Origin of the sequence: Streptomyces sp. NPDC058279, assembly GCF_042881255.1 — a bacterium.
GTDB lineage: Bacteria > Actinomycetota > Actinomycetes > Streptomycetales > Streptomycetaceae > Streptomyces.
Map to the genome: position 1 here is coordinate 112439 of NZ_JBHVYA010000012.1, position 46732 is coordinate 159170.

General features: G+C 71.9%; 41 protein-coding genes, 4 tRNA genes and 1 pseudogene (1 of these 46 only partly in view). 11 read left to right on the forward strand and 35 right to left on the reverse strand.

Annotation, left to right across the window (positions count from 1 at the left end; all coding sequences use genetic code 11):
- Window positions 1-506, reverse strand: the 5' portion of a protein-coding gene (gene proS / locus ACFVXJ_RS22490) for a proline--tRNA ligase (RefSeq protein ID WP_389664075.1). Its footprint begins 907 nt before the window's first position; only the first 506 of its 1413 coding nucleotides appear in the window; its start codon is at window positions 504-506; the stop codon falls past the left edge of the window.
- A 145-nt stretch (window positions 507-651) separates the two neighbouring features.
- Between proS and ACFVXJ_RS22495 the strand changes: the two genes are divergently transcribed.
- Window positions 652-1329 (forward strand): methyltransferase type 11, encoded by a 678-nt coding sequence (locus tag ACFVXJ_RS22495; RefSeq protein ID WP_389664077.1) that lies wholly within the window; start codon window positions 652-654, stop codon window positions 1327-1329.
- A gap of 13 nt (window positions 1330-1342) precedes the next feature.
- Here the strand turns inward: ACFVXJ_RS22495 and ftsH are convergent, their stop codons facing one another.
- The 6 genes from ftsH to ACFVXJ_RS22525 all read right to left on the reverse strand — a co-directional run bounded on the left by ftsH (window position 1343) and on the right by ACFVXJ_RS22525 (window position 11141).
- Window positions 1343-3292: an ATP-dependent zinc metalloprotease FtsH gene (gene ftsH / locus ACFVXJ_RS22500; protein WP_389664079.1), complete on the reverse strand. Its 1950-nt coding sequence runs from the start codon at window positions 3290-3292 to the stop codon at window positions 1343-1345.
- A 172-nt stretch (window positions 3293-3464) separates the two neighbouring features.
- Window positions 3465-5039, reverse strand: coding sequence for a signal recognition particle protein (ffh, locus tag ACFVXJ_RS22505; RefSeq protein WP_389664081.1), 1575 nt, complete (start codon window positions 5037-5039; stop codon window positions 3465-3467).
- 134 nt (window positions 5040-5173) lie between these two features.
- Window positions 5174-7609 (reverse strand): [protein-PII] uridylyltransferase, encoded by a 2436-nt coding sequence (locus ACFVXJ_RS22510; protein WP_389664083.1) that lies wholly within the window; start codon window positions 7607-7609, stop codon window positions 5174-5176.
- Window positions 7610-7626: 17 nt separating this feature from the next.
- A complete protein-coding gene (locus ACFVXJ_RS22515; RefSeq protein WP_361308925.1) occupies window positions 7627-7965 on the reverse strand; it encodes a P-II family nitrogen regulator in 339 nt (112 codons plus the stop codon).
- Window positions 7962-9308 (reverse strand): ammonium transporter, encoded by a 1347-nt coding sequence (locus tag ACFVXJ_RS22520; RefSeq protein ID WP_389664084.1) that lies wholly within the window; start codon window positions 9306-9308, stop codon window positions 7962-7964. Before ACFVXJ_RS22520 ends, ACFVXJ_RS22515 begins: the two co-directional genes overlap by 4 nt.
- A 309-nt stretch (window positions 9309-9617) precedes the next feature.
- Window positions 9618-11141 carry a hypothetical protein gene (locus ACFVXJ_RS22525; RefSeq protein WP_389664086.1) on the reverse strand — a complete coding sequence of 508 codons (1524 nt, stop codon included), beginning with the start codon at window positions 11139-11141 and terminating at the stop codon, window positions 9618-9620.
- Between the two features lie 406 nt (window positions 11142-11547).
- On the opposite strand from ACFVXJ_RS22525, the gene ACFVXJ_RS22530 reads away from it, so the two are divergent.
- Window positions 11548-12216 carry a bifunctional DNA primase/polymerase gene (locus ACFVXJ_RS22530; RefSeq protein WP_389664088.1) on the forward strand — a complete coding sequence of 223 codons (669 nt, stop codon included), beginning with the start codon at window positions 11548-11550 and terminating at the stop codon, window positions 12214-12216.
- A gap of 93 nt (window positions 12217-12309) precedes the next feature.
- Here the strand turns inward: ACFVXJ_RS22530 and ftsY are convergent, their stop codons facing one another.
- Window positions 12310-13533, reverse strand: coding sequence for a signal recognition particle-docking protein FtsY (gene ftsY, locus ACFVXJ_RS22535; protein WP_389664089.1), 1224 nt, complete (start codon window positions 13531-13533; stop codon window positions 12310-12312).
- Between the two features lie 135 nt (window positions 13534-13668).
- On the opposite strand from ftsY, the gene ACFVXJ_RS22540 reads away from it, so the two are divergent.
- Window positions 13669-15114: a cytosine permease gene (locus tag ACFVXJ_RS22540; RefSeq protein ID WP_389664091.1), complete on the forward strand. Its 1446-nt coding sequence runs from the start codon at window positions 13669-13671 to the stop codon at window positions 15112-15114.
- Window positions 15115-15176: 62 nt separating this feature from the next.
- Window positions 15177-16163, forward strand: a complete 987-nt coding sequence (locus ACFVXJ_RS22545) for an LLM class flavin-dependent oxidoreductase (protein WP_389664093.1) — start codon at window positions 15177-15179, stop codon at window positions 16161-16163.
- 48 nt (window positions 16164-16211) lie between these two features.
- Here the strand turns inward: ACFVXJ_RS22545 and ACFVXJ_RS22550 are convergent, their stop codons facing one another.
- From ACFVXJ_RS22550 to ACFVXJ_RS22565, 4 genes are all read right to left on the reverse strand, one after another.
- Entirely contained in the window at window positions 16212-17645 is a 1434-nt protein-coding gene (locus ACFVXJ_RS22550; protein WP_389664095.1) for a sugar porter family MFS transporter, read from the reverse strand.
- 211 nt (window positions 17646-17856) lie between these two features.
- Entirely contained in the window at window positions 17857-22155 is a 4299-nt protein-coding gene (locus ACFVXJ_RS22555) for an AAA family ATPase (protein ID WP_389664097.1), read from the reverse strand.
- 253 nt (window positions 22156-22408) lie between these two features.
- On the reverse strand, window positions 22409-22618 hold the full coding sequence (locus ACFVXJ_RS22560; protein WP_136213338.1) for a hypothetical protein: 210 nt from the start codon (window positions 22616-22618) through the stop codon (window positions 22409-22411).
- A gap of 349 nt (window positions 22619-22967) precedes the next feature.
- Window positions 22968-23249 carry an acylphosphatase gene (locus tag ACFVXJ_RS22565; protein WP_266636384.1) on the reverse strand — a complete coding sequence of 94 codons (282 nt, stop codon included), beginning with the start codon at window positions 23247-23249 and terminating at the stop codon, window positions 22968-22970.
- A 129-nt stretch (window positions 23250-23378) separates the two neighbouring features.
- Here ACFVXJ_RS22565 and ACFVXJ_RS22570 point away from each other — a divergent pair, with 129 nt between their 5' ends.
- A complete protein-coding gene (locus tag ACFVXJ_RS22570; RefSeq protein WP_389664099.1) occupies window positions 23379-24242 on the forward strand; it encodes a CAP domain-containing protein in 864 nt (287 codons plus the stop codon).
- A gap of 47 nt (window positions 24243-24289) precedes the next feature.
- Here the strand turns inward: ACFVXJ_RS22570 and ACFVXJ_RS22575 are convergent, their stop codons facing one another.
- Entirely contained in the window at window positions 24290-24892 is a 603-nt protein-coding gene (locus tag ACFVXJ_RS22575) for a flavodoxin family protein (protein WP_389664101.1), read from the reverse strand.
- 130 nt (window positions 24893-25022) lie between these two features.
- Between ACFVXJ_RS22575 and ACFVXJ_RS22580 the strand changes: the two genes are divergently transcribed.
- The gene (locus ACFVXJ_RS22580) at window positions 25023-25445 is read left to right on the forward strand and encodes a winged helix-turn-helix transcriptional regulator (RefSeq protein WP_389664103.1); all 423 of its coding nucleotides are present in this window, start codon (window positions 25023-25025) and stop codon (window positions 25443-25445) included.
- Here ACFVXJ_RS22580 and mutM read toward each other — a convergent pair.
- From mutM to ACFVXJ_RS22625, 9 genes are all read right to left on the reverse strand, one after another.
- The gene (gene mutM / locus ACFVXJ_RS22585; RefSeq protein WP_389664105.1) at window positions 25418-26287 is read right to left on the reverse strand and encodes a bifunctional DNA-formamidopyrimidine glycosylase/DNA-(apurinic or apyrimidinic site) lyase; all 870 of its coding nucleotides are present in this window, start codon (window positions 26285-26287) and stop codon (window positions 25418-25420) included. The two genes, ACFVXJ_RS22580 and mutM, sit on opposite strands and share 28 nt — an antisense overlap.
- A 144-nt stretch (window positions 26288-26431) precedes the next feature.
- Entirely contained in the window at window positions 26432-27289 is an 858-nt protein-coding gene (gene rnc / locus ACFVXJ_RS22590; protein WP_361308961.1) for a ribonuclease III, read from the reverse strand.
- Between the two features lie 19 nt (window positions 27290-27308).
- A complete protein-coding gene (gene rpmF, locus ACFVXJ_RS22595; RefSeq protein WP_003965982.1) occupies window positions 27309-27482 on the reverse strand; it encodes a 50S ribosomal protein L32 in 174 nt (57 codons plus the stop codon).
- A gap of 2 nt (window positions 27483-27484) precedes the next feature.
- A complete protein-coding gene (locus ACFVXJ_RS22600; RefSeq protein WP_361310236.1) occupies window positions 27485-28135 on the reverse strand; it encodes a DUF177 domain-containing protein in 651 nt (216 codons plus the stop codon).
- A gap of 144 nt (window positions 28136-28279) precedes the next feature.
- Window positions 28280-29329, reverse strand: coding sequence for a cell division initiation protein (locus ACFVXJ_RS22605; protein ID WP_389664107.1), 1050 nt, complete (start codon window positions 29327-29329; stop codon window positions 28280-28282).
- 103 nt (window positions 29330-29432) lie between these two features.
- The gene (gene coaD / locus ACFVXJ_RS22610; protein ID WP_190186917.1) at window positions 29433-29912 is read right to left on the reverse strand and encodes a pantetheine-phosphate adenylyltransferase; all 480 of its coding nucleotides are present in this window, start codon (window positions 29910-29912) and stop codon (window positions 29433-29435) included.
- A gap of 29 nt (window positions 29913-29941) precedes the next feature.
- Window positions 29942-30520 carry a 16S rRNA (guanine(966)-N(2))-methyltransferase RsmD gene (gene rsmD, locus ACFVXJ_RS22615; RefSeq protein WP_389664109.1) on the reverse strand — a complete coding sequence of 193 codons (579 nt, stop codon included), beginning with the start codon at window positions 30518-30520 and terminating at the stop codon, window positions 29942-29944.
- Between the two features lie 60 nt (window positions 30521-30580).
- Window positions 30581-32785: an ATP-dependent DNA helicase RecG gene (gene recG / locus ACFVXJ_RS22620; protein WP_389664110.1), complete on the reverse strand. Its 2205-nt coding sequence runs from the start codon at window positions 32783-32785 to the stop codon at window positions 30581-30583.
- Between the two features lie 26 nt (window positions 32786-32811).
- Entirely contained in the window at window positions 32812-34458 is a 1647-nt protein-coding gene (locus ACFVXJ_RS22625) for a DAK2 domain-containing protein (protein WP_389664112.1), read from the reverse strand.
- A 230-nt stretch (window positions 34459-34688) separates the two neighbouring features.
- On the opposite strand from ACFVXJ_RS22625, the gene rpmB reads away from it, so the two are divergent.
- The gene (rpmB, locus tag ACFVXJ_RS22630; RefSeq protein ID WP_007266795.1) at window positions 34689-34874 is read left to right on the forward strand and encodes a 50S ribosomal protein L28; all 186 of its coding nucleotides are present in this window, start codon (window positions 34689-34691) and stop codon (window positions 34872-34874) included.
- 158 nt (window positions 34875-35032) lie between these two features.
- On the opposite strand, the gene thiD is transcribed toward rpmB, so the two are convergent.
- Both thiD and ACFVXJ_RS22640 read right to left on the reverse strand, forming a co-directional pair.
- Window positions 35033-35833 (reverse strand): bifunctional hydroxymethylpyrimidine kinase/phosphomethylpyrimidine kinase, encoded by an 801-nt coding sequence (thiD, locus tag ACFVXJ_RS22635; RefSeq protein ID WP_389664114.1) that lies wholly within the window; start codon window positions 35831-35833, stop codon window positions 35033-35035.
- Entirely contained in the window at window positions 35830-36813 is a 984-nt protein-coding gene (locus ACFVXJ_RS22640) for a thiamine-phosphate kinase (RefSeq protein WP_389664116.1), read from the reverse strand. Before ACFVXJ_RS22640 ends, thiD begins: the two co-directional genes overlap by 4 nt.
- 245 nt (window positions 36814-37058) lie before the next feature.
- Between ACFVXJ_RS22640 and ACFVXJ_RS22645 the strand changes: the two genes are divergently transcribed.
- Both ACFVXJ_RS22645 and ACFVXJ_RS22650 read left to right on the forward strand, forming a co-directional pair.
- Entirely contained in the window at window positions 37059-37292 is a 234-nt protein-coding gene (locus ACFVXJ_RS22645) for an Lrp/AsnC family transcriptional regulator (RefSeq protein ID WP_136213327.1), read from the forward strand.
- Between the two features lie 22 nt (window positions 37293-37314).
- Window positions 37315-37815, forward strand: a complete 501-nt coding sequence (locus ACFVXJ_RS22650; RefSeq protein WP_389664118.1) for a DUF3515 domain-containing protein — start codon at window positions 37315-37317, stop codon at window positions 37813-37815.
- An 83-nt stretch (window positions 37816-37898) separates the two neighbouring features.
- Here the strand turns inward: ACFVXJ_RS22650 and ACFVXJ_RS22655 are convergent, their stop codons facing one another.
- Genes ACFVXJ_RS22655 through ACFVXJ_RS22665 form a run of 3 tightly spaced genes read right to left on the reverse strand, consistent with a single transcriptional unit; the run spans window position 37899 to window position 40852 of the window.
- A complete protein-coding gene (locus ACFVXJ_RS22655) occupies window positions 37899-39053 on the reverse strand; it encodes a D-alanine--D-alanine ligase family protein (protein WP_389664120.1) in 1155 nt (384 codons plus the stop codon).
- A 39-nt stretch (window positions 39054-39092) separates the two neighbouring features.
- A complete protein-coding gene (locus ACFVXJ_RS22660; protein ID WP_389664122.1) occupies window positions 39093-40103 on the reverse strand; it encodes an NAD(P)H-dependent glycerol-3-phosphate dehydrogenase in 1011 nt (336 codons plus the stop codon).
- The gene (locus tag ACFVXJ_RS22665; RefSeq protein WP_389664124.1) at window positions 40100-40852 is read right to left on the reverse strand and encodes a lysophospholipid acyltransferase family protein; all 753 of its coding nucleotides are present in this window, start codon (window positions 40850-40852) and stop codon (window positions 40100-40102) included. Before ACFVXJ_RS22665 ends, ACFVXJ_RS22660 begins: the two co-directional genes overlap by 4 nt.
- Before the next feature lie 244 nt (window positions 40853-41096).
- Here ACFVXJ_RS22665 and cofC point away from each other — a divergent pair.
- Window positions 41097-41723, forward strand: a pseudogene (gene cofC / locus ACFVXJ_RS22670) (2-phospho-L-lactate guanylyltransferase); the annotation flags it as partial.
- Window positions 41724-42034: 311 nt separating this feature from the next.
- Here cofC and ACFVXJ_RS22675 read toward each other — a convergent pair.
- The 4 genes from ACFVXJ_RS22675 to leuC all read right to left on the reverse strand — a co-directional run bounded on the left by ACFVXJ_RS22675 (window position 42035) and on the right by leuC (window position 45243).
- Window positions 42035-42712, reverse strand: coding sequence for an HU family DNA-binding protein (locus ACFVXJ_RS22675; protein WP_361308983.1), 678 nt, complete (start codon window positions 42710-42712; stop codon window positions 42035-42037).
- A gap of 144 nt (window positions 42713-42856) precedes the next feature.
- Window positions 42857-43084, reverse strand: coding sequence for a hypothetical protein (locus ACFVXJ_RS22680; RefSeq protein ID WP_389664125.1), 228 nt, complete (start codon window positions 43082-43084; stop codon window positions 42857-42859).
- 137 nt (window positions 43085-43221) lie between these two features.
- Window positions 43222-43815, reverse strand: a complete 594-nt coding sequence (gene leuD, locus ACFVXJ_RS22685) for a 3-isopropylmalate dehydratase small subunit (protein ID WP_329198621.1) — start codon at window positions 43813-43815, stop codon at window positions 43222-43224.
- A 3-nt stretch (window positions 43816-43818) separates the two neighbouring features.
- On the reverse strand, window positions 43819-45243 hold the full coding sequence (gene leuC / locus ACFVXJ_RS22690) for a 3-isopropylmalate dehydratase large subunit (protein ID WP_389664128.1): 1425 nt from the start codon (window positions 45241-45243) through the stop codon (window positions 43819-43821).
- 185 nt (window positions 45244-45428) lie between these two features.
- Between leuC and ndgR the strand changes: the two genes are divergently transcribed.
- Entirely contained in the window at window positions 45429-46145 is a 717-nt protein-coding gene (gene ndgR / locus ACFVXJ_RS22695) for an IclR family transcriptional regulator NdgR (RefSeq protein ID WP_136213317.1), read from the forward strand.
- Window positions 46146-46303: 158 nt separating this feature from the next.
- Here ndgR and ACFVXJ_RS22700 read toward each other — a convergent pair.
- The 4 genes from ACFVXJ_RS22700 to ACFVXJ_RS22715 form a co-directional block, all read right to left on the reverse strand.
- Window positions 46304-46376, reverse strand: a tRNA-Glu gene (locus ACFVXJ_RS22700).
- Between the two features lie 26 nt (window positions 46377-46402).
- A tRNA-Gln gene (locus tag ACFVXJ_RS22705) sits at window positions 46403-46474 on the reverse strand.
- Between the two features lie 27 nt (window positions 46475-46501).
- A tRNA-Glu gene (locus ACFVXJ_RS22710) sits at window positions 46502-46574 on the reverse strand.
- Between the two features lie 63 nt (window positions 46575-46637).
- Window positions 46638-46710: transfer RNA gene (locus tag ACFVXJ_RS22715), tRNA-Glu, on the reverse strand.
- Window positions 46711-46732: the final 22 nt, after the last annotated feature.

Consider the following 46732-nt stretch of genomic DNA (forward strand, 5'->3'; position numbering starts at 1 on the left):
TCGTACGTGGCGTGGGCGGTGTGGCCCTCCTGCCAGAGGAACTCGCTCGTCCGGAGGAACACGCGCGGGCGCATCTCCCAGCGCACCACGTTGGCCCACTGGTTGATCAGCAGGGGCAGGTCCCGGTAGCTCTGGACCCACTTGGAGAAGTAGTCGTTGATGATCGTCTCGGAGGTGGGCCGGACGACGACCGGCTCGTCCAGCTCCTTGCCGCCGCCGTGCGTGACGACCGCGAGCTCGGGGGCGAAGCCCTCGACGTGCTCGGCTTCCTTCGTCAGGTAGGACTGCGGGATGAACAGCGGGAAGTACGCGTTCTGGGCGCCCGCGTCCTTGATGCGCGCGTCCATCTCCTGCTGCATCCGCTCCCACAGCCCGTAGCCGTACGGCCGGATGACCATGGTGCCGCGTACCGGACCGTTGTCGGCCAGCTCGGCCTTGTTGATCAGATCCTGGTACCAGCGGGGGAAATCCTCCGCCTGGGGGGTGAGAACGGGTGCCTTTGCCATGGCGCGAATGGTACGGCGCCGGGCGCTCGATGCGTGAATCGGGTGGCGCACTCCTCTGGACGCGGGGCCCGATGGGGAGTTCCCTGGCAACGGGGGCCAGGGGAAACCTCCTAGGGGGCGACATGGAATCAGGAGCGCTCATTCGATGACATCGACGCCGACGACGACGCTCGTCGCCCGGGACTGGGCGGAGATCCAGGAACGGATGCTGGTACCGCTGTACGAGGCGGTTTACGACCGGCTGGAGGTCGGGCCCGGCGCCCGGCTGCTCGGCCTGGGGTGCGGGGCGGGGCTGGCCCTCCTGCTGGCCCAGCGGCGCGGGGCCTGCGTGACCGGTGTGGAGGCGGACGCGGCGCAGCGCGCCCTGGCGCGTGAGCGGCTGCTGGAGGTACGGCCGGAACCGCCGTCGACCGCGCGCCCGTACGACGTCCTGCTGGCGTTCTCGCCCGGCCGCGCGGCCTTGGCGGCGGCCCTGCCCGCGGTACGTCGGGGCGGGGCGGTGGTCCTGGCGGGCTGGGGGCCGGCGGAGCGGTGCACGGTCCCGGCGGTGCTGGGCGGCGGCCCGTCGCCGCGGGACCTGGACGCGCTGGTGACCGGCGCGGGCCTGGTGCCGGACGGGTCGGGGCGGGTGTTCTGCCCGTTCGGTTACGCGGACGTGGACAGTGCCGTACGGGGACTGCTCTCGACAGGGCTGTACGAGTCCGCCTCCGACCCGGCGCAGGTCGAGAAGGAGCTGACCGAGGCGCTTCACCCGTACGAGCGGCCGGACGGCTCCGTGTGGTTGCCGAACATCTTCCGCTACGTGATCGCCCGCGCCCGGTAGGACCCGGGCCCGGTCAGGGGCTGTCCGGGCCCGGCGCCTCCTTGGACAGGCGCGGGATGCCCGCGGCGGCGTAGGCGGCGGCTTCGTCGAGGGTTTCGGCGGCGAGCAGGGCCTCGGCGAGGTCGTCGAGCTGTGAGCGGTGCTCCCGGAGCAGGCGGCACGCCTCGGCGTAGCACTCGTCCACGATCCGTCGCATCTCGGCGTCGACGGCGTCGAGCGTCGCGGGGGCGGCGGAGAGGCCGTACGCGCCCTGGCCGTCCGAGGGGATCGCGGTCAGCCGGCCGACGCGTTCGCTCATGCCCCACCGGCCGACCATGCCGCGGACGAGGTTGGTGACCTGTTCGAGGTCGTTCTCGGCGCCCGTGGTGATCACGTCGTAGACGACGTGCTCGGCCGCCATGCCGCCGAGCGCGCCGATGATGCGCCCGCGCAGGTACGGCTCCGTGTACGCGTACCGGTCGGCGTCCGGGGTGGAGAGGGTGACGCCCAGGGCCCGGCCGCGCGGCACGATGGTGATCTTGCGGACGGGGTCGGCGCCGGGCTGGAGCATGCCCAGCAGGGCGTGGCCGCTCTCGTGGTAGGCCGTGCGGCGGCGTTCCTCCAGCGGCATGACGAGCGGACGTTCGGCGCCGAGCTGCACCTTCTCCAGGGCTTCTGAGAGGTCGGCCTGGGTGACCCGGGTCCGCTTGCGCTTGACGGCCAGCAGGGCGGCCTCGTTGGCCAGGTTGGCGAGCTCGGCGCCCGTCATGCCCGGGGTGGTACTGGCGACCCGGCCGAGGTCCACGCCGTCGGCCAGCGGGATCTCGCGGGTGTGGATGCGCAGGATCGCCTCGCGGCCGTGCTTGTCGGGCGGGGAGACCTGCACCAGCCGGTCGAAGCGGCCGGGCCGGGTCAGCGCCGGGTCCAGGACGTCCGCGCGGTTGGTGGCGGCGAGGACGACCACGCCCTCCGAGCCGGAAAAACCGTCCATCTCGGTGAGGATCTGGTTCAGCGTCTGTTCGCGTTCGTCGTGGCCGCCGAGTCCGGCGCCGGCGCCGCGCACGCGCCCGATGGTGTCGATCTCGTCGATGAAGATGATGGCGGGGGCGACCTTGCGCGCCTCGGTGAACAGTTCGCGGACGCGGGAGGCGCCGACGCCGACGATCATCTCGATGAACTCGGAGGCGGAGGCGGAGAAGAAGGGGACTCCGGCCTCTCCGGCGACCGCGCGGGCGAGCAGGGTCTTGCCGGTGCCGGGCAGGCCGGCGAGCAGGACGCCGCCGGGCATACGGGCGCCCATCTTGCGGTACTCCTGCGGGTTCTTGAGGAAGTCGACGACGTCGTTGAGCTCGCCCTCCACCTCGTCGATGCCGGCCACGTCCTCGAAGGTGGTGCGGGTGGCGCCCGGTTCCAGCTCGACCGGTTTCGGGGGCGCCTTGCGGCCCAGGCCGCCGAGTCCGCCGCCCATGGCGGAGCCCATCCGGCGGGCGATGACCACCCACAGCACGACCAGCAGCAGCATCGGCGCGAGCGAGATGAGCAGGTTGGCGAGGAAGCTGCGCTGGACGACGACGGGCGAGGCGGTCACCGTGACCTGGTGCTTGGTGAGGTTGGCCCACAGGTCGTCGTCGGCGAAGGCCGGGCGCTGGGTGACGAACTTGGTGTAGTCGCCCTTGCCGCCGTCCGGCTTCGGCGCCTCGGCCTTGAGCTGCCCCTGGATGGCGTCGCCCTTGGAGTAGATCTTCGAGACGTTTCCGGCGGCGACCTGCTTGCTGAACTCGGTGTAGGAGACCGTCGGCCCGTTGCCCTCGTTGAAGAACGACAGGACCAGGTTGGTGATCAGGAAGACGATCAGGGCCACGAGGATCAGGCCGCGCCATCCGCCGGCCATCCTCCGCTTCGGCGGCGGGGTGGGCGGCGCGCCCTCGGAACGCCAGGGGGTGTCGGCCCGGTCGCGGGGCGGTGCGGGGGTGGGGCTGGGCACGGGGCCTCCTTCTGCCGTCCTCCCGGCCGACCATAAGGGAGATACCGGGCCGATGCCCCCCGAAGGGTTCGTCCCGGGAACGGCGGAGGGCCCCGGCCGGCTGGTCGTTCCCGGGCCGGCCAGGGCCCTTCCTCCACGGCGCCGCGCGCCGTCGTCACGTCATGAGCCGCCGTTACTTCATGAACTTCTTGAACTCGTCCGGAAGGTCGAAGTCCTGGCCGGGCTGGGTCCCGCCCGCGGGCAGCCCGAACGGGTTGCCGCCGACGGCCGGCTCGACGGCCTGCGGCCCCTGCTCGCGCCGGGCCGCGGCCGCGGCCTCCTCTTCCTTGCGCTTCATCGGGTTGCCGCTCTTGCGCTTGCCCTTGGCCTGCTTGACCTGCTTCTTCTGCCGGCCGGGGCCGCCGCCCATCCCGGGGATGCCGGGCATGCCCGGCATGCCGCCGCCCTGGGCCATGCGGGACATCATCTTGCGCGCATCGAAGAAGCGCTCGACGAGGTTCTTGACGGCGCTGACCTCGACACCGGAACCCTTGGCGATACGGGCGCGGCGGGAGCCGTTGATGATGTGCGGGTCCTGGCGCTCGGCCGGGGTCATCGACTTGATGATGGCGGCGGTGCGGTCGACGTCGCGCTCGTCGATGTTGTTGATCTGGTCCTTGATCTGCCCCATGCCGGGCAGCATGCCGAGCAGCTTGGAGATGGAGCCCATCTTGCGGACCTGCTCCATCTGGGCCAGGAAGTCGTCGAGCGTGAACTCCTTGGGACCCTTCGCGAGCTTGGCCGCCATCTTCTCGGCCTCGGCCTGCGAGAAGGTCTTCTCGGCCTGCTCGATGAGGGTGAGCATGTCACCCATGTCGAGGATGCGGCCCGCCATGCGGTCGGGGTGGAAGGCGTCGAACTCGTCGAGCTTCTCACCGTTCGAGGCGAACATGATCTGCTTGCCGGTGACGTGCGCGATGGAGAGCGCGGCACCGCCCCGGGCGTCGCCGTCGAGCTTGGAGAGCACGACGCCGTCGAAGCCGACGCCGTCGCGGAACGCCTCGGCGGTGTTGACCGCGTCCTGGCCGATCATGGCGTCGACGACGAAGAGGATCTCGTCGGGGCTGACGGCGTCGCGGATGTCCGCGGCCTGCCGCATCAGCTCCTGGTCGATGCCGAGGCGACCGGCGGTGTCGACGATGACGATGTCGTACTGCTTGGTACGGGCGTACTCGACGGAGTCCTTGGCGACCTGGACCGGGTCACCGACGCCGTTGCCGGGCTGCGGCGCGTAGACGGCGACGCCGGCGCGCTCGGCGACGACGCTGAGCTGGTTGACGGCGTTGGGGCGCTGGAGGTCGCACGCGACGAGGAGCGGGGCGTGCCCCTGCCCCTTGAGCCACAGGCCGAGCTTTCCGGCGAGGGTGGTCTTACCGGCACCCTGGAGGCCGGCGAGCATGATCACGGTGGGCGCGGTCTTGGCGAAGCGCAGGCGCCGGGTCTCGCCGCCGAGGATCGAGACGAGCTCGTCGTTGACGATCTTGAGGACCTGCTGCCCCGGGTTCAGGGCCCTGCTGACCTCTTCGCCGCGCGCGCGTTCCTTGACGTTGGCGATGAAGGAACGGACGACGGGGAGCGCGACGTCGGCCTCGAGGAGGGCGATACGGATTTCCCGCGCCGCAGCGTCGATGTCCTGCTCGGAGAGGCGGCCTTTGCCCCGGAGGGACTTGAAGGTCGCGCTGAGGCGGTCGGAAAGCGTATCGAACACGGTGGTCGCGATTCCTCGGGTCGGGGGCGTGTGGTCGTCCCCCAGGGTATCGGCCCTTCACCGGTGGTGGGCCCTGCGGTCCGTCTCCGGTCCGGGGCCCGGCGTCGGGTGCGCCCGGCGCGGGCCCCACCGGCTCAGCGCAGGGCCGCCTCGACCGACGCCGCCAGGACGGCGGCGGCGCGGGCCGGCAGGGGTTTGCCGTCGGGGTCGACCACGTAGAGGGTGTCCACCGCGTTCGCGCCGAGCGTGGAGACGTGGGCGCTGCGGACGCGGACGCCGCCCGCGTCCAGGGCCCGGCCGATCCGGTGGAGCAGGCCCACGGCGTCGGGGGCCCGCACCTCCAGGACGGTGGCCAGGGAGGACGCGTCGGGCATCACCGTCACCCGGGGCGGCGGCGGGACCACCCCGCGCCGTCTGGGGTACGCGGCCTCCCGGTCGGCCAGCTTCGACGGGACGTCCAGCGACCCGTCGAGCGCCCGGACCAGGTCCGTGCGCAGCCGGGCGGCCTCCGGCAGGGCCCCGTACTCGGCGGCCACCCGCCAGCGGAACACCAGTACCTCCCCCAGCCGGTCCGGCAGCTCCAGCGAGCGCAGGTCGGCCGCGCGGACGGTCAGCCGGTGCAGTGCCAGCACCCCGGCCAGGGCGGGCAGCACCCCGGGCTGGTCGGGGACGGCGACGACCAGGTCCACCCCGACCGCGTCCTCCTCGTGCCGTGCCTCCAGGGCCAGGACCGGCTCCCCGGTGCGCAGCGCCTCCACCGCGAGGCGTTCCTGTTCGGTGACCGGGATGCCCAGTTCGGTGGGGGCGGGGGCCGCGCCCTTGAGGACCGCCCCCACCCGCGAGACGAGGTCCGCCACGAGCGAGCCGCGCCAGGTGCTCCAGGCCGCCGGGCCGGTGGCCAGCGCGTCGGCCTCGGTCAGCGCGTGCAGCAGCTCCAGGGTGCCCGCCGAGCCGACGGCCTCGGCGACGGAGCGCACGGTGGCCGGGTCGTCCAGGTCGCGCCGGGTGGCGGTGTCGATGAGCAGCAGGTGGTGGCGTACGAGGGCGCCGAGCACCGCCACGTCCTCGGCGTCGAAGCCGACGCGGGCGGCCATGTCCCGGGCGATGGTTTCCCCCGCCACCGAGTGGTCGCCGGGCCAGCCCTTGCCGATGTCGTGGAGCAGGGCGGCCATCAGGAGCAGGTCGGGGCGGCTGACGCGGCGGGTGAGGGCGGCGGCCCGGACCGCCGTCTCCACCAGGTGCCGGTCCACGGTCCAGGTGTGCACGGGGTTGCGCTGCGGCCGGCAGCGCACCCGCTCCCAGTCCGGCAGCAGCCGGGTGATCAGCCCCTCGGCTTCGAGCGCCTCCCACACCCCGACGGTCGGCTCGCCCGCGCCGAGCAGGGTGATCAGTTGCTCCCGCGCCTCGGCGGGCCAGGGCACGGGCAGCGCCTTGCCCTGGGCGGCGAGGCGGCGTACGGAGTGCAGGGAGACGGGCAGGCCCGCCTGCGCGGCGGCCGCCCCGAAGCGCAGCGCCAGCACGGGGTCCCGGTCGGGCCGGGCGGCGAGGGCGAGGACGGCCTCGCCGTCGGACTCCACGACGCCCTCGGCCAGCGGTGCCCGTTCCACGGCGGGCCCGCGGGCGCCCAGCAGCAGGCCGCGCAGCTTCGGCCGGGCGGCCCGGGACCGCAGGACCCGCCCGACCTCCCGCCAGGTGACGTCCCCGGCGTAGGAGATGACCCGTGCGGCCTCGTACACCTCGCGCAGCAGCGCGTCCGCGTCGAGCAGCCCGAGCCGCGCCGCGACCTGGTCCTGCTCCTGGAGGGAGAGCCGGTCGGTGGCCCGGCCCGTCACCAGGTGCAGCGCGTCCCGGGCGTCGAGCAGCCGCCGTCGGGCCTCGGCCAGCCCCTCGCGGGGGGCGTCGGCCAGCCACGACGCGGCGACGGCGCGCAGGGCGGCGGCGTCGCGGAGCCCGCCGCGGGCCTCCTTGAGGTCGGGCTCCAGCAGGAAGCGCAGTTCCCCGGCCTTCTCGGCCCGGTCACGGCAGAGGGCGTGCAGCTGTGGGAGCCGTTTGCCGGCCTGGTTGCGCCAGTCGGCCAGGACGGCGGTGCGCAGCCCGGCGAGGAGTCCGGCGTCGCCGGCGACGGGCCTCGCGTCGAGCAGTCCGAGCTGCACCTTGAGGTCCTCGGCGGCGGTCTTGCGGGCCTCGGCGGGGGTGCGCACGGAGTGGTCCAGGGCCACGCCCAGGTCCCACACGGGGTACCAGAGGCGGTCGGCGAGGGCGCCGAGTGCCTTGGCGGGGGCCTTGCCGTCGTGCAGGAGCAGCAGGTCCAGGTCGCTGCGGGGGGAGAGTTCGGCCCGCCCGTAGCCGCCGACGGCGACGAGGGCCGCGCCCCGGACGCCGGTCTCCCGCGCGGCCCTCGTGAACAGGGCGTTCAGCCAGTCGTCGGTCAGCGCGGACAGGGCGGAACGCCGGGCGGGCCCGGACCGCGACTCCTCCCGGAGGAGTCGCAGCCGGGCCGCGGCGTAGCCGCCGGGTCCCGAGACGTCCGGATCGGACGGCTCGGCGGTCGTGTTCTCCACACTCGTCACCCGGGGGCTCCCGTCGCCTAGAGCGCGTCCGCGCCGCGTTCGCCGGTGCGGACCCTGATGATCGAGTCCACCGGGACGCTCCACACCTTGCCGTCACCGATCTTGCCGGTGTGGGCGGCGGTGACCAGCACGTTCATCACGTCGTCGGCCGCGTCGTCCTCGACGACCACCTCGATGCGGATCTTCGGTACGAGGTCCACGGTGTACTCGGCGCCCCGGTAGACCTCGGTGTGGCCGCGCTGGCGGCCGTAGCCGCTGGCCTCGGAGACCGTGAGTCCCTGGACCCCGAACCGCTGGAGGGCGTCCTTGATCTCGTCGAGCCGGTGCGGCTTGACGATCGCGGTGATCAGCTTCATGCGTCAACCTTCTTGGTCGCGGCGGCGGCGTGGGCGGGTGCGGCGGTGCTCCGGGAGGAGGCGCCGCCGCCCGCCCCGCTGAAGTCGTAGGCGGTCTCGGCGTGCTCGACCTGGTCGATGCCGGAGACCTCGTCGTCCTCGGAGACCCGCATCCCGATCGTCTTGTCGAGCAGGAAGGCGAGGATCGCGGACGCGAGGAGAGAGTAGGCGAGGACGGCGAAGACGCCGACGGCCTGCTTGCCGAGCTGGTCCAGACCGCCGCCGTAGAAGAGGCCCTTGGCGTCGGACTGGACGCCGCCGGTGGCGAAGAGGCCGACGAGCAGGGAGCCGATGATCCCGCCGACGAGGTGGACGCCGACCACGTCGAGGGAGTCGTCGAAGTCGAACCGGTACTTCAGGCCGACCGCCATGGCGCAGACGACACCGGCGATGGCGCCGATGGCGATCGCGCCGAGCGGGGAGCAGGAGCCGCCGGAGGGGGTGATGGCGACGAGGCCGGCGACCGCGCCGGAAGCGGCGCCGAGGGTGGTGAAGGAGCCGTGCCGCAGCTTCTCGTAGCCGAGCCAGGCGAGCATGGCGGCGGCGGTGGCGACCTGGGTGTTGACGAACATGACGGCGCCGACGCCGTCGTCGTTGCCGAGCCAGGAGCCGGCGTTGAAGCCGAACCAGCCGAACCAGAGGAGGCCGGCACCCAGCATGACCAGCGGGAGGCTGTGGGGGCGCATCAGGTCCCTCTTGAAGCCGACGCGCTTGCCGATGACGAGGATCACGCCGAGGGCGGCGGCGCCGGCGTTGATGTGGACGGCGGTGCCGCCGGCGAAGTCGATGACGCCGAGCTTGAAGAGCCAGCCGCCGGTGCCCCAGACCCAGTGGGCGACGGGGAAGTAGACGAGGCTCACCCACAGGGCGGTGAACAGGGCCCACGCGCTGAACTTGACGCGGTCGGCGAGGGCGCCGCTGATCAGGGCGGGGGTGATGACGGCGAACATCAGCTGGAAGACGGCGAAGACGTAGACCGGGATGGTGTAGCCGTCCCAGAGCTCGGTGATGCCGATGCCGCTCAGTCCGACGTAGTCGGAGTTCCAGCCGATGACGGAGCCCACGTCGGTGCCGAAGGCGAGGCTGAAGCCGTAGAGGACCCACAGGATCGTGACGATCCCGAGGCTGATGAAGCTCATCATGAGCATGTTGAGGCTGCTCTTGACGCGGACCATGCCTCCGTAGAAGAAGGCGAGTCCCGGGGTCATCAGCATGACCAGGGCGGAGCAGATGAGCATGAACCCGGTGTTCGCGGCAGAGAGGGAGGGGGCGTCTGCCGCGAGGGTCGTGATGGCTGATGCCATCGGCGTCTCCTCGTCGTCGTACGTTCGCGTGCGGGCGATCGTGGCTACTTAAGCGGCGCGGGGTATGAGGCCCGCTGGTGTGGGCCTGGAGGCCGGCCGGTTAATGCCCCTGAGATTCGCGCAGCCCGGTTTCCGGCGCCGCCGCTCGATGTTTCGCACCGGTGACGAAGGCGGTCGTGGTGTTACGGGGGGATGAACGTCACGGAGCCGGCCGCGGCGGGGACCCGGGTGGCCTGGCTGGGGGAGCCTGATCGGGCTTCACGGGGTCGGCCGCCGCGGCCGGGGCTGGGGGGACGGCTGTCAGGGCCGTCAGACGGCCTCCGCCGCTTCGGGGAGCCGGGAGGCGAGGTGATCGGTGAGCCGGACCACCTCGGCGACGTCGCCGTACTCACGGGCCGCGGTGTCGACGGTCTTGCGCAGCCGGGTGTTCACCCGTTCGGACCGTACTTTTCGCGCCACGTCGAGGGCCTGGTCGACGAGGACGGTCGCCTGCTCGGGCTCGCGCTGGAGGAGGTGGACCGTGGCCATGCCGATGAGGTTCAGGGCGTACGAGCGCTGGTGCTCCGGGTCCTTCGCGAACAGCTCGACGGCCCGTTCCATGACGGGTTCGGCGAGGGAGGCGTAGGTGGGGCTACGGCCGGCGACGTAGGCGAGGTCCCGGTAGGAGTGGGAGTTCTCGCCGTTGAGCTCGGCCTCGGAGAAGAAGCGGATCCAGTCGGGCTCGGGCTCGCCGTCGAAACCGACGTCGCCGAAGGTGTCCTCGGCCATCCGGACGGCGCGCTTGCAGCGGCTGGGCTGGCCCATGTTGGCGTACGCACGGGCCTCCATCGCATACAGCATGGCCTGGGTGCGGGGGCCGGCGCAGTCGCGGCTTCCGTACTGGGCGAGGTGGATGAGCTCCAGGGCGTCCTCGGGGCGCCCGAGGTGGATCATCTGACGGCCCATGTTGGAGAGGATGTAGGAGCCGAGCGGCTTGTCGCCGCCCTCCTTGGCGGCGTGCAGCGCGAGGACGAAGTACTTCTGCGCGGTGGGGTGCAGGCCGATGTCGTAGCTCATCCAGCCCGCCAGTTCGGCGAGTTCGGCGGCGACCTTGAAGAGGCGTTTCATGACGGACGCCGGGTGGCTCTCCTGGAGCAGGTCGGTGACCTCGTGGAGCTGTCCGACGACCGCCTTGCGGCGCAGGCCGCCGCCGCACTGGGCGTCCCACTGGCGGAACATCACCGTGGTGGCTTCGAGCAGGTCGAGTTCCGGATCGGAGAGCCCGGCCGGCCGGTAACCCCCGACGGGTCCCGCCGGGCCGCCCTCGGTGCGCGATCCGGGGTCGGCGGCCGGGACCGGGACGAGCCAGCGCTGCATGGGCTCGATGAGGGCGGGACCGGCGGAGAGGGCGAGCGAGGTCCCCAGGAAGCCGCGGCGGGCCAGCATCAGGTCGCTGCGGGAGAACTCGCTGAGCAGTTCGACCGTCTGCGGTCCGGCCCAGGGCAGGTCGACGCCGGACACGGACGGGGTCTGGTGGGCGGTGCGCAGGCCGAGCTGTTCGATGGCGACGACGGAACCGAAGCGTTCGGAGAACAGCTCGGACAGGATGCGCGGGACGGGTTCGCGGGGCTGTTCACCGTCGAGCCAGCGGCGTACCCGCGAGGTGTCGGTGCTGATGTGGTGGGCGCCCATCTGGCGGGCCCGGCGGTTGACCTGACGGGCGAGTTCACCCTTGGACCAGCCGCTGCGCACGAACCAGGAACCGAGCTGCTCGTTGCGGACGACGGTGTCCGACGGCGCCTCCGAGGACGCGGACGACTGCCCGTTCGTTCCGCTTGCGCCGTTGCCGCTCACTGGAACGCCCCCATCCGTTAAGCCTCTTCCGCACAAACCCTGACCGGAACATCGACCACCGCCGCGGACTTCACAAGTCCTTCACGTATTGCCTCCGGCATACCCACGGATGGGCTCACCTCCGGGGTTCGTGCACCGAAAGTAATCCTACGATCACCCCTCCGGCGAGGCCGACCGTGGAAACGCCACCATTCGCCACCCCTTCGAATGAACTCGCCACCGGCCAGGCGCGATTCACTTGACAGGAAGGCGAAACGGAATGGTTGGACGGGAGCACGGACGGGGCGCGCGCGGCGAGGAGTGCGCCGGGCGACCCCGAGGGAAGCCGTACCCCGTCCCGCCGGACATCAGGTCTCGCCGGCGTCGTAACCACCGGCGCGTCCGACCCGTTGGAGGGGGCATGGGCATGGGCTTCACGATCGGCGGCAGCCGCGGCACCAAGGAGTTCCGTTCCGGCTCGCGGCGGCGCGGACGGGCCTCGGAGTGCACGGCGGTGGCCGAGTACACCGGGCTGTGGGGCTGGGACGCGGTCCCCGGCGCCCGCGCCGCGGCACCCGGACGCGACTGCTCCTGCGGTCATACGAATTGCCGCGCACCGGGGGCGCACCCGCTGGACTTCGCCCCCACCGTGCCCGCGGGGGCGACCCTGGGCGAGGTCGCCGAAATCTGGGACGAGTACCCGGGCGCCGCGATCCTGCTCCCCGTCGGCCGCGTCTTCGACGTCATCGAGGTCTCCGAGGAAGCCGGCCGGCGCGCGCTGGTCCGGCTGGAGCGGATGGGCCTGCCGCTCGGGCCCGTCACGGTGACCCCGGACGGCCGGGCGCAGTTCTTCGTGGCCCCGGGGGCGGCGGCCGGGCTGCCGCAGTTGCTCTACCGGATGGGCTGGGACGACGCCGATCTGGACCTGCGCGCCCTGGGCACCGGCGCCTTCCTGACGGCCCCGCCCTCCGACCACGCGGGCCTCGGCCCGGCCGCCTGGCTGCGCCCGCCCGCGCTCGACTGCGTGGGCGGCGCTCCGCAGGCCCGGCTGCTGCTCGGGACCCTGGCGTACATCTGCCACCGCTTCCGCCACTGAACCCCCTGGTCGCACCGGTGCCCCCGGGTCCGGTCCGGACGCGGGGGCACCGGCGTACGTACGGCGGCGCGGACGCAGGCGGGCCCGCGCGGCTCAGTCGCCGATCAGGGCGTCGACGAACGCCTCCGGCTCGAAGGGGGCCAGGTCGTCCGGACCCTCGCCGAGACCGATCAGCTTGACGGGGACGCCCAGCTCGCGCTGGACGGCGACGACGATGCCGCCCTTCGCGGTGCCGTCGAGCTTGGTCAGCACGATGCCGGTGATGTCCACGACCTCGGCGAAGACCCGCGCCTGGGTCAGGCCGTTCTGCCCGGTGGTCGCGTCCAGGACCAGCAGCACCTCGTCCAGCGGGCCGTGCTTCTCCACGACGCGCTTGACCTTGCCGAGCTCGTCCATGAGCCCGGTCTTGGTGTGCAGCCGGCCGGCGGTGTCGATGAGCACCACGTCGGCGCCCTCGGCGATGCCCTCCTTGACCGCGTCGTAGGCGATCGAGGCGGGGTCGCCGCCCTCGGGGCCGCGGACGGTGCGCGCGCCGACCCGGTCGCCCCAGGTCTGGAGCTGGTCGGCGGCGGCCGCGCGGAAGGTGTCGGCCGCGCCGAGCACGACGCTGCGGCCGTCGGCGACCAGCACCCGGGCCAGCTTGCCGGTGGTCGTGGTCTTGCCGGTGCCGTTGACGCCGACGACCATCACGACACCCGGGGTGTCCACGCCGCTCTCGGTCTTCACCGCGCGGTCGAAGTCGGTGCCGACCAGCGTGAGCAGCTCTTCCTTCAACAGGGTGCGCAGTTCGGCCGGGGTGCGGGTACCGAGCACCCGGACCCGCTCGCGGAGCCGGTCCACCAGCTCCTGCGTCGGGACGACACCGACGTCGGCGATGAGGAGGGTCTCCTCGATCTCCTCCCAGGTGTCCTCGTCGAGGTGCTCGCGGGAGAGCAGCGTGAGCAGCCCCTTGCCGAGCGAGTTCTGCGAACGGGCGAGCCGCGCGCGCAGCCGGACCAGACGGCCGGCGGTGGGCTCGGGCACCTCGATCTCGGGGGCGGGCGCGAGCCCGACCACCGGGTCCTCGACGGCGACCGGCGACTCGACGGCGGTCTGCGCGTCGGGGAGCTCGACCTCCTCGATCGTGCGGCGCGGCTCTTCCGCCGTCGGTGCGGCGTCCTCCCCGACCTGCGGTTCGGCGGGCGGGGCAGTGATGGTCGGCGGGCTCGGCGGCGCCGTGGGCGGCAGCTGCTTCTTCTTGCGGCTGCTGACCACGAGCCCGCTGACCGCGCCGACCGCGACCAGGGCGATGACTACAGCGAGAATGAGGATTTCCATAACGCACCCAGTATGGCGTGAGGTCCCCCGGCTCCCCCGAGCCGGAGCTGCGCCCGGGGCGTGAATCCTCAATTTGTGCTTTTCCGGGCGAAAATACGATGATGTACGACTCCCCCCACATCCCCGGAGTCGCACATGCCTGCCGAGCCCGCAGAGTCCGCGGTCGAGACCCGCGGCCTGGAGCCCGTCCCCGACAGCGAGCGCGGCGGTCGCGTCCGCGAGCTCGTCCCCACCTGGGTCGCCGCCAACATCAGCGTGCTGCTGCTGACCATGGGCGCCGGGCTGGTGATCTTCAACAAGCTGAACATCTGGCAGGTGCTCGTCGTCGCGCTCGCCGCGCCCGTCGTCTCGTACGGCATGGTCGGGCTGATCTCGATCGCGGGCAAGCGCGGCGGCTCCCCGGGCATGGCGCTCTCGCGGGCGGTCTTCGGGCAGCGCGGGAACCTCTTCCCCGGCGCGCTGATCTGGGTGGCCCGCTGGGGCTGGGAGACCATCAACGCGGTGAGCGGCGCCTACGCCGTCCTGACCGTCCTGGACCTCCTCTTCGGCGTGCGGCCCAACACCCCGCTGATCGTCGTCACGCTGCTGTTCTTCGTCACCTGCACGTTCGTGGTGTCGGGGCTCGGCATCAACGCCCTGCGGGTCTGCTCGAAGTGGTCGACGTACCTCTTCGGCGCGTTCAGCGTGCTGGTGCTCGGCTATCTGGTCCTCACCACCGACTGGGCCGCCGTCTTCGACAAGCCGGCCGGCTCCACCGCCATGATGATCGCGGGCATCGGCACGATCGCGGCGGGCGGGATCAGCTGGGTCCCGTCCGGTCCGGACTTCACCCGGTACCTGCCGCGCACCGCGTCCGCCAAGGGCATGGTCGGCGCGACGATCGGCGGCGCGGGGATCGTCGTCCTGCCCATGGTGCTCATGGGCGCGGTGATGGCGGTCGGCACTCCCGACCTGGCGTCCGCCGCGGACCCGGTCTCCTTCATCGGGGAGCTGCTGCCGGTCTGGCTGGCGGTCCCTTACCTGCTCATCGCGCTCGTGGGCATGCTGCTGATCAACTCGATGTCCATGTACTCGGCCGGCTTCACCGCGCAGACCCTGGGCATCAAGGTGCCGCGCGCCTGGGCCGTCAGCGTCAACGCCGTCATCAGCCTGGTGTTCGGCTTCCTGCTGATGGTGGTCGCCAAGAGCTTCTTCGGCTCGTTCATCTCCTTCCTGACGCTGCTGGCCGTGGCCTTCTCGGCGTGGATCGGCGTCTTCGGCGTGGACATGCTGCGGCGCAAGACCTACGACGGCCCCGCGCTCCTGGACACGACCCGGGGCAGCGCCTACTGGTACCGCGGCGGCTTCGCCTGGCAGGCCATGACGGCCTGGGGCGCGGCGCTGGTGGTGGGCCTGCTGTTCACCAAGGTGGACTGGTTCGCCGGACCGCTGTCCGGGAGCTGGCTCGGGCGGAACGGGCTGGGTTGGGCGGTCGGCGTCCTCACCTCCGGCGCGCTGTACGCCGTACTGCCGCGCACCGCGCCGTCCGAGGCGGCGGCCGAGCCGGAAGAACCCGCGCTCGCCGAAGCCCTGTCCAACTGACGCTACGTCAGCTAACGTCCCCCTTCGCCCGTCCACCCCACCAGGCGAAGGGGGACTCCGCCATGCCCATCACCGTGGTCCGGTTCAATCTGGTCGAGCCGAACGGCACCCCGGAGAGCCTGCGCGACCGCTACCGGGCGGCCCTGGAGATGGCCCGGTACGCGGACGACCACGGGGTCGACACGATCCAGACCGAGGAGCACCACGGCACGGACAACAACTGGCTGCCCTCGCCCTTCGCCTTCGCGGGAGCGGTGTTCGGGGCCACGCGCCGGATCGCCGTCACCGTCTCGGCGATCATCGGGCCGCTCTACGACCCGTTGAAGGCGGCGGAGGACATCGCCGTCCTCGACCTGCTGAGCGGTGGCCGGCTGGTGACCGTCGCGGGCATCGGCTACCGGCCGCAGGAGTACGAGCAGCAGGGGGTGGAGTGGGGCCGGCGCGGCAAGCTCCAGGACGAGCTGCTGGAGACGCTGCTGCGGGCCTGGACCGGCGAGCCCTTCGTCTTCCGCGGCCGCACGGTACGGGTCACCCCGCGGCCGTTCACCCGGCCGCACCCGCTGCTGCTGGTCGGCGGCAGCTCCGAGGCGGCGGCCCGGCGCGCGGCCCGGCTGGGGCTGCCGTTCTTCCCGAGCGCGCACCTCCCGGAGCTGGAGGCGTACTACCGGGGGAAGCTGGCGGAGTACGACACGGAGGGCTTCTGCGTGATGCCCGCCGCCGAGACCCCGCTGCTGCACATCGCGGAGGACCCGGACCGGGTGTGGGCCGAGCACGGCGGGTGCTTCCTGCACGAGGCGGGCGTGTACGCCTCCTGGCAGTCCAAGGACATCCGCAGCGCGGTGCGCTCGACCGCGCGCTCGGTGCCGGAGCTGCGCGCGGAGGGCGTGTACCGGGTCCTGACCCCGGAGCAGGCGGTGGAGTACGCCCGGGGGGCGGGCGACGCGGGGAACCTGGTGCTGCACCCGCTGTGCGGCGGGATGCCCGTCGACGAGGGCCGGCGCAGCCTGCGACTGCTGTGCGAACAGGTACTGCCCCGGCTCAAGGGCTGAGCCGGGGCAGTACCTGTCGAAGAGGAGAGGGGGTGGTGGCGGGGATGATTACCCCATCTCCTCCAACGCCTTGCCCTTGGTCTCCGGCACCCACTTGAGGATGAACGGGATCGAGAGCGCGGCGAAGACCGCGTAGATGACGTACGCCCCGGACAGGCTCCAGGCGGCCAGCGACGGGAACGTGACGGTGATGACCCAGTTGGCGATCCACTGGGCGGAGGCGGCGACGCCGAGCGCCGCGGCGCGGATGCGGTTGGGGAACATCTCGCCGAGCAGCACCCAGACCACCACGCCCCAGGACAGGGCGAAGAAGAGGACGAAGGAGTGCGCGGCGACCAGCGCGACCGTGCCCTGGGTGTCGGGCATGGAGATGTTGTCGCCGGTGCCCTCCTTGAAGGAGAACGCCCACGCGGCGAAGCCGAGGGAGATCGCCATGCCGACGGAGCCGATGAGGGCGAGCGGCTTGCGGCCGAGCCGGTCCACGAAGATCATCGCGATCACCGTGCCGATGATGTTGATGATCGAGGTGGTGAAGGAGTAGAGGAACGAGCTGCTCGGGTCGATGCCGACGGACTGCCACAGCGCGGAGCTGTAGTAGAAGATCACGTTGATGCCGACGAGCTGCTGGAAGACGGAGAGGCCGATGCCGATCCAGACGATGGGCAGGAAGGCGAAGCGGCCGCCGAGCAGGTCCCGGAAGGTGGACTTGTGCTCGGAGCGCATCGCGTGCTCGATCTCGGCGGCCCGCGCGTCGAGGTCGACGCCGGAACCCTCGACCTCGCCCAGCACCTTCTTGGCGTCGGCGGTACGGCCGATCGAGATCAGGAAGCGCGGGGACTCGGGGATGACGAAGGACATCAGCCCGTAGAGGACGGCCGGGACGACCATCACGCCGAGCATCCACTGCCAGGCTTCGAGGCCGCCGATCTTGCCACGCTGGTCGCCGTCGGCGAGGTTCAGGATGCCCCAGTTGACCAGCTGCGAGACGGCGATGCCGATGACGATGGCCGCCTGCTGGAACGAGGCGAGCCGGCCGCGGTAGGCGGCCGGCGAGACCTCGGCGATGTAGGCGGGGCCGATGACCGAGGCCATGCCGATGCCGAAGCCGCCGATGACGCGCCACATGGCCAGGTCCCAGAGGGCGAACGGCAGCGCGGAGCCGACGGCGCTCACGGTGAACAGGGTGGCGGCGATCTGCATGCAGCGGATACGGCCGATCCGGTCGGCGATCCGGCCGGCAGTGGCCGCGCCGATCGCACAGCCGATCAGGGCTGCCGCGATCACCTGCGCGAGGGTTCCGGGGCCGACGTCGAAGCGGTCCCGGATCGCGACGACGGCGCCGTTGATGACCGAGCTGTCGTATCCGAAGAGGAAACCGCCCATGGCCGCGGCCGCGGTGATGAAGATGACGTGCCCGAGGTGGTCGGGGTGGGGCGGGCGTCCGCCGCCCGAGGCCGACGCCTGCTCTGTTCTGCTGGTCAAGGTCTGCTCCTGCGTGCCCGGCTGCGGTGGCGGGTGGGGGTGGTTCCTTCCAAGTGGCGCACAAGTGGGGAACCGGCACCACCCGAAGGGATAAGGCAGCGGAGCAGAGCTTATGTCTTCAGTTTGTGAAGTCAACACTTCGGCGAAGTTACGTTCACAAGCATTGAGCTTCACTTCTTGAATGAACGCTGGTCGGGTGTCACGATCCCGGTCAGCGCAGCCGCTGACTGATGACCTTCGACACGCCGTCGCCCTGCATCGAGACGCCGTAGAGGGCGTCCGCGATCTCCATCGTCCGCTTCTGGTGCGTGATGACGATCAGCTGCGAGCTCTCCCGGAGCTCCGCCATGATGCGGATGAGCCGCTGCAGATTGGTGTCGTCAAGGGCAGCCTCCACTTCGTCCATCACGTAGAACGGGCTGGGCCGGGCCTTGAAGATGGAGACCAGCAGGGCCACGGCGGTCAGCGACCGCTCGCCGCCGGAGAGCAGCGAGAGCCGCTTGACCTTCTTGCCCGGCGGCCGGGCCTCCACGTCCACCCCGGTGGACAGCATGTCGTCCGGATCGGTGAGCACCAGCCTGCCCTCGCCGCCCGGGAACAAACGCGCGAACACGCCCTCGAACTCGCGGGCCGTGTCCCGGTACGCCTCCGTGAACACCTGTTCCACCCGCCGGTCGACCTCCTTCACGACTTGAAGGAGATCGGCCCGCGTCTTGCGCAGGTCCTCAAGTTGCTCACTGAGGAACTTGTGACGCTCCTCCAAGGCCGCGAACTCCTCCAGCGCGAGCGGGTTGACCTTGCCGAGCTGCTGGTACGCGCGCTCCGCCGCCTTCAGGCGCTTCTCCTGCCGGGCACGGTCGAAGGGGCCCGGACGGTTGCGCGGGTGCTCCGGGTCCTCGGGCAGCACCTCCCCCTCGGCGGGCGGCGACGGCGGCACCGGCTGGTCCGGGCCGTACTCGGCGACCAACCCGGCCGCCGTCACCCCGAACTCCTCCAGGGCCCGGCTCTCCACCTGCTCGATCCGCATCCGCTTCTCGGCGCCGAGCACCTCGCCCCGGTGCACAGAGTCGGTGAGCTTGTCCAGCTCCCCCTTGAGGTCACGCCCCCGGGCGCGGGCGTCGGCGAGTTCCCGTTCCCGCAGGCCCTTGGCCCGCTCGGCGAGGGACCGCTCCTGCTCGGCCCGGCCGATCGACACCTCCAGGTGGGCGAGCAGTTGCCGCGCGCCGGCGGCGACCGCCCGGGCGACCTCCGCCTCGTGGCGCAGCCGCTGCCGGCGGCGCTCCGCCCGGGCGCGGGCCTCGCGCTCGGCGCGGGCGGCGCGGTCGAGGGAGTCCGCGCGACCGGCCAGCGCCTTGACCCGCTCCTCGTGGGTGCGGAGCTGGAGCCGGGCCTCCATCTCGGTCTGTCGGGCGTTGGCGCCGTCGGCGGCGAGCCGGTCCCGGGCGGAGGTGTCGGGTTCCTGTTCCACCGGCATCTCCTCGGCGATCGCGAGCCGCTCGGCGCACTCCTCGACCTCCAGCCGGGCCTGGTCCAACGCGTCCTGCGCCCGGGCCGCGGCGGCGGCGCTCCGCTCGGCCTCGCCGGCGGCGCCGTTGGCCTGTCCGGCGAGCCTGCCGAGCTGCTGCGCGACCCGGGCGCGGGCCTGTTCACCGGCCCGACGCCGCTCGCCCAGCTCGTCCACGAGGGCGGCCGCGGCCCGGCGCCCGTCCCGGGCGGTGTCCTGGGCGGCGGCGAGCCGTGCGCACTCGGCCTCCAGACGGGTGAGCTCGGCATCGGCCTCGTCCACGGCGGCCTGCACTTCGAGCAGGCTGGGCGCCCCGGCGGAGCCGCCGTGGGCGATGTGGGTGCCGAGCACGTCGCCGTCGGCGGTCACCGCCACGAGGTCGGGGTGCTCGGCGACGACCGCCTCGGCCTGCGCCAGGGTCGATACCACGACGTAGTCCCGCAGCACCCAGCCGATGGCCCGTACGACCGCCGGGTCGCCCTCCACCAATACGGCGGCGGCCACGGCCGCCTCCAGACCCACGGCCCCGTGCCGCGCCGCGCGACGCTCCTGCCCGGCCGCCGTCACGGCCTGCGAGCCGGCCCCGTCCGGGGCGCCGGAGCAGGAGGCTTCGGACCGGCCCGTGCCGTTCCGGAGCGGGCCGGTCGCCCCGTCCGGGACCCCGCCGGGCGGAACGGCCCCGCCGGCGGACACGCTCAAGGAACCCTCGGCGGCGCCCTGAGCCCCCCGCTGCCCCGACCGGCCGGTCCCGTCCCGCAGCCCACCGGCTGCGCCGTCGGGAGTCGCCTCCTGGGCCGCACTGGCAGCGGCGTCACCACGCTGCGGCGCGGGCTGCGCCGGGTCGGTGGCCTCAGCGCCGTGAGGCCCACCCCGCGCCGACCCGCCGTCCGCGGTGCCGGCCTCGGGGTCAGTCCGGCCCTGCGCCGAGGCGCCGTCACGGGTACCGGTCGACGGGACGGCCTGCGCCGGGGAGACGACCGGCCTCCCGGTCCCGCCCAGCCCGGGCGCGGCCTCTACCGGGGCACCACCCGGGCTGGCGGTCGCAGAGCCCGAAGCGCCGGTCGCGGGTCCGGCTCCGGCTCGGACCGGGGACCCGTCCGGCGGGGTGGGCTGTGCCGAGGAGCCTTCCGCGGCGGTGGTCTGAGGGCCGCGAGAGCCGCCCTGCGCCGGCGGCCTTCCCGGTGCTCCGCCCTCGGGACCGCTCCAGCCCCCCGCCGAAGACCCCTGCGGGGTGCCGGCATGCGGGGTGCCGGGCTGGGTTGGGAGGGAGAGCGCCGGGGCGGCGCCCGGAGGGGTGATCAGCAGCGTCGCGCGGCCCGCGTCCGCCGCGCGGAGGTGACGGATGGCCTCCGCCGCCTCGCCCGGCGACGCGACCGCCACCGCGTCGGCCGCCGCGCCCAGCGCCGCCGCCACCGCGACCTCGTACCCCGCCGCCACCCGGACCCGTTCAGCGGCGGGTCCCAGCAAACCGCCCAGCCCGTCCCGGGCGTCCGCCGCCAGCAGCGCCCCGGTGCCGTCCTTGCGCCGCAGGCCCAACGCCAGCGCGTCCCGCCGCGCCGACACCGCCGCCCGCGACCGCTCCGCCGCGGTCAGTGCCTCACGCGCCGCCGCCAGCTCCGCGTCCGCCTGCTCCAGCCGGTTCCGCGCCGCCTCGTACTCCCCCTGCGCCGACGGTTCGTCGAGGCCGCCGACCTCCTCCGCCAGCGCCTCGTACTCCGCCCGCGCGGCCTCGGCCCGGGTCCCCGCCTCGTCCCTGGCCGCGATCAGCCGGTCGATCTCCGCCTGCGCCGCGCCCGCCCGGGACCGCGCGGCGCCGAGCCGCCCGGTCAGCCGGGCCAGCCCCTCGCGCCGGTCGGCGATGGCCCGCGCCGCGTCCCGCAGCCGCCGTTCCTCCTCCGTCAGCGCCCGCTCCAGCTCCGCCCGGTGTTCGACGGTGTCCTCCAGCGCCCGCGAGGCCGCCTCCAGCGCCGCGGTCAACTCCGCCTCCTGCTCGCGGATCCGCTCGGCCTCCCGTTCCAGCTCCTCGGGATCACGGCCGCGCCGCTCCTCCTCCGCCGGGGCCGAGGCCGACTTCACCCGTGCCTCGGCCAGCGACGCCGTCCCCCGTACCCGCTCGGCGAGCTGCGACAGTTCGTACCAGGTCTGCTGCGCCCGGTGCAGGCGCGGCGCGAGGTCCCGTACCGCCTTCTCCAGCTCCGCCTCACGCCGCAGCGCCCCCGCGAGTTCGCGCTCCGCCGACTCCTTGCGCTCCTTGAGCGCCGCCTCGTCGGCGATCTCCGCCTCCAGCGCGCCCCGCAGCGCGACGAGGTCGTCGGCGAGCAGCCGCAGCCGCGCGTCCCGCAGGTCCGCCTGGATCACCGCCGCCCGGCGGGCCACCGCCGCCTGCCGCCCGAGCGGCTTCAACTGGCGTCGCAGTTCGTCGCCCAGGTCCTGTACGCGCGCCAGGTTGGCCCGCATCGCGTCCAGCTTCCGCAGCGCCTTCTCCTTGCGCTTGCGGTGCTTGAGCACACCGGCCGCCTCTTCGATGAAGGCGCGGCGGCCCATCGGGTCGGCGTGCAGGACCGAGTCGAGTTGGCCCTGCCCGACGATGACGTGCATCTCGCGGCCGATGCCGGAGTCGGAGAGCAGTTCCTGGATGTCGAGCAGTCGGCAGGTGTCCCCGTTGATCTGGTACTCGCTGCTGCCGCCGCGGAACATGATCCGGGTGAGGGTGACCTCGGCGTACTCGATCGGCAGGGCGCCGTCGGAGTTGTCGATGGTCAGGGACACCTCGGCGCGGCCGAGCGGGGGGCGTCCCGTCGTGCCGGCGAAGATGACGTCCTCCATCTTCCCGCCGCGCAGGGACTTGGCCCCCTGTTCGCCCATGACCCAGGACAGCGCGTCCACCACATTCGACTTCCCCGACCCGTTGGGGCCCACGACACAGGTGATCCCGGGTTCGAACCGCAGGGTGGTGGCGGAAGCAAAGGATTTGAAGCCACGCAGGGTCAGGGACTTGAGGTGCACGCCGCCGGACTCTACCTTTCACGTTCGGTTTCGCCCTCGAAGGTCGCGGGCAGATCAGACGTTGAACGAAACAGCCCCCACCTGGCCCAATGCCCTCGGGCGGCACGTCCGTAACCACGGCGGCGGCGGTGGTGGCGGGCGGCGGGCAGAGGGCGACTGGGACCCGGGAGGAGCCGGGAAAGGAAGAAGGGACGCCGAAGCGTCCCTTGCAGATCGTGCTGGCTGGAGTCTAGCGTCGACGCGAGAGCGCGGATCAGGTGAGCGCAGGCTCCGCCTGAGATACGTCGAGGGTGTCCAGCAACGTGTCTCCGTGCTGAGCGGCGGCCGCGTTCAGTGCGTCGTTTTCGGACTGAATTCGTCCGAGTTCGGACTCGAGGTCCTGGACGCGCTGCTGAAGCCGTCGCATCTCGGCGAGGAGTCGCGGGTCAGAACCGCCGACGTAACCGAGAAGCGCCTTTGCCATGATGGATGGTCCTCCACACTGAGTGACCGACCGAAGCGGTGTGGGTCGTGAGGGAATCGCACCCGCGGCGGTCCGGCAGCGACTGTCAGTCACTGCGCTTACTACTGTCAGCGCTGCCAAACAGCTCAGGTGCGCGGGGCTTCCAGCGTCTCACCAAAAAGTTTGACGGTCAACACGATCACGCCCTGTATCGGCGGCCGGTCCGGCCCTCGCGGTCGGGGCGGGGATCATCCTCGACTCCGAGCCTTCCACGTTCCGGCGCGCGCGGCAACGGCGCCGGAAGAAATCCGCAGTTCCGAGCGGGTGCGGACCGGCCGCGGATCGGATCAGCGCATGATCGTCCGATCCGTCACCGGATCGCGAAACCGTCGTAGCCACCGCGCGGTGTGCCCCAGATCTCTGTCACTCCGTCCACCCTCCCGGGCGTGTCGGCCGAGCGCAGCCAGTCCAGCAGCCGGTGGCAATTCTCACGTTGACCCTCGGCCACGACCTGCACTCGACCGTCGTCCAGGTTCAGCGCGAAGCCGACCACGCCGCCGATCTCCAGGGCATTGGCCCTGGTGAACCAGCGGAAGCCCACTCCCTGTACACGGCCGCGCACCCATGCGGTCAGCCGGACGTCTTCGTTCATGCGTGAACGCTAACCGGACGATCACTTTCCGGGCACATCACCCCCCTGGGCCCATGGCGTACAGTCGCGCACCAATGAACTCACCCATTTGGGTGAGTTAGGGATGATCTTGTGAGGAAGGCCAGCCGGATGGGACGCCACCGACTCCACGCCGCACCGCCCCGCGGCGGCAAGCGCCGCACCGCCGTGCGCAACGGTCTGTTGGGCGTCTCCGTGGCCGTGGCGCTCGGCACGGCGGCGGTCACCACCGGCCTGGTGCCGGTCGGGCACTCCTTCCCCTACGTCGGCACGGACTCCGACCCCAAGACCGAGGCCAAGGCTTCGCCGACCCAGGACGGCGCCGGCTCTCTCCGACAGCAGGGCGGCCTCACCGGACTCCCGGGCCGGGCCGTCCCCTCCTCCGGGGAGAGCGGCACCGTCTCCCCGACCCCCTCCGCTTCACCTTCCCCCTCCGCTTCGCCCTCCGCCTCCGCCTCCGCTTCGCCGTCCCCGACGCCCACCCCCTCCGCGTCGAAGAAGGCCCCCGCACCGGTAAAGACCACGGTCGCCCCGAAGCCCGCGAAGCCGGCGGCTCCCAAGCCCCCCGCCCCCGTGCCCGCCACCCCCGCGACGGGCAGTTCCTCCGAGGAGACGGCCGTCCTCACCCTGGTGAACCAGGAGCGCGCCCAGGCGGGATGCGGCCCGGTCCGGGCCAACCCGCCGCTCGCCTCCCTGGCGGCGGCGTTCAGCAAGGACATGGCGGTCCGGGGCTTCTTCGACCACACCGACCCGGACGGCCGCACCCCCTGGGACCGCGCCCAGGCCGCCGGCATCTCCGGCCTCGGCGGCGAGAACATAGCCCGGGGCCAGGGTGACGCGGCCTCGGTGATGAAGGCGTGGATGGACAGCCCGGGTCACAAGGCGAACATCCTCAACTGCGAGTTCCGCACCCTGGGCGTCGGCGTCTATCTCGCCGCCGGCGGCCCGTGGTGGACCCAGGACTTCGGCTTCTGACCGAAGCGGTCACGAGCCGGCGCGGGCCGGCCGCCGGGCGAGGCGCGTCAGCCGGCCAGCGCCGCGCGACCCGCCACGATGACACGGGTGTGCTCGGCGACGCGGCGGCCGAGGTGCTCGGCGGTGGCTATGTCGGCCTTGTGGACGTCCTCGACACCGTGGTCGGTGTGGGTCTGGGCGGCCGCGCCCGCGGAGAAGCCCAGCCGGTTGAGGTCGTGCTCCGAGGCGGTGCTGGAGTTCCAGCCCGGCTTGAGACCGAGGTTGACCCAGCTCATGGCGTGCTGCGCGGCGAGCGTCTGGAAGTAGCCCAGCGTGCCGGACTTGTCGCCGTTCTTCGAGCCGGAGTTCGTGAAGCCGGCGGCGACCTTGTCCTGCCAGACATCGCCGAACCAGCGCTTCGAGGTCGCCTCGGCGAACGCGTGGAAGGCACCGGAGGCGGTGCCCATGTAGGTCGGCGAGCCGAAGACGATCGCGTCGGACGCGTCGAGGAGCGCCCACTGCGCGTCGTCGATCTCATCGACCTTGATCAGGTGGACCGTGGCTCCGGCCTCCGCGGCGCCCGCACGGACGGCCTCCGCGAGGACCGCGGTGTGCCCGTATCCGGAGTGGTAGGCGATGGAGACGACGGGGGTGTGGGCAAGGGCGGACATGGCGGTTCTCCTCAAAGGTCTGGCAGTGCCCGCCTCGCGACGGTGACGAAGCGGCGAACCCAAGAGAAGCACTAACTTTTCGAAAGCGCAAGCCTGTGGTGAGCGCTGTGGAGAGGGGTACGCTTTCCGCATGGAGAAACCCCTCTGTACCGAGACGACCTACACGGACCTGCCGTTCGACGTGTTCGCGCGCGCCTGCCCCTCGCGGGAGACCCTGGAGCACGTCACCGGCCGCTGGGGCAGCCTCACCGTGGGCGCGCTGCGGGAAGGCCCGTGCCGCTTCAACGAACTGCGCCGCCGGGTCGACGGCGTGAGCGAGAAGATGCTCTCGCAGACCCTGCACGCGCTGGAGCGGGACGGCATCGTCACCCGTGACGCCCAGCCCACCAACCCGCCCCGCGTGGACTACGAGCTGACGCCGCTCGGTCGGGAGGTCGCCGACCGCCTGCTGTCGCTGATCCACTTCCTGGAGGGCAGCATGTCCGAGGTCCTGTCCTCCCGGCAGTCCTACGACTCCCGACGGCCCTACGAGGGCAGCCGCGGCGGTCGCTGACAGCGCGGGCAGAAGTAGCTCGACCGGTTCATCCACGGCCGGCGCCGCATCGGCGTGCCGCAGCGCCGGCAGGGCTCGTCCTCACGCCCGTACGCGTCGAGCGACCGGTCGAAGTAGCCCGACTCCCCGTTCACGTTGACGTAGAGGCTGTCGAAGCTGGTCCCGCCGACATCGAGGGCGGCGCTCATGACCTCCCGCACGTGCGTGAGGAGTTCCGTGCTCCGGGGGCGCGTGAGCGTGGCGGTGGGGCGCTCGTAGTGCAGCCGCGCCCGCCACAGCGCCTCGTCCGCGTAGATGTTGCCGACCCCGCTGATCAGCGACTGGTCCAGCAGCGCCCGCTTGAGGGTGGTCCGCTTGGCGCGCAGGGCCGCGTGGTACGAGGGCTCGTCGAACAGGGGGTCCAGCGGGTCGCGCGCGATGTGCGCGATGACGTCGGGCAACCCCTCGGGGCTGCCGGGGACGGTCTCGTGCAGCGAAAGCCCGCCGAAGGTGCGCTGGTCGACGAAGCGCAGCTCGGTCCCGGCGTCGTCCGTGAAGCGGACCCTGATCCGCAGGTGCTTCTCGTCGGGCGCGCCGTTCGGCTGGACCAGCAACTGCCCGCTCATCCCGAGGTGGCCCAGCACCGAAAGGTCCCGACCCTCCAGCGGCAGCCACAGGTACTTGCCGCGCCGCATCGGCACCCCGAAGGTCTGACCGGTCAACCGCGCGACGAAGTCGGCACCGCCGCCGACATGGCGGCGTACGGCCCGGGGGTGCAGCACCTCCACGGCGCCGACGGTCCGCCCGGCCACCCAGCGCTCCAAGCCCCGCCGCACGACTTCGACTTCGGGCAGCTCGGGCACGGGGTTCCTCCGACGGTCACGGTTCTGCGGTGCTCACTCGTGAGCCTACCGGCCACCACCGACAGACCGCCCCGAGCAGTCCGCGCAGCAGAACGCCCGCCCCTGCCGGGGCAGGGACGGGCGGTGCTGATCCGAAAGGAAGCGTCAGGCGCTCGGCGCCGGACCGGCGGGCGTCGGCGCCCCGCCGTCCACGGCCTCGGCGTCGGGCTCGGCCGAGGCCGGGACCACCGCCGGTGCGGCCGCGGCCGCGGCTGCCGCCGCGATCCGCTCGTCCGCCGCGGCACGGATACCGCGCCACGCGGATTCCGCCGCCTGCTGTTCCGCTTCCTTCTTGCTGCGGCCGGTGCCGGTGCCGTACGAGACACCACCGACGCGAGCGGCAGCTGTGAAGGTCTTCTCGTGGTCCGGTCCGGTCTCGGTGACCAGGTATTCCGGTACACCAAGACCTTCGGCCGCCGTGAGCTCCTGGAGACTGGTCTTCCAGTCCAGGCCGGCCCCGAGGTTGGAGGACTTCTCGATGAGCGGGTCGAAGAGCCGGTGAACCAGCTCCGAGGCCGCGTCGAGACCCTTGTCGAGGTAGACCGCGCCGATCACCGCTTCAAGGGTGTCGGCGAGGATGGATGCCTTGTCCCGGCCACCCGTGCCCTCTTCGCCCCGGCCGAGCCGGATGAAGGAGCCGAGGTCGAGGCCGCGCCCGACCTCCGCCAGTGCGCGCGAGTTGACCACCGCGGCCCGCAGTTTGGCCAGCTGGCCTTCGGGCAGGTCGGGGTGGGTCGTGTACAGCGTGTCCGTGACCACCAGGCCGAGCACGGAGTCCCCGAGGAACTCCAGGCGCTCGTTGGTGGGCAGACCGCCGTTCTCGTACGCGTACGAGCGGTGGGTCAGCGCACGCACCAGAAGGGCGGACTCGAGTTGGTACCCGAGCCGCCCTTCCAGAAGCACGTGGGACGAGGCCGCGTTGTTACTGTCTGCCTGCTTCTCAGCGTTGGACAGCTCAGACATTGCGCCTCTCACCAGCCGCTCAGACCTCGAGGACCTGGCGCTTGTTGTAGGTGCCGCAGCTCGGGCACGCAATGTGCTGGAGCTTCGGCTCCTGGCAACGCTCGCACGAAACCAGGGTGGGGACCGCAGCCTTCCACTGCGACCGGCGGTGGCGCGTGTTGCTGCGCGACATCTTCCGCTTCGGAACAGCCACGGCTACTTCTCCTGCTTCTCGGCGGCGCTCTGAACTCCGTCAGATGCAGTGCCGCTCATGTTGTCCTTCTCGTCGTCCTGATCGGTCACGACGAGTTCCTGCAGTGCCGCCCAACGGATGTCGACGGCGTCATGGTGGTGGTCCGGGTCCTCGTTCAGATTGAGCCCGCATTCGGGGCACAGTCCGAGACAGTCCTCCCGGCACACCGGCTGCAGCGGCAGTGCGAGCACCACCACGTCACGCAGCACGGGTTCGAGGTCGAACAAGCCGTCCTCAAGGTGGAGCGTGTCCTCGTCGTCCTCGGCGTCGTCGGCCGGCTCCGCCTTCGAGCGGCTCCGGTCGTCGGCGTCAGGGTACGAGAACATCTCCTGGAAGTCCGCCTTGAGCTCGCGCTCGACGGACTCCAGACACCTTACGCACTCCCCCACGGCCCGGCCACGAGCGGTGCCTGTGACGAGCACCCCTTCCATGACCGACTCCATACGGAGGCTGAGCTTCAGCGGGGCGCCTTCCGGCACTCCGATGACGTCGGCGAGACCGAGGTCCGCCGGCGCCGCGACCTCGCGGGACAGCCGCTGCATGGCACCAGGACGCCGACCCAGCTCGTGCGTGTCGAACACGAGGGGGTTGCGGTGGTCGAGGTGCGTGCTCAGGGTCGTTCCCGCTTTCACAGATCGCTGAAGATCGAAGTCGCTGCGCTCAAAAGGCTGAGCCGCTCAAGGGCAGCATGGATCGCGGTGCATACGCGCGACCGAACAGCCAGGATACCCGGCGCCGCGCCCAGCGCCCAATCCGGTCTAGCGTCCCTCGCCGTACTGCCGCAGCTGATCCAGGTTGATCATGCTCGTGTCGAAGAAGCTGGTCTCGTCGAGCGCGGGCTGCTGGGGCGCCTGGGGCTGGTGGTAGGCCGCGTAGGGGTCCGGCTGCTGCTGGTAGGGCATGCCGTACGGGTCCGGCTGGCGGACCTGCTGCTGGTAGCCGTAGGGGTCCTGGTAGCCGGGGTACGGGTCGTGCTGCGGCTCTTGCGGCGCCTGCGGCTGCTGCCCGTACCCGTACGCGTCGTAGACCGGCTCCTGCCGGGCCTGGGCGGGGACGGACACCGGGACCGCCACGGGCGCGGGTTCGGCGAGGCCCGCCAGGAAGTCCGCGTCGCTCGCGGAGCGGGCCTGCGCGGGGCCCGCCGCGTCCTGGGCGGCCATGTGCGCGCCGAGGTCGTCCGTGGGCACCCGGCCGAGCAGCTTCTGCCGGCCCCGGCCGACGGCCTCCAGGGTCTTGGAGAGCACCGCCTCGAAGGTCGCCAGCTTGGTGTCCACGTACGCGTCCGCCTGCTCGCGCTGGGTCTGCGGGTCTCCGCTGCGCTCGGGGGCGTCCGTTTCGGGGTACCCGTGCTCGTCCAGTCCCGGGCCGCGCCCCAGCAGCTTCTCGCGGCCCCGGTCCACGGAGCCGATCGTCTTGCTGAGCACGACCTCGAAGTTGGCGAGCTTGCTGTCGACGTAGTCGTCCGCCTCGGCCCGGATCTCCTCGGCCTCCCGGCTGGCCTCCGCCAGGATCCGGTCGGCCTCCGCCTGGGCGCGCCGGGCGATCTCGGTGTCGGAGATCAGGGAACCCCGCTGGGCGTGCGCGGACTCGATGATGCGGTCCGCCTCCCGGCGGGCCTCCTCGACCAGCTGGTCCCGACCGCCGATGAGCTCCTGTGCCTGCGCGAGCGATCCGGGGAGCGCCTTGCGGAGCTCTTCCAGTTCGGAGAGCAGCTCCGCGCGGTTGATCACGCAGGAGGCCGACATGGGCATGGACCGGGCGCCGCTGACGGCCGCGACGATCTCGTCGAGCTTCTTCTGCACGTCCATGGGGGCTCGCACTCTCTCGGCCTCGGGCGGTTCCCGAGTCGGTCGGGACGACTTTAAGGCCGCGGGGCCGGCGCGCGGGACCGGCCGGGGAAAGGCGGGACGGTCAGCGTTCGGCGAGCCGGGCGAGGAGGGCCGCGTGGACGTGTGCGGGCAGCAGGTGGGCGACGTCACCGCCCCATGCCGCGACCTCCTTGACCAGGGAGGACGACAGGAAGCTGTAGGTGGGGTTGGTCGGCACGAACAGCGTTTCGACGCCCGACAGCCCCATGTTCATCTGGGCCATCTGGAGTTCGTAGTCGAAGTCGCTGACGGCCCGCAGGCCCTTGACGATGGCGGGGATGTCCCGCTGCTTGCAGAAGTCGACGAGCAGCCCGTGGAAGGACTCGACCTGGACGTTCCCGTAGTCGGCCGTCGCCTCGCGGATCAGCTCGATCCGCTCCTCCACGGTGAACAGCCCCTTCTTGGACTGGTTGATCATCACGGCTACGTGGACGACGTCGTAGAGCCGGGAGGCCCGGCCGATGATGTCGAGGTGTCCGTTGGTGATGGGGTCGAACGACCCGGGACAGACGGCGCGGCGCAAGTGAGGTCCCTCGCTCTCCGGTGCGGGCTTCATGATTCTTCGCTGGTGAAGGCGGCGCGACCGTACCAAAGGGTGCCCTCGCCGTACTTACGCGACCGGAGCGGCTCGAACCCGTCCGGCCAGGGGAAGGCACCGCTCCTGGTGCTGCGTTCCACGGTGACCAGTGCGTCGTCCGTGAGCCAGCCGTTGGACCGGAGTGTGAGCAGGATCTCCCGAAGATCGTCGTGCCCGACGGCGTACGGCGGGTCGAGGAACACGATGTCGTACGGCTCGCCGTGGGCGGCCGCCGCGACGATCTGCTCCGCCTTCCCGGCCCGGAATTCGGCGCCCGGCAGACCGACCGCCTTGATGTTGTCGCGGATCGCCTTGGCGGCCTTCGCGTCGGGTTCGACGAGCAGCGCGTGGTCCGCGCCGCGCGAGAGCGCCTCCAGGCCGACCGCGCCGGAGCCCGCGTAGAGGTCCAGCACGCGGGATTCCTGTACGCCGTGCAGGGACTCCCAAGTGGAGAAGAGCCCTTCGCGCATCCGGTCCGAGGTCGGGCGGGTGCCGGTGCCGGGCGGCACGGCCAGCCGTCGCCCGCCGGCGCTGCCGGCGATCACGCGGGTCATCTGGGTCCTTCGCTGTGGGGAGGGCGGGTGTGCGGGGGCTCCCACGATATGTCGTACCGGTCAGCCCTTCTCCAGGTACTGCTCGCGCTCGGTGTCCAGCAGGGCGTCGAGGGCGTCCCGCAGGCCCGGCAGCGCGGTCAGTTCGGGGTCCTCCGCGACCACGCGGCCGGCTTCCTCGCGGGCCTCGGCGATGACCTCCTCGTCGTCGATGACGGCGAGCATCCGCAGCGAGGAGCGCACCCCCGACTGGGCCTGGCCGAGGACATCGCCCTCGCGGCGCTGTTCCAGGTCGATCCGGGACAGCTCGAAGCCGTCGAGGGTGGCGGCGACGGCGGCCAGTCGGGCGCGGGCGGGGCTCGCCTCGTGCATCTCGCTGACGAGCAGGCACAGTCCGGGTGCGGAGCCTCGGCCGACGCGACCGCGCAACTGGTGGAGCTGGGAGACGCCGAACCGGTCGGCGTCCATGATCACCATCACGGTGGAGTTCGGGACGTTCACCCCGACCTCGATGACGGTGGTGGCGACGAGGACCTTGACCTCGCCCGCGGTGAAGCGGCGCATCACGTCGTCCTTGTCGGCCGGGTCCATCCGGCCGTGCAGCACCTCCACCGACAGCCCGGCGAGCGGCCCCTCGGTCAACTGCTCGGCGATCTCCAGGACGGCCAGCGGCGGCCGCTTCTCGCTCTCGTCCTCGGCGGACTTCTTCTTGGCGTCGTCCTCCGCGTCACCGATGCGCGGGCAGACCACATACGCCTGGTGGCCGTTCTCGACCTCCTCGCGGACCCGCTCCCAGGCCCGGGCCAGGAAGTGCGGTTTGTCCTTGGCGGGGACCACGTGCGTGGCGATCGGGGAACGTCCGGCGGGCAACTGGTCGAGGACGGAGGTCTCCAGGTCGCCGAAGACGGTCATGGCGACGGTGCGCGGGATCGGGGTGGCGGTCATGACCAACAGATGGGGCGGTTGTTTGCCCTTGGACCGCAGCGCGTCGCGCTGTTCGACGCCGAAGCGGTGCTGTTCGTCGACCACGACCAGGCCCAGGTCGTGGAAGCGGACCTTGTCCTCGATCAGGGCGTGCGTGCCGATGACGATGCCGGCCTCGCCCGTGACGAGGTCGAGCAGCGCCTGGCGTCGCGCGGGCATCCCCATGGAGCCGGTGAGCAGGACGACCTTGGTGCCCCGGTCGGAGCCGCCGAGCATCCCGCCCTCGGCGAGCTCGCCCATCATCTCGGTGACCGAGCGGTGGTGCTGTTGGGCGAGCACCTCGGTGGGCGCGAGCATCGCCGCCTGCCCCCCGCAGTCCACGACGGCGAGCATGGCCCGCAGCGCGACCAGCGTCTTGCCGGAGCCCACCTCGCCCTGGAGGAGACGGTGCATGGGGTGGTCGGTGGCGAGGTCGTCGAAGATCTCCTTCGAGACGGTCTGCTGGCCCTCGGTGAGGGTGAAGGGCAGCTTGGCGTCGAAGGCGTCGAGCAGGCCGCCCGGGACGGGGCGGCGGGGGACGGCGGGGAGCTGGGAGTCGGCGTGCCGGCGGCGGGCCAGGGCGACTTGGAGGACGAACGCCTCGTCCCACTTCAGGCGCCGGCGGGCGTCCTCGACGTCGGCCTTGGTGCCCGGCCGGTGGATCTTCAACAGCGCTTCGGGGAGCGGGATCAGGCCCCGCCCGTCGCGCAGCGCGGGCGGGAGCGGGTCCAGGGTCTCGCGGACGCCGGGCAGGACCGCGTCCACGCACTTGGCGATCTTCCAGGACTCCAGTTGCTTGCAGGCCGGGTAGATCGGGATGAGTTGGTTGGCGAAGGCGACCGCGACGGCCTCGCCGCCGTCCTCCGCGTCCTTGCCGAGCGGCTCGTAGGCGGGGTGGGCGAGCTGGAGCTTGTGGTTGAACCGGGAGACCTTGCCCGCGAACATGGCGCGGCTGCCGGGCAGCAGGTCCTTGTGCGGTTTGTGGACGCCCGAGCCGAAGAAGACCAACTGGAGTCGGCCGCTGCCGTCGGTGATGGTGACTTCGAGGCGCTTCCCGCCGCCGCGACTGCCCTGGTAGGTGAGGAGTCTGGCGTCGGCGACCTGGGCGACGACCGTCACGTGCTCGTCGAGCTGGTCGGCGAGGTCGGCGAGGGGCGTCAGTTCGCCGCGCTCCGCGTACCGCCGCGGGTAGTGGTGGAGCAGGTCCAGGGCCGTGTGCAGGCCGAGCTGCTCGGCCAGCACCTTGGCGGTGGCGGGGCCGAGCGTCTTCTTGAGGTCTTCGTCGAGCGCGGGCACGTGTTCCATTGCACACCATGGCGCCGACAACGCGGCTATTCGACCCCGATGAGCAGCGGCGCCGAGTACCGGCCGCCGCGGTAGGTGACGGTGTCGACGGCCAGGTGCCCCTGCTGGACGTACGCCTCCAGGCGCGCGGCGAGCGCGTCGGGGACCTCCGGTCCGAGGACGAGGGTGACGAGTTCCCCGCCGGAGCCCAGCATCCGCGCCAGGACGGCCTCCGCGGTCTCCGGCAGCCCGGACCCGATGACGGCGATGTCGCCGTCGATGAGGCCGAGGACGTCCCCGGCCTGGCAGATGCCGGCGGAGGTGAAGGACTGCCGTTCGGCGACGGCCAGTTCCCCGTAGCGGGTGGCGCCCGCGGCGGCGGTCATGGCGACCACGTCCTCGTCGAAGGTGGCGTCCGGGTCGTGCACGGCGAGGGCGGCCAGGCCCTGGACCGCCGAGCGGGTGGGTATCACGGCCACCCGGACGCCGTCGCCGCGGGCCTCTTCGGCGGCCTCGGCGGCCACCGCGCGCCACTCGGTGCCGCCGGGCAGCACCACCACCTCGCGGGCGTGGGCGCGCCGGATCGCGTCGGCCAGTTCGGCGACCGCGGGCGCCTCCCCGGGCCGCGCGAGGACGGTGGTCGCGCCCGCCTCGCCGCACAGGGCCGCCAGCCCCTCGCCGGGCACGACGGCGACCACGGCCCGCTGGGCGCGCTCGCCCCGCGCGCGGCGCCGCTCGTCGCCGAAGTGGGTGATGCGGATGCGGTAGGGCCGTCCGGCGACCACTCCGGCCTCCACGGCCGCCCCGGGGTCGTCGACGTGGACGTGGACGTTCCAGAGGCCGTCGCCGCCGACCACCACGAGCGAGTCGCCGAGCCCGTCGAGCCGGGTTCGGAGGGTCGCCACGGCGGCTTCGGACGCCTCCAGCAGGTAGATCACCTCGTACGCGGGGCCGCCCCGCTCCTGCGCGTCGCAGGGCCGCGGCGGCTGCGGTACGGGCACGGCCCGGCCCCGTACCGGCTCCGCGGCGGGCTCCTGGCCGGACAGCGCCTGCCACAGTGCCCCGAGTACGGCGACCAGCCCGCAGCCCCCGGCGTCGACCACCCCGGCCCGGCCCAGCGCGGCCAACTGCCCCGGGGTCTCGGCGAGGGCGGCGCGGGCCCCGTCGTAGGCGGCGCGGGCCACGTCGGCGGCGGTCCCCGCCGCGGCCCCCGCCGCCCGCGCCGCCGCGCCGGCGACGGTGAGCATGGTGCCCTCGACCGGGTGCGCGACGGCCTGGTACGCCTCTTCCGCGGCCCGGGTCAGGGCCTGCGCGAGCATCGGCCCCGGCGACCGCTCCCCGGGTTCGGTGCCGAGTACGTCGGCCACCCCGCGCAGCAGTTGCGCGAGGATCGTCCCGGAGTTGCCCCGGGCGCCTATGAGCGCGCCGTGCGCGTAGGCCCGTACGGCTTCGGGGAGGGAGGGGGCGGGCGTGTCCCGCGTCACGTCCTCGAAGGCCGCGGCCAGCGCGCGGTCGGCGGACTCGGCGGTGAGGTAGAGGTTGGTGCCGGTGTCGGCGTCGGCGACGGGGTAGACGTTGATGGCGTCGATGTCCTCGCGGGCCCGGTCCAGGGCGGCCAGGGCCAGCGAACTCCAGGTGCGCACCGCTTCGGCGTCGAGCTCGTCGGCGGGCTGCGGCTGCGGCTCGTGCGGCACCGGGCGTTCCTCCTTGTGCGGGCCAGGGTTCACCGCAGGGTAACGAAGGCCGGGCGCCCGGGGCGGGGGCGGCGGGGCCCGTGGTAGTTTTCTTGGACGGGCGCAGTCGTTGTATGCTGCTCCGGTTGCCCGATGAGAGTCGGGCCATTTCCCCCGGCAAACCACTTCGGATCTCTGATTCCGGTGCGCCGGATTCACTGTAAGTGCATCTGAAGTCTTTGGAGTGACCTGTGGCTGCCAACTGCGACGTTTGCGCCAAGGGGCCGAGCTTCGGCAACAACATCTCCCACTCGCACCGCCGCACCTCGCGTCGCTGGAACCCGAACATCCAGCGCGTCCGTGCCGTGGTCAATGGGACGCCGAAGCGCCTCAACGCCTGCACCTCGTGCATCAAGGCCGGCAAGGTCTCGCGCTGACGCCTCCCGTCGTCGTAGCGCAGCCCTTCCCGGTTGCCAAGAAGGCCGGTCCACCTCGTGGGCCGGCCTTTTGCCTTTCCCCGCGCCCGCGGGCGCCCTCGGGGGCGGGACCGGTCAGGTGACCGGCCCCGCCCCCGTTCGCCGTTCCGGGACGGGACCTACCCCCGCCACCGCCAGGCGTGGTCGACGGGTCCGATGCCGGCGCCGAGCGGGAACCCGGCCGCGATGGCGCCGGTGACGTACTCCTTGGCCGCCGTGACGGCTCCCGGTACGTCCAGCCCCCGCGCGAGGCCCGCCGCGACGGCGCTGGCCAGGGTGCATCCGGTGCCGTGGGTGTGCCGGTTGTCGTACCGGGGCGCGCGCAGCCAGTGTTCCGCGGCGCCGTCGGTCAGCAGGTCCACGGCCTCGTCGCCGTGCGCCGCCAGGTGGCCGCCCTTGATCAGGGCCCAGCGCGGTCCGAAGCCGAGGACCGCGTCGGCGGCCCGCCGCATGTCGTCCTCGGTCTCGACCACGACGCCGGTGAGCCGCGCCACCTCGTCGAGGTTCGGTGTCGCCACCGTGGCCCGGGGCAGCAGCGCCGCGCGCACGGCGTCCAGCGCGGAGGCGGCCAGCAGCGCGTCGCCGTGTTTGGAGACGCCCACGGGGTCCACGACGGCCGGGGCCGCGGTGCCGGCGAGGAGTTCGGCCACCGTCTCCACGAGGACCGCCGAGGACAGCATCCCGGTCTTGACCGCCTGCACCCCGATGTCGTCCACCACGGCCCGGTACTGGGCGCGAACGGCCTCGGCGGGCAGTTCCCAGGCTCCCCGCACGCCGAGCGAGTTCTGGGCGGTCACGGCGGTGACGACGCTCATCCCGTGCACGCCGAGCGCCAACATCGTCTTGAGGTCGGCCTGGATGCCGGCGCCGCCCCCGGAGTCCGATCCGGCGACGGTCAGGCACAGCGGCGGACGGATCACCGCGGGGGCTCCTCGTCCGCCGGGTCGGCGCCGAAGTGGTCCCAGCCGCCGCTGCTGGTCCAGGGGGCGCCGTCGACGGTCACCTGGGGCAGCGCGGAGCGGTTCTGCACCTCGCCGATGACCTTCCAGCGCGCGGGCAGCTTCACGTCGGGCGGGAAGGTCGCCACGATGGCATGGTCCTCGCCGCCGGTGAGCACCCACTGGAGCGGGTCCACGCCCACGGCCTGGCCGATGTCGTACATCTGGCTGGGGATGTCTACGGCCGCCGAGCGCAGGTCGATCCGTACCTTGCTGGCCTCGGCGATGTGGCCGAGGTCGGCGACCAGGCCGTCGCTGACGTCGGTCATGGCGGTGGCGCCGAGTCCGGCGGCGGCGGGGCCCGCGTGGTAGGGCGGCTCCGGGCGGCGGTGGGCCTCCACGAAGGCCCGCGGGGAGCGGAACCCGCGCGAGAGCACGGCGAATCCGGCCGCGGACCAGCCCAGCCAGCCGGTGACGGCCACCACGTCGCCGGGGCGCGCGCCGGAGCGCAGCACCGGTTCGTGGTTGCGCAGGTCGCCGAGGGCGGTGATGGCCACGGTGATGGTGTCACCGCGTACGACGTCACCGCCGACCACGGCCGCGCCGGCGACCTGGCACTCGTCGCGGATGCCGTCCATCAGCTCGGTGGGCCAGGTCACCGGCAGTTCGGCCGGTACGACGAGGCCGAGCAGCAGCGCGGTCGGCACCGCGCCCATGGCGGCGATGTCGGCGAGGTTCTGGGCGGCGGCCTTGCGGCCGACGTCGTAGGCCGTGGACCAGTCGCGCCGGAAGTGCCGGCCCTCCAGCAGGATGTCCGTACTCGCCACGACCCGCCGGTCGGGGGCCGAGACCACCGCGGCGTCGTCCCCGGGTCCGAGCCGGACCGCCGGGGTGGTGGTGAGCCGTGAGGTGAGCTCCCGAATGAGCCCGAACTCCCCCAGCTCGCCCACAGTGCCCTTCATCGCTGTGCCCCTTCTTGCCCAGTCCGCTTGCGGTCGCGAGCCGTCACAGCTCTGGGTACCGTCAACAGATACGTCAACTTCTGCTCTCCGTGCGCCCCGCGGTGCGTGGTGCCGGGCTCGCGGGTCTCCCCGCGGCGCTCGGCGACGCGGTACCGTGGCGTCCCTTCGTCCCCGGGCCCACCCGCAATTCCGGGTCCCACCCGAAGGTTAGGGGAAATGATCCTCGTGGCCGCCCTGGAGGTTCCGTGGTACAGGCGTACATCCTCATCCAGACCGAGGTGGGCAAGGCGTCGTTCGTCGCCGAGTCCATCGGCAAGATCCCGGGGGTGATCCAAGCCGAGGACGTGACGGGCCCGTACGACGTGATCGTGCGCGCCCAGGCCGACACGGTCGACGATCTCGGCCGCATGGTGGTGGCCAAGGTCCAGCAGGTGGAGGGGATCACCCGCACCTTGACCTGCCCGGTGGTCCATCTGTAGCCCCGTCTACTCTTGGCCGGTGATGTCTGTCCACCACCGGCCGCTGCGTCTCCTGGCCCTGCCTGCCTGCACCGCCCTGCTCGCCCTCGCGGGCTGCGCCACGGACGGTTCCCGGGCCCGGCTGGACCCACCGCCCACGCCGCCCGCCGAGGTCGCGGGACTCTGTGCGGCACTGCACAAGGAGCTCCCGGACACGGTGGCCGGCCTGGAGCGGACCGGCACCACACCCGAGTCGCCGCTGACCGCCGCGTGGGGCGGCTCGGCGATCGTACTGCGGTGCGGTATCCCCAAGCCCCCGAAGATGGCCGATCCGAAGCAGGACGGGGTCGAGGTCAACGGGGTGGGCTGGTTGGTGGAGAAGGTGCCCGACGGCGAGGGCGGCGGCTACCGGTTCACGACCGGGCTGCGGCTGGCGTACACCGAGGTCCGGGTGGACAAGGAGCACGCCACCGACGCGCAGATGCTGGTCGGGCTCTCCGCGGCGGTCGCCAAGACCGTTCCCGAGGGCATCTCCTCCTACTGAGAGGCGCCCGCTCCCCGTTCCCACGAGGACCGCCCGCCGGATGTCCGGCGGGCGGTCCTTTCGTGCGTGGGGTCCCGGCGGGCTCAGCGCAGTCCGGTGGACCGGCGCAGCGCCGCCTGGATCAGGAGGTCGACCAGCTCCGGGTATTCGACGCCCGACTCCTGCCACATGCGCGGGTACATGGAGATGGGGGTGAAGCCCGGCATGGTGTTGATCTCGTTGATGACGAAGGTGCCGTCCTCGGTGAGGAAGAAGTCGGCGCGCACCAGGCCCTCGCAGGACGCGGCCTCGAACGCCTCGATCGCGAGCCGCTGCACCTCGGCGGTCTGCTCGGGGGTGAGCGGGGCGGGCACGATCCCGGAGGCGGAGTCGATGTACTTCGCCTCGAAGTCGTAGAAGTCGTGGCTGGACACCGGCGGGATCTCGGCCGGGGCGCTCGCGCGGGGCCCGTCCTCGAATTCCAGCACGCCGCACTCGATCTCGCGGCCGCGCAGCAGCGCCTCCACGATGATCTTCGGGTCGTGGCGCCGGGCCTCGACGACGGCCGCGTCCAGGGCCGAGGCGTCGTCGACCTTGGTGATGCCGATGGAGGAGCCGGCACGAGCCGGCTTGACGAACAGCGGCCAGCCGTGTTCGGCGGCGAAGTCCAGGATCTTCCCGCGGGCGGCGTCCGGGTCGGACCACTCGCGCGGGCGGATGGTCACGTACGGGCCGACGTCCAGCCCGAAGGAGGTGAACACCCGCTTCATGTAGTCCTTGTCCTGGCCGACGGCCGAGGAGAGGACACCGGAACCGACGTACGGGACTCCGGCGAGTTCCAGGAGTCCCTGGAGGGTGCCGTCCTCGCCGTACGGGCCGTGCAGCACGGGGAAGACGACGTCGACCTCGCCCAGGGCCTTGGGAACGGCGCCCGGCTCGGTGTAGACGATCTCGCGGTGGGCGGGGTCCACGGAGAGTACGACGGAGCCCTCCTCGGAGTCGGCGAGCGCGTCGACGTCCGGGAGCTTCCGGTCGGCGATGGCCATCCGGGCGGGGTCGTCGGCGGTCAGCGCCCACCGGCCGTCCGTGGTGATGCCGATGGGCAGCACCTCGTACTTGGAGCGGTCGATGGAGCGCAGCACGGCGCCCGCGGTGACGACCGAGATGCCGTGTTCCGAGCTGCGGCCGCCGAACACGACGGCCACGCGGGGCTTGCGGCCCCGCTGCTCAGGGGTCTGGGGAAGGTTCTCGCTGCTCATATCGCCACGAGAGTACCCGCTCGAACGTCCGGAAAGGACTCAGCGACGTTCCGGTTTGGCGCTGCGGCCCATGAGTTCCTTCAACGCGACCAGCGTGGGCTTGCCGTGGTGGACGATGTCGACGACCGTTTCGGTGATCGGCATGTCCACTCCGTACCGGTGCGCCAGATCCGCCACGGACTGGCACGACTTGACCCCTTCCGCGGTCTGCTTGGTGACCGCGATGGTCTCCTCCAGGGTCATCCCGCGGCCGAGGTTGGTGCCGAAGGTGTGGTTCCGGGAGAGCGGCGAGGAGCAGGTGGCGACGAGGTCGCCGAGCCCGGCGAGGCCGGAGAAGGTGAGCGGGTCGGCGCCCATGGCCAGGCCGAGGCGGGTCGTCTCGGCGAGGCCGCGGGTGATGAGCGAGCCCTTGGTGTTGTCGCCCAGACCCATGCCGTCCGCGATGCCGACGGCGAGCCCGATGACGTTCTTGACGGCGCCGCCGAGCTCGCAGCCCACCACGTCGGTGTTGGTGTACGGGCGGAAGTACGGGGTGTGGCAGGCGGCCTGGAGGCGCCGGGCGACGCCTTCGTCCACGCAGGCGACGACGGACGCGGCGGGCTGTCGGGCGGCGATCTCCCGGGCCAGGTTGGGTCCGGTGACGACGGCGACGCGCTCGGCCGGGACGCCGGCGACCTCTTCGATGACCTCGCTCATCCGCTTGGCGGTGCCGAGTTCGATGCCCTTCATGAGGGAGACGAGCACGGTGTCGGGGGCCAGCAGCGGCGTCCACGCGGCCAGGTTGCCGCGCAGGGTCTGGGACGGAATGGCGAGGACCGTGAAGTCGGCGCCCGCCGCGGCTTCGGCCGCGTCGGTGGTGGCCCGGATGTTCGCGGGGAGTTCGACGCCGGGCAGGTAGTCCGGGTTGGTCCGGCCGGTGTTGACGGCGTCGGCCAGCTCCTTGCGGCGGCCCCAGAGGGTCACCTCGCAGCCGGCGTCGGCGAGGACCACGGCGAACGCCGTGCCCCAGGAGCCGGTTCCGTAGACGGCTGCCTTCACGGGACCTGTCACTTCTTGCCCTCCCCCGCGGCCTTGCGCCGCTGTTCCGCCCTGGCCTTGCGGTGGTCGTACGGCTGCTCGGGCGCCTTCTCGCCGCGCAGCTCCTCCAGCAGCCCGGTGACGGCCGCCATGATGGTCTCGGTGGCCGCCTTGAGCACCTCGGGGGTGGGTTCCCGGTCGTAGAACTCGGAGAGGTCCACGGGCGGTCCGGCGAGCACCTGGAGGGTCTTGCGGGGGAACAGGCGGACCTTGTTCTCCTTCGCGTAGGGCGGCATCGCGAGGTTCGCGCCCCACTGGGCCACCGGAATGACGGGCGCCTTGGTCACGAGTGCCACCCTGGCCACGCCCGTCTTGCCGGCCATGGGCCACATGCCGGGATCGCGGGTGAGGGTGCCCTCCGGGTAAAAGGCCACGCATTCTCCGCGTTCGATGGCGGCGACGGCCGCCCGGAACGCGTCCAGGGCGTTGGTGGTCTCCCGGTAGACGGGGATCTGTCCCGAACCGCGCAGGATCATGCCGACGAAAGGCACCTTGAAGAGGCCGGCCTTCGCGAGCAGCCGCGGCACCCGGCCGGTGTTGTACTGGAAGTGCGCGTAGGACAGCGGGTCCAGGTACGAGTTGTGATTGACCGCGGTGATAAACCCGCCGTCGGCCGGAATGTGCTCCATTCCCTGCCAGTCCCGCTTGAACAGCACTACCAGCGGCGGTTTCGCGATGACCGCCGCCAGGCGGTACCAGAAGCCGATTCTGCGGCGGGACACTCGGACACCTTCCTCTAGGACCGGGGCACGGGGGCCACCGCCCAGCGGTGGCTGGGGGACTGGGCACCTCGTGGGCCGGACAAGTCTCGCCCCGGGTCCGGTCTCTGTCGAGAACACCGTACGCCCCAGCCGGGCCGCCGAGTCCACCCGTGTCCGGGTGGAGGGGACAATGGGCCGACCGACGACCGGGCCGTGACCGAGCGCGGCCCACACGCGCGCGGGGGCGCGCCGGAGGGAAGGGGTCGTGACGAACGCCGTCTGGAGCTTGGTGGTCCCGCTGAAGCCGCTCGCGCTGGCCAAGAGCCGGCTCGCCGCGGCCGTCGGCGGCTCGCGCCCGGGGCTCGCGCTGGCCTTCGCCCAGGACACCGTGGCGGGGGCGCTGGCCTGCGCGGTCGTGGCGGATGTGGTGGTCGTCACGGACGACGCGGTGGCGGGCGCGGAACTGGCGCGGCTCGGGGCGCGGATCGTCCCGGACGTCCCGGGCGCCGGCCTCAACGCGGCGCTGGCCCACGGGGCGCGGGCCGTACGGTCGGGGCGGCCCGGGTCGGCGGTGGCGGCGCTGAACGCGGACCTGCCCGCGCTGCGGCCACCCGAATTGCTACGCGTGCTCGATACCGCCTCGGTATTTCCGCGGGCTTTTCTGGCGGATGCGGCGGGAATCGGGACGACCCTGCTTTCCGCTGCTCCGGACGTGGAATTGGCGCCGTCGTTCGGCGGTCCGTCGCGGGCCCGGCATTCGGCGTCGGGGGCGGTGGAAATCTCCCTGACCGGTGTCGACAGCGTCCGCCGGGACGTGGACACGGGCGCCGATCTGCGGACGGCCCTCGCCCTCGGGGTGGGCCGGCACACGGCCCGATACAGTGCCGGTATGCAGGCGACCGCGTACACGTACGACTCCCAGACCCGCAGCGGCAGCGTGCTGCTGGACGACGGCACCCCGGTGCCCTTCGAGGCCGCGGCGTTCGACGCGGGCGGCCTGCGGCTGCTGCGGCCCGGGCAGCGCGTGCGGATCGAGACGCAGGGCTCGGGCCCGGACCTGCGCATCACCCTGGTCACCCTGCAGACGTTCTGACGGGGGCCGCACGCCCCCTGCCACCCGCGCCGCTCGGCCGGGTGAACGCACCGCGGGCCGGCTTCCCCGCCGTGGGGAAGCCGGCCCGGCGTGTGTGACTCGTGCCCTGCTTACTTCTTGCGGGCGGTGGTCTTCTTCGCGGTGGTCTTGCGCGCCGTCGTCTTCTTGGCGGGCGCGGTGGTCTTCGCGGTGGTCTTCTTGGCCGCCGGAGCCGTCTTCTTGGCCGTGGACGTGGCCTTCTTGGCGGTGGTCTTCTTCGCCGCGGCGGTGGAGGACCCCGCCGCCGTCTTCTTCGCGGCGCCGGTGGTCTTCTTGGCGGCCGCGGTGGTCTTCTTCGCGGCGGCCTTCTTGGTGGTGGCGGCGGTCGTGGTCTTCCGCGCGGAGGTCGACTTCGCCGCCGTCTTCTTCGCGGTGGCCTTCTTGCCGACGGCCTTGGCGATGGTGGGCGGGGCGCCCGAAAGGCTGCCCTTGGGCGCCTTCTTGACGGAGACCTCGCCTCCCTTGGGGAGCTTCTTGGTGCCGCTGACCAGGTCCTTGAAGCCCTGGCCCGCGCGGAACCGGGGAACCGAGGTCTTCTTGACCCGGACGCGCTCACCCGTCTGCGGGTTACGGGCGTAGCGGGCCGGACGGTCGACCTTCTCGAACGAGCCGAAGCCGGTGACCGAGACCCGGTCGCCCGCGACGACCGCGCGGACCATGGCGTCCAGTACCGCGTCGACCGCGTCCGCGGCCTGCTGGCGGCCGCCGAGCTTGTCGGCAATCGCTTCTACGAGCTGCGCCTTGTTCACGTCTTCCCCTTCGGAGACTTCGCCAGAACGAATGTGTTCAAGCTTATTTCGCACGTTAGGCGGATATATACCGCAAATCAAACACGAAACGGGCTAATCACCCTAGTGCCGCAACGTTGTAAGCCGTTACGGAGTTCCTTCGCATCAGTCGCCTTCAGGGAATCGACCCTCGTCGAGGTCCTTCATCAACCTGTCCAGGCGCCTTGCCGCATCGGCGAGATCATGCTTCGCCGCGGCCGTGACGACCAACAGCTTCCGGGACAGCGCCATCCTTACGCCCTCCGGGACTTGCAGCGTGCGCACCCTTGTGTGTGCTTCTTTCAATCGGCTCGCGACCACTTCGTAGAGCTCAAGTTGACTGTCGCGTTCCATGCACAGATTGTGCCATCTGGGGCGAGTTGTCGCCTCACGGGGCCTCAACACACGGCTGTGCCCCCCGCCGGAAGGCGAGGGGCACAGTGGGGGTGATGTGATCACCCGAGGGTGAATAAGCGCTGATCAGGCAGGAATCACGCCTGAATCGTGCGCGGCTTGAAGGTCGGCCGGGTGCTTTCGTACGTCGCGATGTCCGCTTCGTTCTGAAGGGTGAGGGAGATGTCGTCCAGACCCTCCAGCAGACGCCAGCGGGCGTTGTCGTCGAGTTCGAACTCCGCCTCGACGCCTTCGGCTCGGACCTTGCGGTCCACCAGGTCGACGGTGATCTCGGCGGTGGGGTCCGCCTCGGTCAGCTGCCACAGCCGCTCGACGGTCTCCTGCGGCAGGACGACGGTCAGCAGACCGTTCTTCAGCGAGTTGCCGCGGAAGATGTCGGCGAAGCGCGAGGAGATGACGGTCTTGAAGCCGAAGTTCTGCAGCGCCCAGACGGCGTGCTCGCGCGAGGAGCCGGTACCGAAGTCGGGGCCGGCGACCAGCACGGTCGCGCCGGCGCGCTCGGGACGGTTGGTGACGAACTCCGGGTCCTTGCGCCACGCCTCGAAGAGCCCGTCCTCGAAGCCGTCGCGGGTGATCTTCTTCAGCCAGTGGGCCGGGATGATCTGGTCGGTGTCGACGTTGCTGCGGCGCAGCGGGACGGCCCGACCGGTGTGGGTGGTGAAAGCTTCCATGATTCAGACTCCGGCGGGGGCGGTGACGTCGGACAGGTCGGCGGGCGAGGCCAGGTGGCCCAGTACCGCGGTCGCGGCGGCCACCTGCGGGGAGACCAGGTGGGTGCGTCCGCCCTTGCCCTGGCGGCCCTCGAAGTTGCGGTTGGAGGTGGACGCGGAGCGCTCGCCGGGGGCCAGTTGGTCGGGGTTCATGCCCAGGCACATCGAGCAGCCCGCGTGCCGCCATTCGGCCCCGGCCTCCTTGAAGACCTTGTCCAGTCCCTCTTCCACGGCCTGCAGCGCGACCCGGACCGAGCCCGGGACGACCAGCATCCGTACGCCGTCGGCGACTTTGCGGCCCTCGATGATGCCGGCGACGGCGCGCAGGTCCTCGATGCGGCCGTTGGTGCAGGAACCTACGAAGACGGTGTCGACCTCGATGTCGCGCAGCGGCTGCCCGGCCGTCAACCCCATGTACTCCAGGGCCTTTTCGGCGGCGAGGCGCTCCGAAGCGTCCTCGTACGAAGCCGGGTCGGGGACGTTGGCGGACAGCGGCGCGCCCTGGCCCGGGTTGGTGCCCCAGGTGACGAACGGGGAGAGCGCCGCGCCGTCGATGACGACCTCGGCGTCGAAGACGGCGTCGTCGTCGGTGCGCAGCGTCTTCCAGTAGGCGACCGCCGCGTCCCAGTCCTCGCCCTCGGGGGCGTGGTCGCGGCCGCGGAGGTAGTCGAAGGTGGTCTCGTCGGGGGCGATCATGCCCGCGCGGGCACCGGCCTCGATCGACATGTTGCAGATGGTCATCCGGGCTTCCATCGACAGCTTCTCGATGGCCTCGCCGCGGTATTCCAGGATGTAGCCCTGGCCGCCGCCGGTGCCGATCCGGGCGATGATCGCCAGGATCAGGTCCTTGGCGGTGACGCCCTCGGCCAGCGCGCCGGTGACGGTGATCGCCATCGTCTTGGGGCGGGCCAGCGGCAGCGTCTGGGTGGCCAGCACGTGCTCGACCTGGCTGGTGCCGATGCCGAAGGCCAGCGCGCCGAAGGCGCCGTGCGTGGAGGTGTGGGAGTCGCCGCAGACCACGGTGGTGCCGGGCTGGGTCAGTCCCAGCTGCGGTCCCACCACGTGGACGACACCCTGCTCGACGTCGCCCAGCGAGTGCAGGCGGACCCCGAACTCGGCGCAGTTGCGCCGCAGCGTCTCCAGCTGGGCCCGGGAGACCGGGTCCGCGATCGGCTTGTCGATGTCGATGGTGGGGGTGTTGTGGTCCTCGGTCGCGATGGTGAGGTCCAGGCGACGGACCTTGCGGCCGGCCTGACGCAGGCCCTCGAAGGCCTGCGGGCTGGTCACCTCGTGCAGCAGGTGCAGATCGATGAAGAGGAGATCGGGCTCGCCCTCGGCGCGCCGGACGACATGGTCGTCCCAGACCTTCTCCGCGAGTGTCCTACCCATCGCTTTCCCTCCGGCCGGCCGGTTGTGCCGGCGCTTCATAGAGATCTTGTGCGCCTGTATCGCCCGTACCCCACGTCCCGGACGACGGCTCGGACCCAGTGGTTCGTGGACCCGCACATACAGACTCGCTCGTTCTTGGAAAAATTGAACTTGCGTTTCACAGTGTGAGACGTGAATATCGTTTCATGGACAACTCTAGCGGCGTCGGCGTTCTCGACAAGGCAGCTCTGGTACTGAGCGCACTGGAGTCCGGTCCGGCCACCCTCGCCGGGCTGGTCGCGGCGACAGGGCTCGCACGACCCACGGCACATCGCCTTGCCGTGGCACTGGAACACCACCGGATGGTGGCGAGGGACATGCAGGGCCGGTTCATCCTCGGCCCGCGGCTGGCAGAGCTTGCCGCCGCGGCCGGCGAGGACCGTCTGCTGGCCACGGCCGGACCGGTGCTCACCCACCTCCGCGACGTGACGGGCGAGAGCGCGCAGCTCTACCGGCGTCAGGGCGACATGCGCATCTGCGTGGCAGCGGCCGAGCGGCTGTCGGGCCTGCGGGACACCGTCCCGGTGGGCTCCACGCTCCCGATGAAGGCCGGTTCGGCCGCGCAGATCCTGATGGCGTGGGAAGAGCCCGAGCGGCTGCACCGCGGCCTTCAGGGCGCGCGTTTCACGGCGACGGCACTGTCCGGCGTACGGCGTCGCGGCTGGGCGCAGTCGATCGGCGAGCGGGAGCCCGGCGTGGCCTCCGTCTCGGCGCCGGTGCGCGGGCCGTCGAACCGGGTCGTGGCCGCCGTATCGGTCTCCGGCCCGATCGAGCGCCTGACCCGGCACCCCGGTCGGATGCACGCCCAGGCGGTCATCGACGCCGCCGGCCGGCTGACGGAGGCCCTGCGCCGCTCCGGCTGACCTTCCCCGTCCTTTTCCCCCGTCCTCCCGGGCCCGGGGGCGCGTACGACGCCGCACACGTCCGAACACGCGCCTCCGGGCCCGCACTTCTGCGGCTCCCCCTGGCCGGACATGACGAAGAGGCCCTCCGCGATGATCGCGGAGGGCCTCTTCTCCTGTACCCCCGACCGGATTCGAACCGGCGCTACCGCCTTGAGAGGGCGGCGTGCTAGGCCGCTACACAACGGGGGCAAGCACTGCGTCACTACTGCACTGCGCTGGGCTACCAGGACTCGAACCTAGAATAAGGGAACCAGAAACCCTCGTGTTGCCAATTACACTATAGCCCATAGTGGTCTAGACCATGCTAGACATAGTACCCCCGACCGGATTCGAACCGGCGCTACCGCCTTGAGAGGGCGGCGTGCTAGGCCGCTACACAACGGGGGCCCTAGCGATCCTGCATCAAGACGTCCGGGAGCTACCCGATGGAGGTCTTGCGGGAAGGATCTGTACCCCCGACCGGATTCGAACCGGCGCTACCGCCTTGAGAGGGCGGCGTGCTAGGCCGCTACACAACGGGGGCAAGCACTGCGTCACTACTGCAC

What these genes read in the sequence shown, in the direction of transcription:
- ACFVXJ_RS22545 (WP_389664093.1), top strand. Translation starts at nt 15,177, where the DNA reads ATGCCCATCACCGTGGTCCGGTTCAATCTGGTCGAGCCGAACGGCACC.
- ACFVXJ_RS22560 (WP_136213338.1), bottom strand. Translation starts at nt 22,618, where the DNA reads ATGGCAAAGGCGCTTCTCGGTTACGTCGGCGGTTCTGACCCGCGACTC.
- ACFVXJ_RS22605 (WP_389664107.1), bottom strand. Translation starts at nt 29,329, where the DNA reads ATGGACGTGCAGAAGAAGCTCGACGAGATCGTCGCGGCCGTCAGCGGC.
- recG (WP_389664110.1), bottom strand. Translation starts at nt 32,785, where the DNA reads ATGGAACACGTGCCCGCGCTCGACGAAGACCTCAAGAAGACGCTCGGC.
- ACFVXJ_RS22640 (WP_389664116.1), bottom strand. Translation starts at nt 36,813, where the DNA reads ATGAAGGGCACTGTGGGCGAGCTGGGGGAGTTCGGGCTCATTCGGGAG.
- ACFVXJ_RS22520 (WP_389664084.1), bottom strand. Translation starts at nt 9,308, where the DNA reads ATGGCATCAGCCATCACGACCCTCGCGGCAGACGCCCCCTCCCTCTCT.
- leuC (WP_389664128.1), bottom strand. Translation starts at nt 45,243, where the DNA reads ATGGGTAGGACACTCGCGGAGAAGGTCTGGGACGACCATGTCGTCCGG.
- ACFVXJ_RS22680 (WP_389664125.1), bottom strand. Translation starts at nt 43,084, where the DNA reads ATGGAACGCGACAGTCAACTTGAGCTCTACGAAGTGGTCGCGAGCCGA.
- ACFVXJ_RS22575 (WP_389664101.1), bottom strand. Translation starts at nt 24,892, where the DNA reads ATGTCCGCCCTTGCCCACACCCCCGTCGTCTCCATCGCCTACCACTCC.
- ACFVXJ_RS22580 (WP_389664103.1), top strand. Translation starts at nt 25,023, where the DNA reads ATGGAGAAACCCCTCTGTACCGAGACGACCTACACGGACCTGCCGTTC.
- ndgR (WP_136213317.1), top strand. Translation starts at nt 45,429, where the DNA reads ATGGACAACTCTAGCGGCGTCGGCGTTCTCGACAAGGCAGCTCTGGTA.
- ACFVXJ_RS22530 (WP_389664088.1), top strand. Translation starts at nt 11,548, where the DNA reads ATGGGCTTCACGATCGGCGGCAGCCGCGGCACCAAGGAGTTCCGTTCC.
- ACFVXJ_RS22650 (WP_389664118.1), top strand. Translation starts at nt 37,315, where the DNA reads ATGTCTGTCCACCACCGGCCGCTGCGTCTCCTGGCCCTGCCTGCCTGC.
- ACFVXJ_RS22565 (WP_266636384.1), bottom strand. Translation starts at nt 23,249, where the DNA reads ATGAACGAAGACGTCCGGCTGACCGCATGGGTGCGCGGCCGTGTACAG.
- ACFVXJ_RS22540 (WP_389664091.1), top strand. Translation starts at nt 13,669, where the DNA reads ATGCCTGCCGAGCCCGCAGAGTCCGCGGTCGAGACCCGCGGCCTGGAG.
- ACFVXJ_RS22495 (WP_389664077.1), top strand. Translation starts at nt 652, where the DNA reads ATGACATCGACGCCGACGACGACGCTCGTCGCCCGGGACTGGGCGGAG.
- ACFVXJ_RS22570 (WP_389664099.1), top strand. Translation starts at nt 23,379, where the DNA reads ATGGGACGCCACCGACTCCACGCCGCACCGCCCCGCGGCGGCAAGCGC.
- rnc (WP_361308961.1), bottom strand. Translation starts at nt 27,289, where the DNA reads ATGTCTGAGCTGTCCAACGCTGAGAAGCAGGCAGACAGTAACAACGCG.
- ACFVXJ_RS22655 (WP_389664120.1), bottom strand. Translation starts at nt 39,053, where the DNA reads ATGAGCAGCGAGAACCTTCCCCAGACCCCTGAGCAGCGGGGCCGCAAG.
- ACFVXJ_RS22515 (WP_361308925.1), bottom strand. Translation starts at nt 7,965, where the DNA reads ATGAAGCTGATCACCGCGATCGTCAAGCCGCACCGGCTCGACGAGATC.
- ftsY (WP_389664089.1), bottom strand. Translation starts at nt 13,533, where the DNA reads ATGGAAATCCTCATTCTCGCTGTAGTCATCGCCCTGGTCGCGGTCGGC.
- leuD (WP_329198621.1), bottom strand. Translation starts at nt 43,815, where the DNA reads ATGGAAGCTTTCACCACCCACACCGGTCGGGCCGTCCCGCTGCGCCGC.
- rsmD (WP_389664109.1), bottom strand. Translation starts at nt 30,520, where the DNA reads ATGACCCGCGTGATCGCCGGCAGCGCCGGCGGGCGACGGCTGGCCGTG.